Source organism: Stenotrophomonas sp. Br8, from assembly GCF_014763005.1.
GTDB lineage: Bacteria > Pseudomonadota > Gammaproteobacteria > Xanthomonadales > Xanthomonadaceae > Stenotrophomonas > Stenotrophomonas lactitubi.
In genome coordinates this window covers 169,904-226,507 of record NZ_JACGTN010000023.1, presented here as the reverse complement: position 1 = coordinate 226,507, position 56,604 = coordinate 169,904, and the positions used below count along the sequence as shown (strand labels likewise).

52 protein-coding genes and 1 tRNA gene (2 of these 53 only partly in view) are annotated in these 56,604 nt (G+C 67.4%); 24 read left to right on the top strand and 29 right to left on the bottom strand.

Annotation, left to right across the window (positions count from 1 at the left end):
- Nucleotides 1-389, top strand: partial view of a hypothetical protein gene (locus H3005_RS19375; RefSeq protein ID WP_191078811.1) — the 3' portion only. 139 nt of this gene lie to the left of the window's left edge; only the last 389 of its 528 coding nucleotides appear in the window; its start codon lies beyond the left edge, outside the window; its stop codon occupies nt 387-389.
- Between the two features lie 11 nt (nt 390-400).
- Nucleotides 401-1,282, top strand: coding sequence for a DUF4097 family beta strand repeat-containing protein (locus tag H3005_RS19370; RefSeq protein WP_191078810.1), 882 nt, complete (start codon nt 401-403; stop codon nt 1,280-1,282).
- A gap of 49 nt (nt 1,283-1,331) precedes the next feature.
- On the opposite strand, the gene H3005_RS19365 is transcribed toward H3005_RS19370, so the two are convergent.
- From H3005_RS19365 to H3005_RS19355, 3 genes are all read right to left on the bottom strand, one after another.
- Nucleotides 1,332-1,514 (bottom strand): hypothetical protein, encoded by a 183-nt coding sequence (locus H3005_RS19365; RefSeq protein WP_025879072.1) that lies wholly within the window; start codon nt 1,512-1,514, stop codon nt 1,332-1,334.
- Nucleotides 1,515-1,525: 11 nt separating this feature from the next.
- Nucleotides 1,526-1,819 carry a YkgJ family cysteine cluster protein gene (locus H3005_RS19360; protein WP_051501656.1) on the bottom strand — a complete coding sequence of 98 codons (294 nt, stop codon included), beginning with the start codon at nt 1,817-1,819 and terminating at the stop codon, nt 1,526-1,528.
- 230 nt (nt 1,820-2,049) lie between these two features.
- Nucleotides 2,050-3,411 (bottom strand): Hsp70 family protein, encoded by a 1,362-nt coding sequence (locus H3005_RS19355; protein ID WP_191078809.1) that lies wholly within the window; start codon nt 3,409-3,411, stop codon nt 2,050-2,052.
- 180 nt (nt 3,412-3,591) lie between these two features.
- Between H3005_RS19355 and H3005_RS19350 the strand changes: the two genes are divergently transcribed.
- Complete coding sequence (locus H3005_RS19350; protein ID WP_099818962.1) at nt 3,592-3,927, top strand: zinc ribbon domain-containing protein YjdM; 336 nt, start codon at nt 3,592-3,594, stop codon at nt 3,925-3,927.
- A gap of 7 nt (nt 3,928-3,934) precedes the next feature.
- On the opposite strand, the gene H3005_RS19345 is transcribed toward H3005_RS19350, so the two are convergent.
- A complete protein-coding gene (locus tag H3005_RS19345; protein WP_191078808.1) occupies nt 3,935-5,092 on the bottom strand; it encodes a tetratricopeptide repeat protein in 1,158 nt (385 codons plus the stop codon).
- Between the two features lie 228 nt (nt 5,093-5,320).
- On the opposite strand from H3005_RS19345, the gene H3005_RS19340 reads away from it, so the two are divergent.
- The 4 genes from H3005_RS19340 to H3005_RS19325 all read left to right on the top strand — a co-directional run bounded on the left by H3005_RS19340 (nt 5,321) and on the right by H3005_RS19325 (nt 8,191).
- On the top strand, nt 5,321-5,923 hold the full coding sequence (locus H3005_RS19340) for a hypothetical protein (protein ID WP_127564650.1): 603 nt from the start codon (nt 5,321-5,323) through the stop codon (nt 5,921-5,923).
- 49 nt (nt 5,924-5,972) lie between these two features.
- Nucleotides 5,973-6,152 carry an oxidoreductase-like domain-containing protein gene (locus H3005_RS19335; protein ID WP_191078834.1) on the top strand — a complete coding sequence of 60 codons (180 nt, stop codon included), beginning with the start codon at nt 5,973-5,975 and terminating at the stop codon, nt 6,150-6,152.
- Nucleotides 6,149-6,766, top strand: a complete 618-nt coding sequence (locus H3005_RS19330) for a DUF998 domain-containing protein (RefSeq protein WP_191078807.1) — start codon at nt 6,149-6,151, stop codon at nt 6,764-6,766. Before H3005_RS19335 ends, H3005_RS19330 begins: the two co-directional genes overlap by 4 nt.
- A 96-nt stretch (nt 6,767-6,862) precedes the next feature.
- Entirely contained in the window at nt 6,863-8,191 is a 1,329-nt protein-coding gene (locus H3005_RS19325; protein ID WP_331273781.1) for an AcvB/VirJ family lysyl-phosphatidylglycerol hydrolase, read from the top strand.
- 126 nt (nt 8,192-8,317) lie between these two features.
- Here the strand turns inward: H3005_RS19325 and mprF are convergent, their stop codons facing one another.
- Nucleotides 8,318-10,882, bottom strand: a complete 2,565-nt coding sequence (gene mprF / locus H3005_RS19320) for a bifunctional lysylphosphatidylglycerol flippase/synthetase MprF (protein ID WP_191078806.1) — start codon at nt 10,880-10,882, stop codon at nt 8,318-8,320.
- 193 nt (nt 10,883-11,075) lie between these two features.
- On the opposite strand from mprF, the gene H3005_RS19315 reads away from it, so the two are divergent.
- On the top strand, nt 11,076-11,423 hold the full coding sequence (locus H3005_RS19315; protein WP_025879081.1) for a RidA family protein: 348 nt from the start codon (nt 11,076-11,078) through the stop codon (nt 11,421-11,423).
- An 82-nt stretch (nt 11,424-11,505) separates the two neighbouring features.
- Here the strand turns inward: H3005_RS19315 and H3005_RS19310 are convergent, their stop codons facing one another.
- The 10 genes from H3005_RS19310 to H3005_RS19265 all read right to left on the bottom strand — a co-directional run bounded on the left by H3005_RS19310 (nt 11,506) and on the right by H3005_RS19265 (nt 21,676).
- Nucleotides 11,506-11,880 carry a hypothetical protein gene (locus tag H3005_RS19310; RefSeq protein WP_191078805.1) on the bottom strand — a complete coding sequence of 125 codons (375 nt, stop codon included), beginning with the start codon at nt 11,878-11,880 and terminating at the stop codon, nt 11,506-11,508.
- 739 nt (nt 11,881-12,619) lie between these two features.
- Nucleotides 12,620-13,033, bottom strand: a complete 414-nt coding sequence (gene rnfB, locus H3005_RS19305; RefSeq protein WP_100461287.1) for an Rnf electron transport complex subunit RnfB — start codon at nt 13,031-13,033, stop codon at nt 12,620-12,622.
- Nucleotides 13,034-13,057: 24 nt separating this feature from the next.
- Nucleotides 13,058-13,648: an HAD family hydrolase gene (locus H3005_RS19300; protein ID WP_165378631.1), complete on the bottom strand. Its 591-nt coding sequence runs from the start codon at nt 13,646-13,648 to the stop codon at nt 13,058-13,060.
- A 76-nt stretch (nt 13,649-13,724) separates the two neighbouring features.
- Complete coding sequence (gene metG / locus H3005_RS19295) at nt 13,725-15,803, bottom strand: methionine--tRNA ligase (RefSeq protein WP_191078804.1); 2,079 nt, start codon at nt 15,801-15,803, stop codon at nt 13,725-13,727.
- A gap of 102 nt (nt 15,804-15,905) precedes the next feature.
- Complete coding sequence (locus H3005_RS19290) at nt 15,906-16,355, bottom strand: DUF2147 domain-containing protein (protein ID WP_100553177.1); 450 nt, start codon at nt 16,353-16,355, stop codon at nt 15,906-15,908.
- Nucleotides 16,356-16,682: 327 nt separating this feature from the next.
- Nucleotides 16,683-17,087, bottom strand: coding sequence for a VOC family protein (locus H3005_RS19285; protein WP_191078803.1), 405 nt, complete (start codon nt 17,085-17,087; stop codon nt 16,683-16,685).
- Nucleotides 17,084-18,154, bottom strand: coding sequence for a serine hydrolase domain-containing protein (locus H3005_RS19280; protein ID WP_191078802.1), 1,071 nt, complete (start codon nt 18,152-18,154; stop codon nt 17,084-17,086). The genes H3005_RS19285 and H3005_RS19280 overlap by 4 nt, the downstream gene beginning before the upstream one ends.
- A gap of 16 nt (nt 18,155-18,170) precedes the next feature.
- A complete protein-coding gene (locus H3005_RS19275) occupies nt 18,171-20,114 on the bottom strand; it encodes a DUF885 family protein (protein ID WP_191078801.1) in 1,944 nt (647 codons plus the stop codon).
- Nucleotides 20,115-20,210: 96 nt separating this feature from the next.
- A complete protein-coding gene (locus H3005_RS19270) occupies nt 20,211-20,996 on the bottom strand; it encodes a queuosine precursor transporter (protein WP_100553173.1) in 786 nt (261 codons plus the stop codon).
- Nucleotides 20,993-21,676, bottom strand: a complete 684-nt coding sequence (locus H3005_RS19265) for a DUF502 domain-containing protein (RefSeq protein WP_100553172.1) — start codon at nt 21,674-21,676, stop codon at nt 20,993-20,995. The genes H3005_RS19270 and H3005_RS19265 overlap by 4 nt, the downstream gene beginning before the upstream one ends.
- Before the next feature lie 84 nt (nt 21,677-21,760).
- On the opposite strand from H3005_RS19265, the gene H3005_RS19260 reads away from it, so the two are divergent.
- Nucleotides 21,761-23,032, top strand: coding sequence for a hypothetical protein (locus tag H3005_RS19260; protein WP_223880352.1), 1,272 nt, complete (start codon nt 21,761-21,763; stop codon nt 23,030-23,032).
- Nucleotides 23,033-23,039: 7 nt separating this feature from the next.
- Here H3005_RS19260 and H3005_RS19255 read toward each other — a convergent pair whose 3' ends face one another.
- From H3005_RS19255 to trxA, 5 genes are all read right to left on the bottom strand, one after another.
- Nucleotides 23,040-23,759 (bottom strand): hypothetical protein, encoded by a 720-nt coding sequence (locus H3005_RS19255; protein WP_191078799.1) that lies wholly within the window; start codon nt 23,757-23,759, stop codon nt 23,040-23,042.
- A 53-nt stretch (nt 23,760-23,812) separates the two neighbouring features.
- Nucleotides 23,813-24,265 carry a DUF4442 domain-containing protein gene (locus tag H3005_RS19250; protein ID WP_032975063.1) on the bottom strand — a complete coding sequence of 151 codons (453 nt, stop codon included), beginning with the start codon at nt 24,263-24,265 and terminating at the stop codon, nt 23,813-23,815.
- Between the two features lie 90 nt (nt 24,266-24,355).
- Nucleotides 24,356-25,990, bottom strand: a complete 1,635-nt coding sequence (locus tag H3005_RS19245) for a CHASE2 domain-containing protein (RefSeq protein WP_100553170.1) — start codon at nt 25,988-25,990, stop codon at nt 24,356-24,358.
- A complete protein-coding gene (locus H3005_RS19240; protein WP_191078798.1) occupies nt 25,987-27,687 on the bottom strand; it encodes a FecR domain-containing protein in 1,701 nt (566 codons plus the stop codon). Before H3005_RS19240 ends, H3005_RS19245 begins: the two co-directional genes overlap by 4 nt.
- Before the next feature lie 107 nt (nt 27,688-27,794).
- Nucleotides 27,795-28,652 (bottom strand): thioredoxin, encoded by an 858-nt coding sequence (trxA, locus tag H3005_RS19235; RefSeq protein ID WP_180166270.1) that lies wholly within the window; start codon nt 28,650-28,652, stop codon nt 27,795-27,797.
- A gap of 153 nt (nt 28,653-28,805) precedes the next feature.
- Between trxA and H3005_RS19230 the strand changes: the two genes are divergently transcribed.
- From H3005_RS19230 to H3005_RS19190, 9 genes are all read left to right on the top strand, one after another.
- Nucleotides 28,806-29,414 (top strand): DUF998 domain-containing protein, encoded by a 609-nt coding sequence (locus H3005_RS19230; protein WP_191078797.1) that lies wholly within the window; start codon nt 28,806-28,808, stop codon nt 29,412-29,414.
- A 105-nt stretch (nt 29,415-29,519) separates the two neighbouring features.
- Nucleotides 29,520-32,285, top strand: a complete 2,766-nt coding sequence (gene leuS / locus H3005_RS19225) for a leucine--tRNA ligase (RefSeq protein ID WP_191078796.1) — start codon at nt 29,520-29,522, stop codon at nt 32,283-32,285.
- Nucleotides 32,286-32,424: 139 nt separating this feature from the next.
- On the top strand, nt 32,425-33,000 hold the full coding sequence (gene lptE, locus H3005_RS19220; RefSeq protein ID WP_089236377.1) for an LPS assembly lipoprotein LptE: 576 nt from the start codon (nt 32,425-32,427) through the stop codon (nt 32,998-33,000).
- 12 nt (nt 33,001-33,012) lie between these two features.
- Nucleotides 33,013-34,050 (top strand): DNA polymerase III subunit delta, encoded by a 1,038-nt coding sequence (gene holA / locus H3005_RS19215; RefSeq protein ID WP_191078795.1) that lies wholly within the window; start codon nt 33,013-33,015, stop codon nt 34,048-34,050.
- 3 nt (nt 34,051-34,053) lie between these two features.
- Nucleotides 34,054-34,716, top strand: coding sequence for a nicotinate-nucleotide adenylyltransferase (nadD, locus tag H3005_RS19210; protein WP_191078794.1), 663 nt, complete (start codon nt 34,054-34,056; stop codon nt 34,714-34,716).
- Between the two features lie 58 nt (nt 34,717-34,774).
- Nucleotides 34,775-35,188 carry a ribosome silencing factor gene (rsfS, locus tag H3005_RS19205; RefSeq protein ID WP_089236374.1) on the top strand — a complete coding sequence of 138 codons (414 nt, stop codon included), beginning with the start codon at nt 34,775-34,777 and terminating at the stop codon, nt 35,186-35,188.
- A 63-nt stretch (nt 35,189-35,251) separates the two neighbouring features.
- Nucleotides 35,252-35,722, top strand: coding sequence for a 23S rRNA (pseudouridine(1915)-N(3))-methyltransferase RlmH (gene rlmH / locus H3005_RS19200; RefSeq protein ID WP_025879294.1), 471 nt, complete (start codon nt 35,252-35,254; stop codon nt 35,720-35,722).
- Nucleotides 35,723-35,744: 22 nt separating this feature from the next.
- Nucleotides 35,745-35,821, top strand: a tRNA-Asn gene (locus H3005_RS19195).
- 159 nt (nt 35,822-35,980) lie between these two features.
- The gene (locus tag H3005_RS19190; protein WP_191078793.1) at nt 35,981-36,940 is read left to right on the top strand and encodes an alpha/beta hydrolase; all 960 of its coding nucleotides are present in this window, start codon (nt 35,981-35,983) and stop codon (nt 36,938-36,940) included.
- Between the two features lie 49 nt (nt 36,941-36,989).
- Here the strand turns inward: H3005_RS19190 and arcD are convergent, their stop codons facing one another.
- The 4 genes from arcD to H3005_RS19170 form a co-directional block, all read right to left on the bottom strand.
- A complete protein-coding gene (arcD, locus tag H3005_RS19185; protein ID WP_191078792.1) occupies nt 36,990-38,411 on the bottom strand; it encodes an arginine-ornithine antiporter in 1,422 nt (473 codons plus the stop codon).
- Between the two features lie 109 nt (nt 38,412-38,520).
- A complete protein-coding gene (locus tag H3005_RS19180) occupies nt 38,521-41,331 on the bottom strand; it encodes a TonB-dependent receptor (RefSeq protein ID WP_191078791.1) in 2,811 nt (936 codons plus the stop codon).
- 216 nt (nt 41,332-41,547) lie between these two features.
- Entirely contained in the window at nt 41,548-42,198 is a 651-nt protein-coding gene (locus H3005_RS19175; RefSeq protein ID WP_100553161.1) for an energy transducer TonB, read from the bottom strand.
- Between the two features lie 221 nt (nt 42,199-42,419).
- Nucleotides 42,420-43,157 (bottom strand): SIMPL domain-containing protein, encoded by a 738-nt coding sequence (locus tag H3005_RS19170; RefSeq protein ID WP_100553160.1) that lies wholly within the window; start codon nt 43,155-43,157, stop codon nt 42,420-42,422.
- Between the two features lie 130 nt (nt 43,158-43,287).
- Between H3005_RS19170 and H3005_RS19165 the strand changes: the two genes are divergently transcribed.
- The 4 genes from H3005_RS19165 to tldD all read left to right on the top strand — a co-directional run bounded on the left by H3005_RS19165 (nt 43,288) and on the right by tldD (nt 50,782).
- Nucleotides 43,288-43,896 (top strand): Maf family nucleotide pyrophosphatase, encoded by a 609-nt coding sequence (locus H3005_RS19165; protein WP_191078790.1) that lies wholly within the window; start codon nt 43,288-43,290, stop codon nt 43,894-43,896.
- Entirely contained in the window at nt 43,889-45,376 is a 1,488-nt protein-coding gene (gene rng, locus H3005_RS19160) for a ribonuclease G (RefSeq protein WP_108265705.1), read from the top strand. The genes H3005_RS19165 and rng overlap by 8 nt, the downstream gene beginning before the upstream one ends.
- A 30-nt stretch (nt 45,377-45,406) precedes the next feature.
- The gene (locus H3005_RS19155; protein WP_191078789.1) at nt 45,407-49,273 is read left to right on the top strand and encodes a YhdP family protein; all 3,867 of its coding nucleotides are present in this window, start codon (nt 45,407-45,409) and stop codon (nt 49,271-49,273) included.
- Nucleotides 49,274-49,336: 63 nt separating this feature from the next.
- Nucleotides 49,337-50,782: a metalloprotease TldD gene (gene tldD / locus H3005_RS19150; RefSeq protein ID WP_191078788.1), complete on the top strand. Its 1,446-nt coding sequence runs from the start codon at nt 49,337-49,339 to the stop codon at nt 50,780-50,782.
- Between the two features lie 41 nt (nt 50,783-50,823).
- Here tldD and yjgA read toward each other — a convergent pair whose 3' ends face one another.
- Nucleotides 50,824-51,414, bottom strand: coding sequence for a ribosome biogenesis factor YjgA (gene yjgA, locus H3005_RS19145; RefSeq protein WP_089236366.1), 591 nt, complete (start codon nt 51,412-51,414; stop codon nt 50,824-50,826).
- A 68-nt stretch (nt 51,415-51,482) separates the two neighbouring features.
- Here yjgA and pmbA point away from each other — a divergent pair, with 68 nt between their 5' ends.
- Together pmbA and H3005_RS19135 are read left to right on the top strand one after the other, a co-directional pair.
- The gene (gene pmbA / locus H3005_RS19140) at nt 51,483-52,850 is read left to right on the top strand and encodes a metalloprotease PmbA (RefSeq protein ID WP_191078787.1); all 1,368 of its coding nucleotides are present in this window, start codon (nt 51,483-51,485) and stop codon (nt 52,848-52,850) included.
- An 87-nt stretch (nt 52,851-52,937) separates the two neighbouring features.
- Nucleotides 52,938-53,300 (top strand): DUF4870 domain-containing protein, encoded by a 363-nt coding sequence (locus H3005_RS19135; protein ID WP_191078786.1) that lies wholly within the window; start codon nt 52,938-52,940, stop codon nt 53,298-53,300.
- Between the two features lie 70 nt (nt 53,301-53,370).
- Here H3005_RS19135 and H3005_RS19130 read toward each other — a convergent pair whose 3' ends face one another.
- The 4 genes from H3005_RS19130 to H3005_RS19115 all read right to left on the bottom strand — a co-directional run.
- Complete coding sequence (locus H3005_RS19130) at nt 53,371-54,249, bottom strand: farnesyl diphosphate synthase (RefSeq protein WP_100553153.1); 879 nt, start codon at nt 54,247-54,249, stop codon at nt 53,371-53,373.
- Nucleotides 54,239-54,499, bottom strand: a complete 261-nt coding sequence (locus H3005_RS19125) for an exodeoxyribonuclease VII small subunit (protein WP_006381978.1) — start codon at nt 54,497-54,499, stop codon at nt 54,239-54,241. Before H3005_RS19125 ends, H3005_RS19130 begins: the two co-directional genes overlap by 11 nt.
- A gap of 36 nt (nt 54,500-54,535) precedes the next feature.
- Nucleotides 54,536-55,822 carry a tRNA lysidine(34) synthetase TilS gene (gene tilS, locus H3005_RS19120; RefSeq protein ID WP_331273780.1) on the bottom strand — a complete coding sequence of 429 codons (1,287 nt, stop codon included), beginning with the start codon at nt 55,820-55,822 and terminating at the stop codon, nt 54,536-54,538.
- Nucleotides 55,823-56,376: 554 nt separating this feature from the next.
- On the bottom strand, nt 56,377-56,604 hold the final stretch of the coding sequence (locus H3005_RS19115; RefSeq protein ID WP_100553150.1) for a WG repeat-containing protein. It continues 318 nt past the right edge of the window; only the last 228 of its 546 coding nucleotides appear in the window; its start codon lies beyond the right edge, outside the window; the stop codon is at nt 56,377-56,379.

The following is a 56,604-nucleotide window of genomic DNA, read 5'->3' as shown; positions in this document are numbered from 1 at the left end:
AGGACAACGTGGTGGCCTTGCCACTGCGCAGCCGCCGACGCTGGTGGTTGCCGGTTGGCGCCGCACTGGCGGCCAGCCTCGCGCTCTACGCGGTGGCACCGTGGCGGCATGCACCCGAGGCGCTGCCTGCACCCAGTGGCCTGCAGCTGCAGGCCGATGCGATGACCGAACAGTACCGGCAGGCAGTGGCGTCACTGCCTGATGGCACTGCGCCGGAGTGGCAGCCCGCGCTGCATGAACTGGATCGCAGCGCGGAACAGATCCGCGCCGCGATGGCGCAGGACCCGCGTGCGCCGCACCTGCTTGGACAGCTCAAGCGCACTTACGCGCTGCGGCTGGAACTGACCCGGCAGGCGGCCTATGCCGCCGAATCCGGCTTGACGACCTGAGGAGACCCCCGATGACCCGAACCCTGATGTCCTGCTGTGTCGCGCTGCTGCTGGTGCCGGCCATGGCACTGGCCGACACCCGCATCGACGAACGCCACACGCTGGCTGCGGGCGGTCGTATCGAATTGAGCAATGTGGCCGGCAAGGTGAGCGTGCGTGGCTGGGACCGCAACGACGTGCAGCTTACCGGCACGCTCAGCGATGGCCTGCAGCTGCGCCAGGAAAAGAGTGCCAACCGGGTGCGCTGGGAGATCGAGTATCCCCGCCGCAGCAACAACGGCGGTGCCACGCTGGTGTTGAACGTGCCGCGCTCGGTGGAGCTGCTGCTGAGCACGGTCAGTGCCGACCAGGACATCAGCGGCATTGACGTGCGCCGCCTGCAGGCCGATACGGTCAGCGGCAGCCTGAGCGCGTCCGGTCGCAGTGGCGACAGCAAACTCAACACGGTCAGTGGCAGTGTCAATGCGCGACTGCAGACGCCGAAGCTGGACGTGAACACGGTCAGTGGCCGCATCGAAGCCGGCGGCGGCGTGTCGGGCGATATCGGTGCGCAGACGGTGTCCGGCCGGGTCGAGGTCGACGCCGGTCGCGTGCAGCGGCTTGCGGTGGAAACCGTGTCGGGCAGCATCGACCTGTCGGCGACGGCGCTGGCGCCGGGCGGACGCATCAACGTGGAGTCGGTCAGTGCATCGGTCAGCCTGCGCCTGCCGCGCACGGTGTCGGCGCAGCTGTCGGTGAACAGCTTCAGCGGGTCGATCAACAGCGACGCCGGCAAGGTCGAGCGGCCGCGCTATGGGCCGGGCAGCAGCCTGGATGCCCGCCTGGGCAGCGGCGACGGCGATATCCGCGTGCAGTCGCACTCGGGCAGTGTGCAGGTACGCCTGGACCGCTGAGCGCGGCCCGGCAGGCCGCGGCGGCAGCGCCGCCGCGGTCGGGGGTGGGTCAGCTGGCTTTCTTCAGCGCCCAGGTGGTACCGAGAACTTCAATCTTGCCACCGCTCTTGCGGAACGCGGCCAGGTCGGAGGCGATCGAGTCGCTGTTGACCACGGTGCTGGCGGATGCGCCCTTGCGTTCGCTGCGGATGCTGTTGCTGGCCTTCGCGGGGGTCTTTGCCTTGCGGGGCATGGTTGCTCCTGTCAGGTGGAAGGGGAGGAAAGCGCGCAGGACTCAGCCTGGCGCAGGTAGTCCTGCCGCTCGCGGCGGCAGTCGTCGCCGCCCATCGAGAACTGGCGGCAGATCGCCGGGCGCTGCGAATAGATCGTGCAGCGCAGGTGATACGGATCGATCGCCGCGCACCAGCCTTCCTCGTTGCGCGCCATCACGGCACGGCCGTGGGCGTCGCGCGACAGGAACTGGCCGGGCACGTGGTCGCCGGGCTGCAGCAGGACCGGCAACCGGCAACAGACCGCGTCACAACGGCGGCAGTCGATGGGTGCTGGTTCAGCGTCAGGTTGTACGGCCACAGGGGCCTGGCGGGTGCCCAAAGCGGGTCTCGATGGCGGCTCGGGTAGTACGCGGACCATGATCGAGCCAGAGGGCATGGTCGCCAGACCCGCTGGGCGGGTCAGGCTGCACCATGGGTACACACACCGGCGAGGCCAGCGGAAGGTGCAGGGGTTTTCTAGCCGGCCAAGGGTAGCTCAGACCGCGTAACGTTTTGTTAATCCCGGCTGGCTGCCGCCAGCGCAAGGCCCTGGACGACTCCCAGCGAGGGCTCGCCGTGGACCATCCGGGCGCCCGGGAACGCCTCGGCAGCGGCCTGACGCAGGTAGCCGGCGCGGGACATGCCGCCGGTCAGGAACACCGCGTCCGGGTCGCCGCCGATGTCACTGCGGACCTGGGCGAGCAGCTCGCGGATCTGGGTCAGGTAGCCATGGGCGGCAGCGGCCAGACCGTCGGCGCTGTTGTCCACGTGCAGGTCGCGCGCGATGTAGTCCAGCGTGCTGCGATGCTCGCTGGTGCCGCTGAGGGCGATCTTGGCGCGCTCGACATCGCGGTACAGGCGGGCGGTGTTGCCGGTGTCCTGCAGTGCCTGCAGGCGCGCGCCCCAGGGAGCGTCGACGTTGTCGTAGCTGTGCTGGCGGAATTCGCGCTGGCGGGTCATGTCCTGCACGGTGGCCGCTTCCACATAGTGGTGGGTGGGCACGCGGGTGATGCCACGGCCGAACAGCGGCATGTAACCGGACAGGCTCAGGGCCAGGTCGATATCGGTACCACCGCGGGCGATACCCCAGGCGCGGTGGATGCGTGGCGCTTCGCTGCCGCCCACTTCGGCGTGCGCGATATCGGTGGTGCCGCCGCCGATATCGACGATCACCGCCTGATGGCGATCGCTGCTTTCAGCGTGGTAATGCATGGCTGCGGCGGCGGGCTCTTCAAGGAAGTCGATCTGGTCGAAGCCGGCCTGGCTGGCCGCTTCGCGCAGGATGTCCAGGGCCTGGTCGTTGCCGGCCTCACCGATCGAACTGCGGAACTGCACCGGGCGGCCGAGCAGGGCGCTGCGCAGCGGCTGGCCGAGCTGGGCGCTGGCGGTCAAGCGGATGTGTTCGAGGATGTGCGCGGCGATGCCGGTGATGGTCTGGCGCGCGCGCGGATGCAGGTTGTAGCCGAGCATGGACTTCGGGCTCTGCACGAGGTTGCCTTCGTGCTCCTCGAAGTACGCTTCCAGCGCATCGTCGCCATAGACCGCGTTCTGCAGCAGGTCGCTGGCGCTGCGTTCCTTTCCAGCGCGAGCCTCCATCCACTCCCGGCGCAGGGCGCGCAATGCCTCGCGGCGCAGGGCCTGTGGCGTGCGTTCCTGGCCAGCGGCGCGGGCTGCACGGGCGGCGCTGTCGATCAGCTGCTGCAGTTCGTGTTCCTGCCCGGCGTCGAGCTGGAAATCGTCCGGGTCGGGTACCACGCCGGGGAAGTACACGCTGGTACGGAACTGTTCGGCCTCGCCGAAGCGGATCGGCAGCAGCTTCCCATCACGCACGATGGCGGCGGCGGAGTTGCTGGTACCGAAGTCGATGCCGAGGCGCATGGGGGAGGTCCGGGGACGATCAGGGGCCGCGCACTCTGCTGGAGTTTGCCGCGCGCTGCAAGTTCCGGTGCCTCCCTTGTGCGGGGCGGGCCAGCCCCCCACCCGGGCCGCCGCCGGAAAATGAACGAAAAGGCCGGGCGGTTACAATGGCGGCTGTTGATTCATTTTGAGGTACTTGCGATGTCTTCTGTTCCCGCCTGCCCGCAGTGCACCCTGGAAAACACCTATGCCGATGGCGCGCTGTGGATCTGCGCCGACTGCGGCTTCGAGTGGACGGCCGAAGAAGGTGCTGGCTCGACCCTGGTCGTGCGTGACAGCAACGGCAATACCCTGCAGACCGGCGACACCGTCACCGTGATCAAGGACCTGAAGGTCAAGGGCTCTTCGATCCCGCTCAAGCAGGGCACCGTCATCCGCAACATCCGCCTGGTTGAAGACGATGCCGAACACATCGAAGGCAACTCGGACAAGATCAAGGGGCTGGTGCTGAAGACCTGCTTCCTCAAGAAGGCCTGATCGCGCCTCAGCGCTTGGCCTGCTGCGCCCGCCAGCGGGCCAGGCTGTCCAGCTTGGCCTGGTAGCGGGCCTGCTGGGTTGAACCGCCCAGTTCCTGCGCCCGCAGCAGTTCGCGGTCTGCACGCTGCAGCCGGCCGGTCAGGAAATACACCCGCGCCAGGCCGAAGTGGAACTGGTGCGCGGTGTCGTACAGACTCACCGCCCGCCGGTAGTACGTGATCGCCTTGTCCAGGTCGCCAGCGCGTTCGGCCTGGGCGCCCTGCATGTACTGCGCGAACGGATCCTCGCGCTGCACCGACTGCAGTTTCTTCTGCATCGACTGCGCCTGCGCGGTCATGCCGAGCTTGCGATAGAGCGCACTGGCGTTGTTCAGCGCCGCGCTCTGGCGGCCGTCCAGGCGCAGGGCGGTGTCCAGCGCAGTGCGAGCTCCCTGGTCGTCACCCAGACGGTTGTCGAGCACGCCGATGTTGTTCCATGTCGAGGCGAAGCTTGGGTCCTGCGCCAGCGCGGCATCGAAGAAGGCACGCGCGCCGCTCAGGTCGCCGTCGGCCAGATGTTCCGCGCCACGGTTGTTGTAGTAGTGCGCCAGCGCCCGCTCACGGCCGATGGGTTGCGGCCCATGGCGGTCGTACAGCACGTTGCGGTCCAGGTCGACGGTGCCGTAGCGGCCGCCGACATCCACGCCAGCGTTGACGTGCCCGACGTTGTAGACCACGCCCTGATCCTGGTCCTGGTACCACGACACTACCTGGCCGACTTCCTGCACCCGCGCCTGGATGCCGGCCTCACGGGCGAGGGTGACGAACAGCAGGGTGAAGGCGAGGCAGTTGGCGCGCTGGTGCTGCCAGATCTCGCTGACGGTGTAGGTCGCATCGGCGTCGTACTGCAGGTCCAGGCCGTGCTGGCTGAAGATCATTTCCACCAGCGCCTGCAGGCGCTGATCGCGCGAGTAACTGCGGCTGATCACCTGCTTCTGCAGCATCTCGCGCATCGCCGGCGGGATCGCGAACACCTGTTCGGGCGTCGGCACGCTGGCGGCGGTGACCTTTACGGTGGAGATGGTCGGGATGGCGGGCGCAGGAGCCGCAGCATCCTGCGCGGACAGGGCTGGCGCGCCGAGTGCGGCCAGTGACAGGAGAAAGCATCGAGCGGCAAGACGGCGCATGACGGTTTCCGGCAGCGGCGGGCGCTCCCGCCTGCAGCCAGTGTAGACCTGCATGTGGCGGTCCGCATCCACTGGCGATCAGCGCGTCGATCATCCACAGCCGGTGTGGACTAGCGCGCGACAAACCTGTGGACAACTGCTGCCGGGCCTTGCCTGGCGCGGCGCGTGAAATGATGGTGAAAAAATAGCCAGCTTGCCCGGCGTTGCCAAGGGCGGGATCATCCACGCATGGACTTCGCCCCGCTGACCCTCGCTCCCGCGCACTGGCAGGCACTGCAGGATGCCTATGCGACGCCGCCGCGCGCCTACCACCACTTCGGCCACGTGCGCGCGGTCCTGCAGCATTGCCAGGCGGTGGCCGAGGGGCCGGGCTGGCAGCAGCCGGCCGAGGTCTATCTGGCAGCGCTGTACCACGATGCGGTCTACCAGGCCGGGCGCAAGGACAACGAGGCAAAGTCGGCCGCGCTGGCACTGCAGGCCATCGCGGACTCACCGGAGCTGGCATCGGTGGACGCCGGCCGGGTCGAGCAGTTGATCCTGCTTACCGCCCGCCATGGCGAGCTGGGCCCGGCCGATGTCGATGCCGAAGCCGCGTTGTTCCTGGATTGCGACATGGCGATCCTGGCGGCGCCGGAAGCGGTGTTCTCCGCCTACGACCGTGGCGTGGCCGAAGAGTACAAGGGCGTGGTGCCCGGCTTCCTGTACCGCGCCGGGCGCCGCCGCTTTCTGCAGGGGCTGCTGCGCGCGCCGCGGATCTTCCTCAGCGACTTTTTCGACCAGCGGCTTGATGCTGCCGCGCGGGCCAACCTGCGCCGTCAACTGGGCGCCTGAGCGCGCCGCTACACTATCCACCTGCAACCGCGTGGTGTTGTTTCCAGCCGTGACCGTCTCCGATACCCCTGCCGATCCCCGTCCGCTGCCGCCGGAAGAACCCGGCCCCAACGAATGCTGCGGCAGTGGCTGCCCGCTGTGCGTGCTCGACCTGTACAGCGAGGAGCTGCAGCGTTACCGCAAGGCGCTGGCTGAGTGGAAGGCGCGGCATCCGGACGCCGACCCATGAGTCGTGCCCGTCCAGCCGCGATGCTGGCGCTGGTGGCACTGCTGTTGTTCGTGGCGACCGCGTTGTGGACGCAGTTCGCGCGTGCGGATCTGGATTGGGTGAAGGCTACCCTGAGCCTGTACCTGCATGGGCCGTGGGGCTTGGCGCTACGCACGGCCTATTGCCTGCTGGCACTGGCCATCGCCGTGCTCGGCATCGCGTTGTACCGGTACAGCGTGGGGCCACGGCGCAGCGCAGCGGCACCGTTGCTGTTCTGCGTGGCTGCCGGCGGCCTCGCCACCGTTGCCATCGGTGACAGCTGGCTTCCCGAGGCAACACCGTTGCTGGCACCGCTGATCCACGGGCTGGCCGCCAATACCGCCTTCCTGTGCGCCAGCGTGGGCATGCTGCTGCAGGCCTGGTACCTGCGCCGTGAGCCGGGCTGGCGAGGCAGTGCGGCACTGCTGTGGGGCTGGGCATGGCTGGCCTTCGTGCTGCTGTGGATGCACGTGCTCTGGCGTGGTGGCCCACCGCGCGGGTTGGGGCAGAAACTGGTGATCGCGGTGATCGTCGGCTGGTTGATCTGGCTGGCGCTGGCGTTGTATCGCCGCGGGCGTGACGCCGGCACCCGCTGAATCGACCACCTGCTGTGTTGCAGGACGCCTGCACCGGTACGTGCCGTGCACGCAGCGGCGGCGTATCGTGTGCGCATTCCAACGGGATGCGAAACGATGCGTGCAGGGCTGGGCAGGGCGATGGGACTGGTGTTGGCGCTGGCGGCGTTGCCAGCGGTGGCGGCAGTGCAGCAGGTCAGCCACGGACGCTTCGATCAGGTACCGGTGCATGTGCCGGCCGGGGCGCCACAGCGGGTGGTGATCTGGTTCCATGACGGCGCTGATGCCGGCCGCAGCCCGATCGAAGCGCTGCGTGCCGATGGTGCGCTGGTCGCATCGGTGGATGTGGCCCACCTGCGCGGCGTGCTCAAGCGCGAAGGCAACAGCAGTTGCGCGTTCGGGGCGGGCGATGTCGAGAATTTCTCGCGTTGGGTGCAGGCATTCCTGCATCTGCCGGGGTATCACCTGCCGTTGGTCGGTGGCAGCGGCGAAGGCGCCGAACTGGCCTATGCGCTGGCAGCGCAGGCCGACACCCAGGTCTTTGCCGGCCTGTTGACCTCGGGTTTCTGCCCGGCCCACATGCACGAGCGCATGGTCTGCGGCGATGGCGTGAAGCACGACCGCCTGCAGCCCAGTGAACTGAATTTCCCGTGGTTGAACGCGGCCGGTGCGCCGGGGTGTTCATCCAACAGTGCAGGCCCGTTTGTGCAGCAGGTTGCGATGGCCCGTGAATTCAAGCGCACCGTCGCCGGCGATGCGACACCGGGGCTGGTGGCAGCGGCCCGGGTGATCGGCGCGCAGGCCGGGGTCGCGCTGGCACCGCCGCCGGATGCCCTGAAGGGTTTGCCGGTAGTGGAGGTGCCGGCGCAGGGCAGCGGTGACACGTTGGCGGTGTTCGTTTCCGGCGATGGTGGCTGGGCCGGCCTGGACAAGGATGTAGCGGGTGCCCTGGCCGAACATGGCGTGGCGGTGGTTGGCCTCGATTCGCTGCGTTACTTCTGGAGCGAACGCACGCCGCAGGGATTCGCTGTCGATCTGCAGAAGATCATCGGCCACTACCGCCAGCAATGGCAGCGCGACAAGGTGATGTTGATCGGCTTCTCGCAGGGTGCCGATGTGCTGCCGGCCACCATCAACCAGCTGGATGCAGGCACCCGCGCCAGCCTCGAGCGCATCGTGCTGCTGTCGGTGGGCAAGAACGCTGACTTTGAATTCCATGTCAGCAACTGGCTGGGCGGTGGCGGCGGTGGTCTGCCGATCGCGCCGGAAGTGGCCAAGCTGCCGGCGGACAGGACCCTGTGCGTATACGGCGACAAGGACGAGGACGCGCTATGCCCCGATCTGCCGGGCAACGATGGCGTGCACAAGGTCAAGCTGCCGGGCGACCATCACTTCGGCGGCGACTACGATCGCTTGGCCGAGGTGATCCTCAAGGGCGGCGCGTAGGCCCCTGGTAGACGCCGACCTTGGTCGGCGCTGCGGCTTGGACCATCACGGAAGGGAGCGTGTCGACCAAGGTCGATATCTACCGGGCGGCAGGTAGCGCCGGGCCATGCCCGGCGGATCGTGACCTCAATTCCGCCGCGGGTCCAGCGAGATCAGCCGCGTGGCATCCAGCAGCGCGGCCGGCAGGTGCATGCCGCCGGGCGCGGCCAGGTAGCGCGGTCGCCACTGCGGATCGAACTTCGACTTGAACCTGCGCAGGCCACTGAAGCCATAAAAGCGCTCGCCGTGTCGTGCGAGCAGGCCTGCCAGGCGGTTCCAGCGACCGGCCAGGCGGTGCTGGGCCAGGCCGGACAACGGTGCCATGCCCAGCGAGAATCGCGCATACCCCTGCGCGCGGCCCCACAGGAACAGCTCGATGAACAGGAAATCCATCGTGCCCTTCGGTGCGTCGCTGACGTGACGCATCAGATCCACTGATAGTTCAGCGCCGGCCGGTGCCTGCCACAGGTTGGCAAAGGCCACGATCCGGCCTTCGGCTTCGACCAGGGCGATCGGGAAACGCACGAGATAGTCCGGGTCGTAGCTGCCCAGCGAGAAGCCCTTCTCGTCGCCGGACTTGTCGTCCAGCCACGCGTTGGAAATGGCATGCAGGCGTGGCAGCAGGGCAGGGATCTCTTCCGCCGGTGCAACGCGGAAGGACAGCCCACCGCGTTTGCCGCGGTTCCAGGCTTGCCGCAGGTCGGCACGCTCACGGCCTTCCAGGCCGAAGTCGTGCAGCGGCACCATGGCCTCTTCACCCAGCTTGACCAGACCCAGCCCGAGATCGAGATAGGTCTGCCAATACGCTTCACCCACCTGGTAGAACACCGGGCGCAGGCCGAGCCGGTCGGCTTCCTCGCGGAAGCGCCAGATCAATGCACGCGCCACCTCGGGCGGCCCGACCGGGTCGCCCATCGCGATCAGCGAGCCGCCGTAGCGCTGCATCATCACAAAGCCCTTGTGTTCCGCATCGCGCAGCACCGCCTTGTCGGCGGTCAGCACCAGGCAGGCCTGGGTGTCGGTAGCGTCGGCCAGCACCGGTGCCAGCGCCTGCAGGGTTGCGTCATCGGCAGGCGGCAGCGGGCTGCGCGTGCTGTGCAGCAACCGCGCCAGCCCGAACATCACCAGTGCCATCGCCACCAGCAGCAGCGCACGCAGCGCGCGCGGTGCATTGCCGGACACCGCGAACTGCCACCACAGCTCGTTCTGGTATTCGACATGGCTGTAAGTGAAGAACAGCAGCCACGTCACCGCCACCAGCACCAGGCCGAGGTTGCGCAGCCAGGGCCACGACCAGGCTTCGTCCAGCAGCGCGCCCTGGCGATAGAACTCGCGCCGCGCCGCCCACAGCGCCATCGCCACCAGCAACGCCGACAGGGCGATCAGCGGTTGGCCGCCGCGCAGCCAGATCGGCAGCGGCGCGATCACGCAGATCGCCATCGCCAGCATCCAGGCCGCGTGGCTGCGGCGGGCCAGGCCCTGGCCGATCAGCAGCAGGGCGACGCCGCCCAGGCTGCCGATCAGGTGCGAGGTTTCCAGGATCGGCAGCGAGGCATTGATCAGGTGCCGCCGTGGTGTGGGCAGGGTGCCGTCGATGACCAGCGCGGCGCCAACGCTGAAGGCGGCCAGCGCGATGATCTGCGGCAACCACGGACGCAGCGCATACCAGCCGGCGCGGGTTGCGCCTGCGCTGGCCTGCAGCGGTTGCCGCAGCGCGGGTGCCAGTGCCAGCACGGTTGCCAGCAGCAGCGGCAGCACGTAGTAGCTGACGCGGTAGATCAATGCCGCCGCCAGCACCGCCGCGGGCGCCACCTGCGGCAGCAGCTTCAGCAGGCTCCACTCGAACACGCCCAGGCCGGCCGGCACGGTGGAGACCAGGCCAGCCAGCACGGCCACCAGGTACAGGCCGACGAAACCGGGCAGGCCGGTCGGCGTGGAATCCGGCAGCAGCACGTAGAACGCCGCACTGGCCAGCACCAGCTCGACCACGCTGAGCACGGTGACACCCAACATGGTGCGTCGGTCCGGCAGCCACAGGCCATGGCCGAAGATGCGGAACTGACGACCGTCGCGGCCGACCAGGATGAAGGTGGCCGCAAAGGCGATCAGCGCGACGATGCCGACCACGCGTACCGCCGAAGGGTCCAGCGGCAGCGCAAGCGCGGCCGCGGCCGGCTCCATGCACAGCGCCACACCGATCAGCAGCCACGCGCCGAAGATGAAGCCCAGCGTGCTCATCAGCACTACCTGGCCGATCTGCGCCAGGTCCAGGCCGGCACTGCGGTAGCCACGCAGGCGCACGGCACCACCGGTGAGTGCGGCAAAGCCCACGGTCTGGCCCAGGGTGTGGGCCAGGAACGCGGTGATGCCGATCCGTGCCGGGTGCACGCGGATGCCGCTGCGGCGCAGGCCGATTGCATCGAAGCCGATCAGGCACGCGTAGCTGGCCAGGCCGAGCAGCACGGTGAGCGCGATCTGGGCACCGCTGAGCTGGCGGAAGGCCTGGCGGATCGCGCGATAGCCGTGCTCATCGAATTCCCCGGCCAGCCCGTGCAGGGCCAGCGCCAGGATCAACAATGGAACGACGATGGTGACGACCCGCTTCCAGGTCGGGGCAGCGGCGGCAGGGACGGAATCGGTAGGGGCGGTCATCGGCGCAAGGGTGCGTCAGTAAGGGCGAGGGCGGTGTCAACGCAGGGCGTCGCGCATCGTGCGCCTGCCAGCGCGGTTTGACCAGCGGTACGGCTGTGCCGCCGGTGGCGGTATTCAGTGGCCGCACCGGGCACACACTTCCCACGCCGGCTGGGTGAGAATGCAGTTCAGACCACCCGCAGGAGCCACGCCCATGATGGAGCGTTACGACGTCGGACCGCGCATGTCCGAGATGACCGTGTACAACAAGGTCGCCTACCTTTCCGGCCAGATTCCGGAAGACACCAGCCAGGACATCACCGGGCAGACCCGTCAGGTACTGGCCGAGATCGACAAGCTGCTGGCGCTGGTGGCCAGTGACCGCCAGCACGTGCTGCGTGCGGAGATCTTCCTGGCCGACATGGCTGACTTCGAAGGCATGAACAAGGCGTGGGACGAGTGGGTGGTGGAGGGCGCGACCCCGGCCCGCGCCACCGTCGAAGCCAAGCTCGCGCATGCCGAATGGAAGGTCGAGATCATCGTGACGGCGGCCGTGCCGTAATGACCGGACAGGGGTCAGATCCCTTTTACTCCGGAAAAGGGATCTGACCCCGTTTGCCGGGGGGCTGACGCTGCAACATCCGTTACAGCGGCGGCTGCAGTCGTGAGCTTGCCTGCGCGCACAAGGCCACGCAGGCAAGCATCAAGCCTTCCATGACCCGGTCGCCGACGTATTCTTCCGGCGCCCCATTCTGCCGGGCGCGTTCGGCGGCCAGCATGACCTCCTGCACCACCCGCAGCCCGGCCAGCGCGCAGTCGGCATCGGCCAGTTCCATGCACCGGCTGGGAAGTTGATGCCGTTCCGGCCACGCTTGGCCATCGGCCGCCGCGCCGGTGCCGATGCGGCGCAAGGTTGCAACCAGCGTAGTGGGATCATGCGCTGGTGACGGTTCAGTGTCCTCGCCGGCGTCTGCCGGGCCGAGGTAAGCGTGCAGATGGGGGAAATCCGATGCGTTCATGGCAAGGCTCCGTGCAGGACAGACGGTAGCCGCCACTCAAAGGTGGCGGACGGAGACGTGGCTCGAAAACCGGTGTCGAACGCTCCGGCTGGCCCGAAGACCCCCACGCCCCGCCCGCCATAGCCGGCAGACGGATTGCCAGCCGGCGCCACGCAAGGTGACGCCGGCTGGCAAGCGTAAACAACGTTCGACAAAACGGGTTTTCGAAGCCCGGCCACCCTTTTCCGGTGGCTCACCATCTGTAAACCTGCTGCTGCGCAATGCCAATCAGACGCGTTGCATTGCTCGCACCATCAAGACGCTTTCAGCATTTTTGCATGCTGTTGAACAGCCTCAAGCGCAGCTGGCGCAAGGGTCGCGAATGATCGAGCAATCTGCGACATGCATCGTGATTCGATAGTTGCCAGTGCACACAGGGCAGGTCGTTTGCGACGAAGGTCCATGACGTCGGACAGATGGTGCGGACCAAGGTCCGCACCTACCAACACCCCAGCCATAGCATTGCAGTTGCTCGACCGTCCGTGACGGATATCTGTCGAGGGCTGGTGGGCGGGGGCAAGCGGGACCGTTGGCGCCATGGATGGCGCCATCGAGCCCCCATGGATGGGTTCACGGCGTGTCCCGCTTGCCCCCGCCCACCAGCCCAGACCATCAAACCCAGCCAGCCGACGCTCCGGCTGTTGCCGTTGCTGTTGCTTGAAAACGCGCAACGCGACGCCGCCGCGTCGCAAAAAAAAAACTACACCAACACCAGCTCGATGCAATCCACAGGACACGGCGGAATACACAACTCGCACCCCGTGCACAGATCCGCAATCACCGTATGCATGTATTTCGCCCCGCCGACGATCGCATCCACCGGGCATGCCTGTATGCACTTCGTACACCCGATGCAGTCAGCCTCCACGATCAACGCCACCTGCGGCGCCTTGTGCTCGCCACGACTGCGATCAAACGGCAGCGCCGGCACACCCAGCACCTGCGCCAACGCCCGCGCCCCGGCATCACCGCCCGGCGGACAACGATCCACGCCCACCTCACCACGGGCCATCGCCTGCGCATACGGACGACAGCCGTCGTAGCCGCATTGCCCGCATTGGGTCTGCGGCAGCAAGCGGTCCAAGCGTTCGGTCAGGGGCGGAATCAGGCTCATGCGTGGCGAAGGCTGCGCGTGTGGTTACTTCAGGGGTTTGCCGCGGTACCAGCGCTCGTGCGCCAGGGCCAGCATCGGACGATCCTCGGCGCTGTCACCGTAGGCATGGATGCGTGTGTAGCGTGCCAGATCGAACTGGCGACGGATGTGCTCGACCTTGCGCGGGCCACAATCGCCACCGGCGTAGCGGCCGGTCAGGCGTCCGCTTTCGCTTTCCAGTCGATTGCAGATCAGCTGCAGGCCCAGCTGTTCGCACCACGGCCGCAGGTACAGGTCCAGTGAACCGGATACCACCACCACGGTGTGCTGCTGCTCCTTGTGCCAGCGGATCTGCTCCAGCATTTCCGGGCGCACGACATCGGGCAGGAACTCGCGGGAAAAGCCTGCCGCCAGCGTCTCGATGTCATCGGCATGGCGCTCGCTGAAGGTCAATCGGGTCACCCGTGCGCGGATGCGCTCGGCGGAGATCAGCTTCAGCTTGTAGGCCAGCAGCCACGGGCCGACTTTCCACCAGGCCTGTGCCAGCTGTTCGGCGGTGGCAACCCGGCGCAGGAAGCGGCCATAGGTGTCGCAGGTGGTGACAGTGTGGTCGAAGTCAAACAGCGCCAGTTCCAACGCAGCATCTCCCATCACGGTACCTCCCTTCGCGGTGCTCATGACCGGGCGCGGCCGGGGCCGCGCCCGTGTTGCATCAACGCACCGGCATGCCCGGCTGCGCGCTGCTGTCGGCGTCCAGCAGCGCCAGCGCGCCCCCATCGAAACCGGCCGACAGGATCATGCCTTCGCTCAGGCCGAAGCGCATCTTGCGCGGGGCCAGGTTGGCGATGAACACCACGCTGCGGCCGACCAGCGCTTCCGGCTCGCCGTAGCTGGCGCGGATGCCGGAGAAGATCTGGCGCTTGCCGAGCTCGCCGGCGTCCAGTTCGAAACGCAGCAGCTTGTCCGAGCCTTCCACGAACTCGCACACCAGCACCTTGCCGATGCGCAGGTCGAGCTTGGCGAAGTCGTCGATGCCGATGTAGGCCGGCGCGTCAGCGCTGTTTGCTTCGTCCTTGGCCACCACCGGTGCGGCAGGCTTTGCGGTTTCCACCTTCGCTGCGGGGGCTGCAGCGGCAGCGGTCAGGGTGTCCTTGGAGGCGTCGATCATGGCGTCAATCTTCTTCGGGTCGATACGGGTGAACAGCGGGGTGTATTCGGTGATGCGGTGGCCCAGCAGCGGCTGCGCCAACTCGGTCCAGTCATTCACCGGTGCAGCCAGGAAGGCCTCGGCCTGCGCGGCGGTGGCCGGCAGCACCGGCTTCAAGGCGGTGACCAGCACGCGGAACAGGTTCAGGCCCTGGCTGCACACCGCTTGCAGCTGCGCGTCGGCGCCTTCCTGCTTGGCGATCACCCACGGCTTGACGTCATCGATGTAGCGGTTGGCTTCATCGGCCAGGGTCATGGTCAGGCGGATCGCCGCGGCCGGGTCGTTGCGCTCGTAGGCTTCACGGATCGGCGCCAGGCCATCGACGAAGCGCTGGTACTGCGCCGCGTCGGGCAGCTGCGCGGCCAACTGGCCATCGAAGCGCTTGCTGATGAAACCGGCGCAGCGGCTGGCGAGGTTGACGAACTTGCCGACCAGATCGGCGTTGACGCGGGCGATGAAGTCGCCCAGGTTCAGGTCGAGGTCGTCGACGCCGCCACCGGACTTGGCGGCGAAGTAGTAGCGCAGCGCTTCCGGCTCCAGGCCGGCATCCAGGAACGTACGCGCCATCACGAAGGTGCCGCGCGACTTGCTCATCTTCGCGCCATCGACGGTCAGGTAGCCGTTGACGTGCAGGCGGGTCGGCGCGCGGTGGCCGGTGCCGTGCAGCACCGCCGGCCAGAACAGGCCGTGGAAATTGACGATGTCCTTGCCGAGGAAATGATGCAGCTCGGTGCTGGTGCCGGCGCGCAGGTGTGCTTCGAAATCCTCGCCGATCTTGCTGCACAACGTCTGGAAGCTGGACAGGTAGCCGATCGGCGCGTCCAGCCAGACGTAGAAGTACTTGCCCGGCTGGCCGGGAATCTCGAAACCGAAGTACGGCGCATCGCGCGAGATGTCCCACGCACGCAGGCCACCTTCGGCATTGAGCCATTCACCGAGCTTGGCCTTCACGCCGGGCAGGGCGACATCGCCCGCCAGCCAGTCGCGCAGGAAGCCGTCGAAGTGGCCGACCTCGAAGAAGAAGTGCTCGGAATCGCGCATTTCCGGGGTGGCCCCGGAGATCACCGAGCGCGGTTCCTTCAGGTCGGTCGGCGCATAGGTGGCGCCGCAGACTTCGCAGTTGTCGCCGTACTGGTCGGCACTGCCGCAGTTGGGGCAGATGCCCTTGACGTAGCGGTCGGGCAGGAACATGCCCTTGGCCGGGTCGTAGAACTGCGCCACGGAACGACGGCTGATGTGGCCAGCGGCTTCCAGCTTCAGGTAGAACGCCTCGGTCAGTGCCTTGTTGGCCGCCGAATTGGTCGAGTCGTAATGGTCGAAGGCGACGCCAAAGGCGGCGAAATCGCGTTCGTGACTGGCCTGGATGTTGGCGATGAAGGCTTCCGGGGTGACCCCGGCCTTCTCCGCAGCCAGCATGATCGGCGTGCCGTGGGTGTCGTCGGCGCACACGAACCAGGCCTTGCCGCCGCTCATTCGACGCGCACGCACCCAGATGTCAGCCTGGATGTAGCCGACCAGGTGGCCCAGGTGCAGCGGGCCGTTGGCGTAGGGCAGGGCGGTGGTGACGAGCGCGGTACGGGTCATGGTCACGGGGTGCAGCCAGGGGGAACCGGGGATTATCGCATGCCCGCAACGCGGTGACCCGGCCGGAGCCGGGTCACTGGGGGCCGTGCAGGACCGGTGCGCTTACTCGCGCACCCAGGTCTGCGTGCGGCAGATGAAGGCGATGCAGCCGGCCACATCCAGCTTGGTGCCACCGGACTGGAGTTCCAGCTTGGACTTGTAGGTCTTGCCGTTGCCCGGGTCGAGGATGGTGCCGCCGGACCACTTGCTGGTGCTGCCCTTGTCCTGGGCCAGGTTCCAGAGGATGGTCATGCCGCGCACCGGCTTGTTCTTGTTGGCGCCTTCGCAACCGTCGCAGACCGGGTTCGGGCCCTTGTCCGAATGCAGGATCTCGACCACACGGCCGGTCAGCGTGCCGTTGGCGGCCTGGCTGATCTCGACGATCGACTTCACCTTGCCGGTCTTGTCGTCGATGGTCTTCCAGCGGCCGGCGGCACTGTCGGCGGCCTGCGCGGAGAGCGCGGCCAGGCACAGCGGCAGCGCCAGCAGCAGGGTCTTGAAGGTCTTGCGCATGGTCCCCTCCCAGGGTTCATTCCGGCACGATGCCGGTACGGGTCGACTGTATACCCATTCGGCGGGGTATGGGGAAGGGGGGCTTGGCCGGGCTGCGCCCGGCACCCGCAGAGGCAACGGCCGGAGCAACGGCAAAAGCGGCTGTTCTGTGGGATGGCGGGGTGGGTCCGGTTGCGGGGGACGCTGCAAGTACGTCCATNNCCCACCCCGCCTTCGACAGAGTCCTGCGATCTGTCGGAATGGCATGGCCTGCTGTTGGTGGGTGTCGACCTTGGTCGACACGTAGATCCACGCAATGCGTGGATGAACTTCGCGATTGAAAAACGCTCAACCGATCTCGTACAGCTCCAGCGGCAGGTCGTCGGGGTCGGCGAAGAAGGTGAAGCGGCGGCCGGTGTATTCGTCCACGCGGATCGGTTCGCAGGCTACGCCGTGGCTGGCTAGGCGTTCGATGAACGGTTCCAGCGCGGCTACCCGGAACGCGAGGTGGCGCAGGCCCTGGGCTTCGGGGCGGCTGGGCCTTGCGGGCGGCGAGGGGAAGGAGAACAGCTCCAGTTGGCCGCCATCGGGGAGGGCGAGGTCCAGTTTCCACGAGTCACGTGCGGCGCGGTGGTTCTCGGCCAGTATGCGCAGGCCCAGCACGCGCACGTAGAAGTCTTTCGAGCGCGCGTAGTCGCTGCAGATCAGTGCGGCATGGTGGATGCCCAGCAGGTCGGTGGTATCGGGGGTCATTGCAGGGTGTCCAGCCAGCGCTGGGCGATCTTCAGTGCCAGCGGATAGGGTTCGGGGGCGTTGCGGTTGCTCAGCACGATCACGGTCAGGTGTTTGTCCGGGTAGCGCAGGATCACGTTGCGGAAGCCGATGCTCTCACCACTGTGCCACTGCATGCGGCCATTCAAGCGCCAGCCGAAACCGTAGTGCGGTACGTCCGCTTCGGTGGTGGCGGTGGCTGGGCTGAACATCGCCTTGCGTGATGCGGCTGACAGCAGGCGGTTGTCGTACAGGGCTGCGTCCCAGCGGGCGAGGTCGTCCAGCGAGGAATAGATGCCACCGTCGCCGAGTACGGCGCTGGTGGTGCTCTGGTCGGTGCGTTGCCAGTGGCCGTCAATCTCGCTGTAGCCATAGGCACGCTGCGCCACCGCATCGACACCGTCCTGGTGGGCGACGGTATGCGTCATGCCCAGTGGCCGGAAGATGCGCTGCTGCAGGAAACTGGCAAAACCGGTGCCGGCGGCGCGGCCGACGATCAGCGCCAGCAATGCGTAGCCGCTGTTGCTGTAGCGGTACTGCGTGCCGGGTGCGAAGGCGAGCCGATCTTCGCGGGCGAGCAGGGCCAGCACATCGGCGTCGTGCACCTGCCGGGTGTCGGCAGGGTCCATCAGGTCTTCGTAGTCCAGCAGGCCGCTGGTGTGCGACAGCAACTGGCGCAGGGTGATGGCGGCAGCGGCGGGCGGCAGTTCCGGCAGCCAGCGCCGCGCCGGCTGGTCCAGCGCAAGGCGTCCATCCTCGACCAGCAACAGCACGGCGGCGGCAGTGAACTGCTTGCTGACCGAGGCCAGGCGGAAGTTGCTGGCCGGCGTCACGGCGCTGCCATCTTCGACCACGGCCAGCCCGTAGCCGCGACGGAATACCGGTCGCCCGTCGTGCAGTACCAGCACCGCTGCGCCCGGCACCTGGCCGTCGTAGGCCTGCATCAGGCCATCGATGCCTGCGTCCGGCGGCGCCAGCGGTGCCGCCGCCAGGGTGATCGACGGCAGCACAGCGAGGGCGGCGATACACAGCAGGGCGGCAGGGCGCATGGCAGCTCCGTGACGGTCAGGGTGCGGGTGCTGGTGTTGCCGTGGCCGGCTGGGCCAGCCAGCGTTCGATCTTGTGGTCCAGTACATCCAGTGGCATCGAACCGTCCTTCAGCACTTCGGCATGGAAGCGGCGCAGGTCGAACGCTGCACCCTGACGTGCCTTGGCCTTGTCGCGCAGGGCGATGATCGTGGTCAGGCCCGCCACGTTGGACAGCGCCTGGCCGGGCTGGGCCATGATCCGTTCGACCTCTGCGTTGGCGTCGTCGCTGCTCATGTCGACGGTCTTCTGCAGATAGGTCACGGCCTGCTGCTTGCTCCAGCCCTGCGCATGCACGCCGGTGTCGGCGACCACGCGCGCGGCGCGCAGCAGGCGCGAATACAGATAGCCGATGCGGTCGTACGGATCGGTGTACGCGCCGAGGTCTTCGCCGAGGGTTTCCGCATACAGGCCCCAGCCTTCGACGAAGGCGAGGTCACCGCCGAGGCGGCGGAAGCGCGGCAGCTTGGTCAGTTCCTGCTGCAGGCCCAGCTGCACGTGGTGGCCGGGAATGGCTTCATGCAGGTACTGCACCGGCACGTTCCAGCGCTTGCGGCTGGGCAGGTCGCGGGTGTTGACGAACAGCACGCCGGGTTGCCCCGGGGGCGACGGCTGGTAGGAGGCGGCGGCGGCGGTCATGGCGCGCTCCGGCTCCACTGCATGGATCTGCAGCGGCGCCTTCGGCAGGGTGTCCAGCACCAGCGGCAGGCGTGCATCGACCTGCTGCTGCACCTGCCGGTAACGGTTGAGCAGCGCGTTGGCGTCGCTGTACTGGAACTGGCGGTCGTTGCGCATGCTGCGCAGCAGCTTGGCCTGCGAACTGCGCAGCTTGCCATCGCGCATCACCGTGGTGATCTGCGCCTGCAGCTCCTGCACACGCTGTTCGCCCAGCGCGTGCAGCTGCGCGGCGGTCTGCTGGCTGGCAGTGGTCTGCACGATCAGGTTGGCATACCACGCCTGCCCATCGGGCAGTGCGCCGAGGCCGCTGCTGCTGCGCGTGGCAGGCAGGTATTCGGTGGCGATGAAGCCACGCAGGGCGCGGTAGGCCGGCATGATGCGCAGTTCGATCATGCGCTTGTACTCGGCGCTGATACGCGCCTTGTCTTCGGCGGAGATGGACTCCGGCATGGTCCGGATCGGCGACCAGAAGATGCTCTCTTCGGCGGTCGGCTTGATCACCGCGTCCAGCTGCGGCAGTACTTTTTCCATCAGGTCGCGCGGCTGCACCACGCCGGCCTTCATGCCCTGGCGCATGTTGGCGATGGCCTGGTCGAACAGATCGGGAATGCCCAGCGAGCGTCGCGACCAGGTGTCGTAGTCCTTGGCCGTGTTGAACGGCTGCGCACCCGCGCCGGCGCCGAGGATGGCCATGATGCTGCCGACGTTGTAGTACTGGCTGATCGGCATCATCCAGCTCGGATAGCGTTCGGCGGCCAGCGAGGCGCGGGCGTCGCGCACGAAGATCTCGTAGCTGAGCAGGTCCTGCCCCTGCAGGCCGTCGCTGCCGATCTTCTCGACCTTGCCCAGCCATTCGGTGGTGAAGTCGTGCGATTGCTGGCGCCAGGCGGCGGAAAGAATATTGGGCAGCTGGTCGTTGTAGCGCGGCTCGCCCTGGAAGGTCGCCTGCAGCGGGTTCAACCGCATGGAGGCATCCCAGTATTCGTCGTACAAGCGCTCCAGCTGCACCTGCTTGGGCGCTGCGCGGGCCGGGGCGACCGGACGCGGCGCGGCGCGGCGCGCCGAACTGCCGCGGGCCGGCGGGGTGGCACGTGTGCCGGCGCGGGCCTTCGGCTTGGCTGCCTGGCGGGTCTGCGCGGCGGCGGGGCGGCTGCCCTTCTTCTTCGCTGCTTCGGCCGGCGGAACGGCGCTGAACAGGAACAACGCGGCGATGGCGGCGGCCAGGACGCGGGGGGAATACTGCATCAAGAAGCTTCCGTGGAACACAGACCGTGGAGCTTGCACGATCCGCGCGCGTACGGCCAGCGTGAGGGCGCAGTCAGCTTGCGCGCCGCTGGGGCTTCAGTCAGCCGCGGCCGCAGCGCGCAGGTCGGCGGCGCGGTGTTCGCCCAGATAACGGGTGATTGCACGCCGCATCAGGTACAGCAACGGAATCAGGGCGATCGCAAAGCCCATCTTGTAGACATAGTTGACACTGCTCACCGCCAGGAACAGCGATGTCGGCCAGTGCTGCGGGCCGAGCACGAAGGCGATCCAGATCACCACGAAGCTATCCACCAGCTGCGAGACCGCGGTGGAACCGGTGGCGCGCAGCCATACATGGCGCTCGCCGGTGGCCTGGCGGATGCGATGGAACACCGCCACGTCGATCAGCTGGCCGAACAGGAATGCCACCAGCGAACCGGCGATGGTCCACATGCCCTGTCCGAACACCGCCGCGAACGCGGCCTGGTAATCGGGCACGCCGTGGGCATCCATCGAGGTCACCCACCAGTTGGCCGGTGCCAGCGAGATCGCAGCGAAGGCGAACAGGAAACCGTAGGCGATCAGCACCACCGCCAGCCACGAGATGAAACGTACCCCGCGCTTGCCGAAGAATTCGTTGATGGTGTCGGTCATGATGAACACCACCGGCCACAGCAGCGTGCCGGCGGTGAAGCTCAACGAGCCGGTCTGGCCGAACAGGTTCCAGTTCAGCGGATCGATGCCGAGGGTGTCTTCCAGGGCGAAGATCTTCACCCCGATCAGTTCGGCCAGTACGGCGTTGCCACAGAAGAACGCGGCCAGCACGATGAACAGCAGGACCGCGCGGTCCTGCAGCGGGCGCGCGTGCGACGCCTCGCTCATTCGGAACGATCGCCAGCGCGGGTGAACGGAACGCTGGAGGGCGCCACTGCACCGCCGGAAATGATGAAGCTCATCGCCTGGTCCACCGTCCAGTCGGTCGGGGTGAGCAGTTCGACGGGCACGATCTCCAGATAGCCCGAGGTCGGGTTCGGCGTGGTGGGCACGTAGACGGCCGCCAGTTCGCGGTCGGTGCCCTGTTCCTTGATGACCCGGGTGACCAGGCCGACTGATTTCATGTCGCGATGCGGGAAGTCGATCAGCACCACGCGCTGGGTGCTGCCCGGCTCGGTCTGCAGCATGTCCAGCAGCTTCTTGGCGCTGTCATAGATGATGCTGGCCAGCGGAATGCGCTTGATGACCGCACCGACCCAGCGCAGCAGGCGCTGGCCGACCACGCGGCGGCTGGCCACGCCCACCGCCAGGATCACCAGCAGCGTGGCCAGCAGGGCGATGGTGTTCTGGATCCATTCGGCGCGGACCCAGCCGAGGTAATGCGGGAAGTTGGTCGCGATCTGTTCGGACAGCGGCACTACCAGCGGGCTGGAAATGCCCGACAGCAGCACGAACACGAATTTGACCACCACCCAGGTCAGCCAGATCGGCAACAGGGTCAGCAGGCCGGTCAGGAACAGGCGCTGCAGGGAGGGGCGGGGAACCAGGGCGGGGGCTTCGAGCGACATGCGCGCATTGTAGCGGTCGCGGCCGCTCGTTTACGCTGTCCGTTGGCGGTGCTGGCCATGCAGGGAAAGGATGCTGTGTTGAAGATGCTGCGGTGGTTGGGCTGGGCAATGCTGGCCCTGGTGGTGATGGCCGTCGCGGCATGGCTGCTGTCGAGGTTCTGGCCGTTGTCGGCCGCCCAGCGGGAAGACAGGCGTCTGCTTGAGGCCGTGCAACCCAACGAAGGTCGCAACGGCTTCGCCCTGCTGTGGACGCTGCCCTTCGATGGGCTGGACCAGGCCCAGCGCGAGGCGGCGTTGGCCGACGATGTGCAGCGCTGGAAGGCCTCGCCATCGCAGGCGTCGCACGCGTCGGTGCTGGCGGCCAAACACGCACCGTTGACTCTGGATGGGGCAGGTCGTTGTGCCGTCGGGCCCGTCGGCTGCCTGGCACAGGTGCGCGCTGATCCGCAGCGCTTCGCTGACGCCCACGCCGGGCATGCCGGCCTGCACCAGCGACTGGCCCGGTTGGCAGACTTCGATCGTTTCGATTCCCCGTTCCAGCCCAGCGGAATCGAACTCATGCCACTACCGGCGTACACGCCGCTGCTGGATGGCGCCAGTGCGCAGGCACTGGCCTATCTGCAGGGCGATGTTGCCGGTGCCGTCGAGGCAGGCTGCAGATCGGTTCGGTTCGGGCGGCGGATGATGCGCACCAGCAGCACGCTGATGGACAGCATGATGGGCGCTGTTGTGGTGAGGACCCATGCCGCGTTGCTGGGCGACATGCTGGTCGAGCAATCACCGGATTACGTGCTGCCCGCCTCCTGCGAGGTGGCGCTGCAGCCGCTGGACGCCGACGAGCAGAGCCTGTGCCAAGCGATGCAGGGCGAATTCGCGATGAACAAGGCTGCCATCGAGGCGTCCACGCAGACAGCAGGCAGCCGCCTGCTGCTGGATCGCGACCACACCCTGGCCCGGGTCGCCGGCAATTTCGGCTGGGCATGCCGGCCTGCTGCAGCCACGGCGCTGGCGGCCGACGTCCCGCTCCTTGTCCCGCCACCGCCCCGATGGGATGTGGGCTGCGTGGCCAATCCGCTGGGATGCACATTGAGCGCCATCGCCGGGCCGTCCTACGCACAGTACGCGGCGCGCAGCCAGGACGCAGCGGCGATGATCCGCCTGCTTGGGGCGCAGCGCTGGCTGCGGCAACAGGCCGGGCCAGCCGACGAGGCACTGGCGCGGTTGCCCGCGCAGTGGCGTTCGGACACCCGCATGCCACAACTGTCTGCCGACGGTCGCCACCTGCAGCTATTGCGGCGTGGCCCGGCGCGCGAAGGCGAGGGCCCGCATCTGTCGATGCCGTTGCGGGCGGACTGACCCGGGCTCAGCCGCCGTCGCCGAGCGGATTGAACGCCCAGCCATCGCCAACGCTGTCCAGCGTCCAGCGCTTGCGGTCAGCCAGGGTCTGCCAGCGCACCTGTTCCTTGTCGTCCTGCATGCTGCCTTCGGTCAGCTTCACCTTGCCGGTGGAGAAGTTCACGCTGAGGCCTTCGGTCTGCCCGGAATTGCGCATCATCGAGTCGCGGTCGTAGCCGATCAGCGCGAAGGCGCCTTCCTGCCAGCGGAATGTAAACGTGGTGGTGCTCGTCGACCAGCTGCCCGCGCTGGAAAACGAGTACAGCCCTACCCGCAGTGCGCCGCGCTGGATCGACACGCCGGTGCCTTCGGCCAGCGCATCGCTGAGCACCGGCGAGTCCGGCCGCGGAATGAGCGCGTGGTTCTGCGCGGCCAGCACGTAACCCGACGGTCGCGCAAAGGCAATGGCGAGGATGCGCGGGTTGCTGTCATACGGCGACGGCCCGAACCCATCGTGCTCGATGATGTTGCTTGGGTCCTGCTGGCGCAGCACCAGCGCAAGGTCGGCGCGCCCATCCTGGTCGAGGTCGCCTTCGATCCGGTATTCCAGCGCCCAGCCGGCCGGTACGAAAGCCTCGGCCGTAGCGGCGTGCGCCGGCAGGGAGGGATAGCGCACCGGCGGCACGTCCAGTGCGCTGGCGGCGAAGGGCAGGGCGGTCAGTGCCGCAGCAAGGACGAAAAGGCGCATTGCAGCCTCCATGGCAGGGCTGCAGAGGATAGCGGGGCGCCAGCCGACCCGCTTTACCGTGCGTGTGGCTTCAGGCGCACATAGACCTGCTTGCGTACCTGCGCGACGACCTCGCCAGCTTCGTCGACCACGTCGTTGCTGAACCAGCGCAGCACTTTTTCGCCGCCGGCCGCCGCCGTACGCAGTTCATCCAACAGGGCGTCGTCGATGCGGAAGGACGTGCGTACTGTGCCGCGGCCGGGCTTGAGGAAATCGATCGCACCGGCGCGATCCCAGACGTAATAGTCACGGCCCAGGGTGTGCATCAGACCCAGCATCCAGAACGGATCGGTCATCGCGAACAGGCTGCCGCCGAAGTGGGTGCCGACGTAGTTGCGGTTCCAGGGACGCAGGCGCAGTTCCACGTCGATCTGCCGGTAGTCGGGGGTGATCCGGGTGACATGGATGCCGGTGAACAGGAACGGTGGCCACAGATTGATGCCGAAGCGGAACGTGCTGGCTTTCATGCGGGAACCGGGCAGGGGGCAGGGATCCCAGTCTAACCATTCGCATGCGTATGTTGTAGCCCGTGGCATCCACATCAGGCCTGCCGGCCGCTATGGCCCGGGCGTGCCGCCGTCGATCACATAACCGTCGCGGCCATTGTCCTTGGCCCGGTAAAGCGCGTTGTCGGCGCCTTCGACGAAATGATGCGGTTGCAGGTCGCTGTCCGGCACGCGGGTGTAGACGCCGATGGTCAGGGTGACACCCGTCTCGCTGCCATCGCCGGGCGGTGGCAGGGCGCGTATGCAGGAGATCAGGTCTTCGATCACCTGCCGTGCGCCTTCAACCGGGGTGTCGGGCAGCACCAGTGCGAACTCGTCACCGCCGTAGCGGGCAGCCATGTCACGGGGGCGCCGGGCATGCGCCTGGATCAGGCGGGCCACTTCGCACAGCACACGATCGCCAACCTGGTGGCCATGGCGATCGTTGTGGTGCTTGAAGTGGTCGACATCGATCAGGGCCAGGGTCAGTGGCTTGCCACTGCGGCGTGCCGCGTCGCATTCCTGTTGCAGCGATTGTTCGAAGCGCAGGCGGTTGCCCAGTCCGGTCAGCGCATCGCGGTTGGCCTGGCGGTGCCAGGAGGCGATCCGCCAGGTCGCCCACACAGTCAGTACCAGCACGACGCCGAGCAGCGCGCTGGCCGGCGCCCACCAGAGGCTGCTGGTGCGCAGCAGCAGCCAGCTCAGCAGCGGCGCGGCCGGCAGCGAGCAGAGGGCAACCACCCAGGGCAGGCGCAGCCCGAGCAGCAGTACACACATCGCCACCAGCAGGCCGGCCAGGGCGTCCTGCCAGGCGCGGGGCAACACGTCTATCTGCTTGTCCTGCAGCAGCATCGAGGCGATGTTGGCCTGATATTCGCTGCCGCTCATCCAGTATTCGCGGGTGGTGGGAGTCAACAGGCGAGGGGCGATGCCACTGGCCGTCATGCCCACCACGATGCGCCTGCCACGCAGCATCGATGCATCCACGCGCCCTTCCAGCACATCGGCGTAGGACACCTGCGGCAAGCGTTCCGGCGGCCCGGCATAGCGCACGCGCACGTAGTCGTTGCGGCGCCATTGATAGGGTGAGTCCAGCGCGGGATCGGGGTCGGGCAGGCCCTGCGCGTGCTGCGACGGCAGACCGGTCAACGCCAGGCCGAGCGCAGGCCAGTGTGCCTGGCCGATGCCGGCATGCAGGTAGACCCCGCGGGCAACACCATCGCCGTCCACTTCAACGTCACTGTGGCCGATGGCGGCCGCGCTGGCAGCAATCAGCGGGATCGGCAGCATCTCCTCAGCCATGCGGTCGCCAGCGGCCGGCGCGGCCAGCACCGGCAGCACCACGCGACCGTTGCGACGGATCGCCGCTGCCAGCTCGGCATCCTGGCGCGCATCGCGACGGTCGGGCTCGGACAGCATGAGATCCAGCGCGACGCGCTCGGCACCGGCGTCGGTCAGGCGGTCCAGCAAGCGGGCATGCAACGAGCGCGGCCACGGCCACTGGCCCAGCCGCTGCAGGCTGCCCTCGTCGATGGCGACGATCAGCACGCTGGGGTCAGGACGGTAATCCCAGCTGCCGACCATCAGGTCGTACGCCGTCTCATCCTGCCGCCACAGCCATTGGCCGTGGCTGACCACCGCAGTCGCTACACCTGCCAGCACGGCCAGCAGGATCCGTCGCGACCACGGCAGTGGCGAGCGCCTCACAGCAACAGCCACAGCAGCAGAACACCGCCGCCCGCGCCGTAGCACAGGCGGCACGGCAGCTTGACCTGTTGGGCAGGCGAGAACGGGCCTGCGTGGCCGTCGTCGTCGATGTACTGCACGCGGATGTGCAGCGTGCCGCGCCACGGGCGCTTGAGGCTGACCTGCGGTTCGTCAACGGTGCTATCGACCAGCGGCGCGCTGAAATCACCGCGACGATCGACCTGCACCCGATAGCGTTGCCCATCGCTTCCCGCCTGCCAGCGCAGCGTCAGCTCTCCATCGGTGGCTTCGGGCGGCTGTAGCGCCGGGTCCACCGGTTCATTGCTCAGTTGCAGCGTCAGTGCCTGGCCGTAGCGACCCTGATGGCCCTGGCCATCACGCGAAGCGATCCGCCAGTAGTACTGGCCGGGAGGCAGCGGCTCGCCCAGGCGCAGGTCGGTGCCATCGGTGCTCTGCTCGCGCAGCGGCTGCAGGAACTGCGGTTCGTCGGCCACCTGCAGCACACTGCTGCTGGCACCGGGCGCCTGGCTCCAGTGGAAGCGCGGCCGGTCGCTGTTGACCGTCTGCCCCTGCACCGGGGAAATGGTCAGTGGCGGTGGCGGCTGGTCGCCGAGGAGGAAATCCTCGCTGGCATCGAGACCTTCCACACCCTGTGCATCCACTGCGCGCAGCAGCAGGCGCAGCGCTCCCGGCGGCAGCTCGCCGATCACCAGCCCGGTGTCGGTGGTGGTGGCCGCAAACAACAGGATTTCCGGAGTTGCGGCCTGCACGACTTCCACCCGGTAGTGATCGGCACCCGTCACCGGTTCCCAGGCGAGCTGGGCCGGCAAGGCTCCCAGGCGGGTCGAATCGGCACGCAGGTGCGGTGCCGGCAGCAGACCGGAAACCGCTTCGGGTGCCGTTCCGCTGCCCGCGCTGCGGCTGGCCTGGCCAGGGTGCACCAGACGCTGGCCATGCGGGTTGCCGACCTGCACCTTGCCTTCCAGTACTTCGGTGGCACCGGCCTGGGCGTCGTCGCCGGCACTGACCCGGAACACGGTCCCGCGCACGCTGCTGGTGGCCGTCGGTGCATCGATGATGTAGCGAGAGGCCGGCCCGCGCGCAGGGGTGACCCGGTTGCTGGCGCGGCCTTGCTGCAGGCGCAGGCGGGTATCTACCATGCCGGTGCGGCCATAGCGGCTGAGCTGGTCCAGGCGCAGGCGTGAGTACTCGCGCAGCTGCAACCGCGACGCGTCGGCAAATTCCAGGGTGATGCTGGAATCGGCCTTGGTCTGGATCGCATCGCCGATGTGCAGCTGCTCGCCTGCGCGCACGGCGCGATTGCTGCTGCCATCGGCCGCGCTCAGTTCAACCTGGCCACGCACCGCGAGTACCCGCGCCGGTGCGGGTTCGATGCGCAACCAGCCGATCGGGAAGCGCAACAGTTCGCCCGGCGGCAGCCGGTATGGATTGTCGATGCGGTTGTGCTGCTGCAGCTGCTGCCAGCCCACGCTCGGCTTGAGGTAGGCAGCGCCCAGGTCCCACAGGGTATCGCCGGGGCGGACCCGATAGTTCCAGTCCTGCGCGCCGGCGAGCGCCGGCAACAGGAAGAGGGCACACAACAGTGTGCGCAGGAAACGGATGATGAAAGACGACGAGCGGCCAACGGTCACGGAATGCTGTCCCGGCAAAGCGGGGGCGCAGCTGCAAGACCCCATGGCCCCGACCTCATCCCCCCGAACGGATCGTGGCGGCCCTGGAGGCCACCATCGCGGGCATTATTGCCCGCGTTCAGTGCAGGGATTCTGAACGGTGCCGTTGCCGTTCAGAACAGCAGGGAGGCCATCCGGCGCCGCGAGCGGCCTACCAGGTCTTCATCGGAGATGACGTTGAAGGCATCGATCAGCGCCTTGCGCGGCAGTCCTTCCTGGAAGCCGCGGTCGATCCGCAGCATCTCCAGGAACTGTTCCAGCGCGGCTTCGTCCTGGCCTGCCAGCAGCAGCTGCACACCGCGCAGGTGACGCGCCTGCAGATCCTTGCCATCGGCGGCGATGCGCGCATCCAGCACCTCCGCAGGCGGGGCTTCCTTCAGCGCGGCGGCGAAGGACAGCCGGGCGCGGCCACGCACGGCGCGGTCGTCGGTGGCCAGGTTGGCGGGCAGGGCATCGATCAGGGTGCCGGCCTCGTCCACGCCGCCGACCTGCAGCAGGGCCAGGGCCAGGTCGAGCTTCAGCTCGTCCTTGTCCGGCTCGGCGGCGATCTGCGCGCGCAGCACGTCCACCTGCGCCTGCGGGTCCAGCGGGGCCTCGTCCTCGGCAATGGTGTCGCCGATATCAGCCGGCACCACGCCGTGCTGTGCCAGGAATTCTCGCAGCTGACCTTCCGGCAGGGCGCCGGGGAAGCCGTCCACCAGCTGCCCACCCTTGACCAGGAACACGGTGGGCACCGAACGGATCTGGAAGGCCGCGGCGATCTGCTGTTCCTTGTCCACATCGACCTTGGCCAGCTCGAAGGCGCCGTTGTATTCGCCGGCCAGCTTCTCCAGCATCGGGCCGAGGGTCTTGCACGGCTCGCACCAGGTCGCCCAGAAATCCACCAGGACCGGCGTCTGCAGCGACTTCTGCAGCACTTCCGCCTCGAAGGTAGCGGTGGTGGCGTCGAATACGTAGGTCGTCTCGGTCATGGGGCATCGTTCGGCATCTGGAGACCGATTCTATGGTGACGAACCCTGTCGGTCTCAACCCTGTGGTCATACCCATCGTGAAATCCTGGACAGCTTGGCGGAGGTGCCGCCTGCCGCGACAATGTGCTGATGTTCTTCTGAAGAGTGGCTGCGATGTCCGTGGTTCGGCTGGATCGTTGGGTGGGCGTGCTCGCCGCTGCCCTGTTCGTGCTGTCGGTGGTCGGCTTCGGTGCGGTGCTGCCGGACTATTCGCAGGCACTGCATCCGGTGACCTGGCTGGGCGCGCACGGCATTCCCCATGCGCTGGGCTTCAACCTGCTGGGCCTGGTGCTGCCGGGTGCACTGGCGGTGGTCGTGGCCGAGCGCCTGCGCCGGCAACTGCCGGTGGACGCCGCCTGGACGGCACGCGTGGGCAGCCAGATGCTGCTGCTGGCCGCGCTTGCCTTCATCGCGATGGGCCTGCTGCCGCTGGATTTCGAGGGGCAGATGGATATGCAGGGCCCGGCCAGCAAGCTGCACGCCAGCGTGTGGATGGTCTGGGCACTGGCCTTTGTCGCCGGCAGCGTGATGCTGGGGGCGGCACGACTGCGGCATCCCGGCGGGCGCAGGCTGGGCCTGCTGGCGCTGGGCTGCGGGATCGGTGCCGGTCTGCTCGCGTTTGGACTGCCGGGCGTACTGCCGGCGGCGCTGGCGCAGCGCCTGGCCTTTGCCTGCTGGGCGCTGTGGCTGGCCCTGGCCCTGCCTCTGTCGCGCAGGCGCTGAGACGGTTTCTGCTGCCTCGCCGCGCGCCGGCCCGGCAGGCAGGATTGGAGCCATTTGCCGCACTGCGGTACGCTGTACCGCTTTGCCGCCGCAACCGCGTGTTACATGACCAGCGTCGAACCCAACGTTTACGATCCGCAGCAGGTTGAATCCGCCGCCCAGCAGTACTGGGATGCTACCCGTGCCTTCGAGGTCGATGAAGCCTCGGACAAGCCGAAGTACTACTGCCTGTCGATGCTTCCGTATCCGTCCGGTGCGCTGCACATGGGCCACGTGCGCAACTACACGATCGGCGACGTGATCAGCCGCTACAAGCGCATGACCGGCCACAACGTGCTGCAGCCGATGGGCTGGGACGCGTTCGGCCTGCCGGCGGAAAACGCCGCGATCAAGAACAAGACCGCACCGGCCGCCTGGACCTACAAGAACATCGACCACATGCGCAGCCAGCTGCAGTCGCTGGGCTATGCGATCGACTGGTCGCGCGAGTTCGCCACCTGCCGCCCGGACTATTACGTCCACGAGCAGCGCATGTTCACCCGCCTGATGCGCAAGGGCCTGGCCTATCGCCGCAACGCGGTGGTGAACTGGGACCCGGTCGACCAGACCGTGCTGGCCAACGAGCAGGTCATCGACGGCCGTGGCTGGCGCTCCGGCGCGCTGGTGGAAAAGCGCGAGATCCCGCAGTGGTTCCTGCGCATCACCGACTACGCCCAGGAACTGCTGGATGGCCTGGATGAGCTGGACGGCTGGCCGGACTCGGTCAAGACCATGCAGCGCAACTGGATCGGTCGCTCCGAAGGCCTGGAAATCCAGTTCGACGTGCGTGACGTCGATGGCACCGCACTGGATCCGCTGCGCGTGTTCACCACCCGCCCGGATACCGTGATGGGCGTGACCTTCGTGTCGATCGCGGCCGAGCACCCGCTGGCCCTGCATGCGGCGAAGAACAACCCGGAGCTGGCGGAAAAGCTCGCCGATTTCAAGCAGGGCGGCGTGTCTGAGGCGGAGTTGGAGACTCAGGCTAAAAGAGGCGTCAACACTGGGCTGAAGGCAATTCACCCTGTAACCGGCGACCCGATTTCAATTTGGGTCGCGAATTTTGTGCTGATGGGGTACGGGACCGGTGCAGTGATGGCGGTTCCGGCACATGATCAGCGGGATCATGAGTTCGCCATTGGCGTCACCAACAGCCGCATCAAGTATGTCGTGGCTCCGGCCGCCTGGATTGAGAGCTGGGCGCACATCAAGGCCAAGTTGAAGAGCGCTTGGGTTGGTTGCCCCGATTACCCCGCAGATCTTGACGATATCAACGCAGCACTGTCGGCAGCGCAGTCCATGGTTGATTCAAGCCAGCTGCAGGATGAAATCGCTGCATTCGCCGAGCATCTCCGGCTGCCGTATCTGGAAAAGGACGGGCAGCTGGTCAATTCGGCAGAGTTCGACGGCCTGGACTTCCAGGGTGCCTTCGAGGCGCTGGCCGAACGGTTCGAGCGCAAGGCCCAGGGCCAGCGCCGGGTGAACTACCGCCTGCGCGACTGGGGCGTGAGCCGCCAGCGCTACTGGGGTTGCCCGATTCCGGTGATCTACTGCGACAAGTGTGGCGCGGTGCCGGTGCCGGAAGACCAGCTGCCGGTGGTGCTGCCGGAAGACGTGGCGTTCGCCGGCACCGGTTCGCCGATCAAGACCGATCCGGAATGGCGCAAGACCACCTGCCCGGAATGCGGTGGCGCGGCCGAGCGTGAGACCGACACCTTCGATACCTTCATGGAGTCGAGCTGGTACTACGCCCGCTACACTTCGCCGGGTGCCCGCGATGCGGTCGACAAGCGCGGCAACTACTGGTTGCCGGTGGACCAGTACATCGGTGGCATCGAGCACGCGATCCTGCACCTGATGTATTTCCGCTTCTACCACAAGCTGCTGCGCGACGCGCGGATGGTGGACAGCAACGAGCCTGCGCGCAACCTGCTGTGCCAGGGCATGGTGATCGCAGAGACCTACTACCGCCCGAACCCGGACGGCTCGAAGGACTGGATCAACCCGGCCGATGTGGAAGTGCAGCGCGACGAGCGCGGCCGCATCACCGGCGCCACGCTGATCGCCGACGGCCAGCCGGTGGTGGTCGGCGGTACCGAGAAGATGTCCAAGTCGAAGAACAACGGCGTGGACCCGCAGGCGATGGTCGGCAAGTACGGCGCCGACACCGTGCGCCTGTTCTCGATGTTCGCTGCACCGCCGGAACAGTCACTGGAGTGGAACGAAGCCGGCGTGGACGGCATGGCCCGCTTCCTGCGCCGCCTGTGGGCACAGGTGCAGAAGCACGCTGCCGACGGTGCCGCACCGGTGCTCGACGCGGCCGCGCTGGATGCCAGCCAGAAGGCCCTGCGCCGCAAGACCCACGAGACCATCGGCAAGGTCGGTGACGACTACGGCCGTCGTCACAGCTTCAACACCGCCATTGCCGCGGTGATGGAGCTGATGAACGCGCTGGCCAAGTTCGAGGACGGCAGTGAACAGGGGCGCGCCGTGCGCCAGGAAGCACTGCAGGCCATCGTGCTGCTGCTCAACCCGATCACCCCGCACGCCAGCCACGCCCTGTGGCAGGTGCTGGGCCATGGCGAAACGCTGCTGGAAGACCAGCCGTTCCCGCAGGCCGACAGCAGCGCGCTGGTACGCGACGCGCTGACCCTGGCGGTGCAGGTCAACGGCAAGCTGCGTGGCACCATCGAGGTGGCCGCCGATGCCGCGCGTGAGCAGATCGAAGCGCTGGCCCTGGCCGAGCCGAACGCGGCCAAGTTCCTGGAAGGCCTGACGGTGCGCAAGATCATCATCGTCCCCGGCAAGATCGTGAACATCGTCGCTGCCTGATGTACCTGGCACCGGCCGCCATCCTGGTGGCCGGTGCGTTGTCGCCACGCCGGGCGTGCCCGGCCGATGGCCCTGCGTTCACGCGGCCTCGGGCACCCTGTCTGTTGCCGTGATCGCCCGGCTCCGCCAGACTGTCTCCATGACCCGAATCCTGCTTGCCCTCGTTCTCGTCCTCGGCCTCGCCGGCTGTGGTTTCCACCTGCGCAACAAGCTGATGCTGCCGACCGACACGGCGCCGGTGAAGGTGGTGTCCACCGCGCCCTACAGCGAGCTGGTCAAGCTGTTGAACCGCAGCCTGCTGGCCTCCGGTGCGCGCTTGGCCGATGAGGACAGCAAGGGCCCCAATGCCCAGCTGCAGGTCCTGTCCGAACGCTGGGGCGACCTGCCCATCGCGATCGACTCGCAGGGCCGCGCGCAGGAATACAGCCTGCGCTATGCGGTGATCTTCATCTTCCGCCGCGAAGACGGCAGCGAGCTGGTGCCGCAGCAGGTGATCGAACTGTCGCGCGACTACGTGTCGCCGCCGACCGACGCCACCGGTACCACCACCGAACGCGAGATCCTGGCCGATGAACTGCGCCGGGAAATGTCCGCCTCGATCATCCGCCGCATCGACAGCGTGGTCCGCGCCGAGCTGGAAAAGGGCGGCAGCCTGTCGGCGCCGAAGCCGGTCGAGCACGATCCGGTCGAGCCCGCACCCGCCGTCAAGCACTGAGCCGGGCGCCTGATGGAACTGCGACCGGAACAGCTGGCCGGGCAGGGCGCTGACACGGCGCTGGCGCCGGTCTATCTGATCGCCGGTCCGGAAACACTGCGTGTGCTGGAGGCAGCCGACGCCGTGCGTGCCCGCGCACGCGCGGCCGGCATCGACGAGCGCGAAGTGTTCGACGCCGATGGCCGCGATTTCGACTGGAACCAGCTCGACGCCAGTTTTCACGCCCCCAGCCTGTTCAGTGCCCGCCGCCTGGTGGAAGTGCGCCTGCCCAGTGGCAAGCCGGGCAAGGAAGGTGGCGAGGTGATCAGCCAGTTCTGCGCCAATCCGGCACCGGACGTGATCCTGATGATCACCACCAATGAATGGAGCAAGGCCCACCAGGGCAAATGGGCCGAGGCGGTGAACCGTGTCGGCGTGTTGTCGGTGGCCTGGGCGATCAAGCCACATGAGCTGCCGGACTGGATCGAACGGCGCCTGCGCAGCAGAAGCCTGCGTGCCGAACCTGCCGCCGTGCAGCGCCTGGCCGAGCGCGTGGAAGGCAATCTGCTGGCCGCAGCGCAGGAGATCGACAAGCTGGCGTTGCTGGCCGATGGCCAGACCCTGGACGTGGAACGGATGGAATCGCTGGTGGCTGATGCCGCCCGCTACGACGTGTTCCGGCTGGTGGAGGCGACGTTCTCCGGCCAGCCACAGGCCGTGCTGAGGATGCTGGCCGGGTTGCGCGGCGAGGGCGAGGCCGTGGCCGCGCTGATGCCGATCGTGATCCGCGAACTGCTGGCCGGTGCCGGCCTGGCACGGGTACAGGCACGTGGCGGCAATCTGGCTGCGGAGATGAAATCCCGCGGTATCTGGGAATCGCGGCAGGCACCCTACAAGCGTGCGCTGCAGCGGCATCCGGAAGGCAAGCGCTGGGAGCGTTTCGTGGCCGAAGCAGGGCTGGTCGACCGCATCGCCAAGGGGCGCGCCGACGGCGATGCCTGGCTCGCGCTTGAGCGCCTGCTGGTGGCGGTGTCCGAGGCGCGCGCAGTGCGGCTGCTCGCCCGGGCCTGATCCATGAGCCTGCGGATCTATTACGGGGGCACCTTCGACCCGGTGCATCTGGGCCATCTGGCGATCGCGCGCGCTGCGCGCGATGAACTGCAGGTGGCGGTGCGCATGCTGCCTGCCGCCGATCCGCCACACCGCGCGGTGCCGGGCGCGACCGCCGAACAACGCTGCACCATGCTCGGCCTGGCCATCGGCGATGAGCCGGGCCTGCTGCTGGACCGCCGTGAGCTGGATCGGGCCGCGCGCTTTCCCGGCAGGCCGTCCTATACCGTCGATACCCTGCGCGAACTGCGGGCTGAACTCGGCCCCAGCCGCCCGCTGGCGTGGCTGGTGGGGGCCGACAGCCTGCTGGGCCTGCCCAGTTGGCATGAGTGGCAGTCGCTGTTCGGGCTGGCCCATTTCATCGTCGCCGAGCGTCCGGGCAGTCCGTTGCGGGCCAGCGTCGACGGCGCGCTGGGTCAGACCGAGGGGCGCTGGGCCGACAACGAGCAGGCGCTGTTTGCCAGCCCGGCCGGCCGCATCCTGCGCCTGCACCACCCGCTGCGCGAGGAATCGGCCAGTGCCGTGCGCACCCAGATCGCCGCGGGCGGCCCCTGGCGGGCCATGCTGGCGCCGGCGGTGGCCGACTATGTTTCTGGCCACGGCCTGTACCGCTCTGCCACCTCGTGAATACGGTTGCCGCGCTGTGGCCGTATAATCGCCCCCACGTTTATCGAGTCGACCCGCTTTGAGCAACCAGACCCAGCCCCAGACCATCAAGGTCGATCTGCCCAGCCCCGCGCCCTCCGTGCCGGAACTGCTGGCCAGCGTCCGTCAAGCCACCGAAGACCTGAAGGCCAAGGACCCGGTCGAGATCGACGTACGCGGCAAGTCCAGCGTCGCCGACTACATGGTGGTCGTGTCGGGTACTTCGACCCGCCATGTGAAGTCCATCGCCGACGAGGTCGTGCGCTTCGCCAAGAAGATCGACGTCATGCCGCTGGGTGTTGAAGGCGAGCGTGAAGCCGAATGGGTGCTGGTCGACCTCGGTGACGTCATCGTGCACGTGATGCTGCCGCGCGTGCGCGAGTTCTATGCGCTCGAGCGCCTGTGGACCGTTGGCGACCAGCCGCCGTCCTACGACGACGACGAAGTGGCCTGAGCCATTCGTTGATGCGGTTTTCGACGGCGCCGATGGCGCCGTCGACGTTTTGGAGGAATGTTGATGAAAGCCCGCCTGATCGCCACCGGCGAACGCGCGCCCAGTTGGGTGGCGCAGGGGTTTGCCGAGTACCAGAAGCGGCTCTCGCACTGGTTGCCCTTCGAGCTGGTGGAGATCGAGCCCGGCCTGCGCGGCAAAGGGCGGGACGCACGTCGCGCCACCGAAGACGAAGGCAAACGCGTGATCGCTGCGTTGCCGAAGAATGCCTATGTCGTTGCACTGGACGTGCCGGGCCGCCAGCTCAGTTCCGAACAGCTGGCACAGCGCCTGGAACACTGGCGCGGACAGGGCAGGGACCTGGCGTTCCTGATTGGCGGGCCGGAAGGCCATTCGCCGGAAGTGTCTGCATTGGCCGATGAAAAGTGGTCGATCGGCCCGCTGACGCTGCCGCACATGCTGGTGCGGCTGGTGGTGGCCGAGCAGTTGTATCGCGCCGCTGCGATGTTGGCCAATCACCCCTACCATCGCGCGTGAAGAGTCGTTATACTGGCGGTCTGCCCGAATAGCTCAGCCGGTTAGAGCACTTGACTGTTAATCAGGGGGTCGTTGGTTCGAGTCCAACTTCGGGCGCCACTTTCAAGAGGCCTGCATCGCAAGATGCAGGCCTTTTTTGTTGCGTCGTGCCGTGCAGTCGCGTGCGGCGGTAGATCCACGCCATGCGTGGATGCATTGCGCGCGATCTTTCGAGCGGACTCGGCTCTACACTGCAGGTCCATCACGTGGATGTTGACGATGCGCGCGTTTCGCTTTGCATTTCTCCTGCTGATGGTCCTGCTGCCATTTACCGCATCAGCCGCAGCGCCAACCAACTGGCAACCGCCGGCCGGTACCACTGAATTTCCTCTCTGGCCCGACGGCCAGGTGATGGCGCCGCCGAAGCTGAAAGGCACCGAACAGGTCAGCGAAACCGTCTCCAAGGCCAGTGGCGAGCACTGGATGATGCTGCAGAACGTAGCCGTGCCCACGCTCACCGTGTTTCCGGCGAAAGGCGCGCCTACCGGCACCGCAGTGATGGTGGTGCCGGGCGGTGGCTACAACGTGCTGGCGATCGACCTGGAAGGCAGCGAGATCTGTGGTTGGCTCACCGCACAAGGCATCACCTGCGCGCTGCTGAAGTATCGCGTACCAGCCTCGGGACCGAACTGGAATCGCGAATGCAACTGCCGCGACATTCCCGCCGTGCCGATGGCATTGCAGGATGCGCAACGGGCAATGGGCCTGCTGCGTGCGCAGGCCGCGCACTGGAACATCGATCCGCAACGGTTGGGCGTGATCGGCTTCTCGGCCGGCGGCCATGTGGTGGCCGGGTTGAGCACGCATGTGCAGCGCAGCTATGCATCGCTGGATGCGGCCGATGCGCAGTCCAGCCGGCCGGACTTTGCGATGCTGCTGTATCCGGGGCATCTCTGGGTACGCAAGGATGATTCGCTGGAAAAAGACATCGTGGTCGATGCCAAGGCACCGCCGACGTTCATCGTGCAGGCCGCCGATGACCCGACGGACGATGTCCGTCATGCATTGACCTATCAGCGCGCACTGATCGAGGCCGGCGTGCCGGTTGAAATGCATCTGTTCGCGCGTGGCGGCCACGCGTTCGGCCTGCGGCTGAAAGATGCGCCGGTGTCGGCATGGCCCAGCCTGGCCGAACGCTGGATGCACGACATCGGCATGCTGACGAAACGTCGGTTGTAGAGCCGAGCCATGCTCGGCTGCCTGCGCGAAGCCGAGCGCGTGCTCGGCTCTACAGCGTCAGCTGGCCTTTCCAGAATGCCACCAGCGTTGTGATCGCCACCACCAGGATCGCGCCGAACAATACCCACTCCCAGCGCGTGAAAATCCGCTCGCCGCGCTGGCGCCGGGTCAACGCGTACAGCACCACGCCCGGCACATACAGCAGCACCGACAGCAGCAGGTTGTCCAGGCCACCGGCATACACCAGCCACAGCGCATAGACGCTGGCCAGCAGTGCGACGATGAAGTCGCGCCAGCGGGCACCGGCCGCGCTGGCGTACGCCTCGCCCTGCCAGGCCAGCTTCACGCCGAACGCGCTGGACAGGAAGTACGGCACCAGGCTCATCGACGCCGCCAGCAGCACCAGGCTTGTGTAGCTGCCCGAATTGAACAGCACCAGCAGCAGGAACAGCTGGATCAGTCCGTTGCTCAGCCACAGCGCATTGGCAGGTACGCCGCGCGCGTTCTCGCGGCCGAGAAATGCCGGCATCGTGCCATCGCCAGCGGCGGCAAACAGCACTTCGGCGCACAGCAGCACCCATGCCAGCAGTGCACCCAGCACCGAGATGATCGAGCCGATGATGATCACCGTTGCGCCCCATTCGCCCACGATCGCACGCAGCACATAGGCCATCGAGGGATTGGGCAGGCCCGCCAGCTCGGCCTGCGACAGCACGCCCATCGACAGCAGGCTGACCAGCACCAGCAGCAGCCACACGCCGATGAAGCCGATCACGGTGGCGCGGCCGACATCGGCGCGTCGTGTGGCCCGGCGCGAGTAGATGCTGGCGCCTTCGATACCGATGAACACCCACACGGTGACCAGCATCATTCCGCGCAGCTGTTGACCCATGTCCCCCAGCGCGGGAGCGCCGAAGAAGTCAGCACGGAACACGTCCATGCGGAATGCACCGGCCGCCAGAACCAGGAACAGCGCGATCGGCACCAGCTTGGCCACGGTGACCAGGCCATTGATGATCGCGGCGGTACGCAGGCCGCGCAGCACCAGCAGGTGCACGGTCCACAGCAACACGGACGATGCGGCGATGGCGGCCGGTGTATTGCCTTCACCGAACACCGGCGCGAAGTGGCCGATGCCGCTGAAGATCAGCACGAAGAAGCTGGCGTTGCCGAGCACCGAAGCGACCCAGTAGCCCCAGGCCGCAGAGAAGCCGATGTAGTTGCCGAAGCCTGCGCGCGCATACGCATAGATGCCGGTGTCCAGGTCGGGGCGACGATTGGCCAGGGCCTGGAACACGAAGGCGAGCATCAGCATGCCGGCACCGCTCACTGCCCAGCCGATCAGTGCGGCGGCCGGGCCGGCGCTGCGCGCCACGTTCTGCGGCAGCGAGAAGATGCCGGCGCCGACCATCGAACCGACCACCAGTGCGGTCAGTGCGGCCAGGCCAAGGCGTTGGTTGGAAGAGGGCATCACGTGCGCTGCAGCTGTCCGGGGTGCCCATGATGGACGCTGTCGCGTGCGGAAAAAAGCAAAGGCCCGGGCGAGAGCCCGGGCCTTTGCGGGTGACGCTGCAGCAGGATTACTTGAACGTGTACTTGGCACCGACGGTGAAGTAACGGCCCAGCGCACCGGAGAAGTGCATCGGGTTGTAGTTCACGCCGCCGTAGGTGGTCGGATCGAGCGGGGCGATACGGTCGAACACGTTGGCCACCGAGGCATTGAGCTCGAAGGCTTCGGTGATGTTCCAGCGACCGGACAGATCGAAGGTGGTGAACGAAGAGATCTTCTTCACCGGCGTTCCATCTTCATAGAACGCCTGATACGTGCCGCCGCGCTTGTCGGTGTTGTCCATCTTGCCGATGTAGTTGGCAATGCCGCTGACGCTCCAAGGTCCCTGTCGCCAGGTGGTACCGAAGTTGATCTTGTCCTTCGGGGTGCCGATGCAGTTGGTGACGTCGCAATTGCCGTGGGTGCCGGCATAGTCGACAGTCTCATCGCCTTCGGTACGCTCGAACTTCAGGACGTGGCTCCACTGCAGGTCCATTTCCAGCTGGCCCGGACCGATGTCGAAGGTCTGGCGGATATCGGTATCGATGCCGCGAACACGTGAAGAGTTGGCATTCACGTAGGCCGTGTTGACCGCGAGGATGTTGCCGCTGTTGGGAACGCCGCCGATGTTGTTGATGTCACGCACCACATTGCCGGCCCGGATCGCTGCCGTCGTGCTGCCCTGGGCGATTTCGTTGGTGCGCTTGATCTGCCACGCATCGACGGTCAACGAGGTCGAGGACGTCGGCTGCAGCACGATGCCCACCGAGTAACTCTTGGATTCCTCCGGCTTCAGATCCTTGTTCGGGCGGGTGATGATCGCTACCGTACGGGCGGTACATTCGCCGGCGTCGATGGCGCAACGAACCGGGTCGGATGCGTTCGAGAATGCAGCCAGGCCACCGTCACCATTTTCGGCAGGGTTCGGTGCGCGGAAGCCTTCAGCATAGCTGGCACGCAGTGCGATCCAGTCGGCAGGAGTCCACTTCACGCCGAGCTTCGGCGTGGCCTTGCCTTCACCGCTTTCGTACTTGTCGTATCGCAGGGCACCAGACAGTTCCAGCTGTTCCAGCACCGGTGCGGACAGTTCGACGTAACCGGCATACACGTTCTGGGTGCCGTCGTAGGCCGAGTAACCCAGACCGATGATGTCACCCGTGTCGGTGTAGGTCTGCGGGGTCAGGCTGTTGCTGGTCTTGCGCCATTCCGTGCCGATTGCCAGGCCCAGTGGACCACCCTTCAGGTCCATCAGGCTGCGCGACACGGTGAAGTCGAACATGTCCAGGCCGGATTTCGCACGGGCGCTGATGGTTGGTGAGATGTAGTCGTACAACGCCTGCGAATTCAGATTGGCATTGTCGCCGATGCGCCACACGCCACCTGCGCAGTTCGGATTGCCCAGCGCGCACTGCACGGCGCTGTAGCGCAGGAAACCAGTGCGCTTGTTGACCAGGTCGGTCGCCGAATGCAGGTAGGCGGTGTCGTAGCTCCAGTCACCCCAGTTGCCCTTGACGCCCACCAGGAAGCGGTTGAACTCGTTGGTGTTGTTGGTCACGCGCGGACCGACATCCCACGCCGAATAGCGCAGCCTGGAGGCCTGGCCGGGAATCGGGTTGTCAGGATGGTTCGGGCCGAGCACGGTGGCTTTGGAGCCACTGTTCGCGGTGACGACGCCGCCTGGATAGCCCCAGGTACCCGCGGCGCCTGACGGGGTGTTGCTGAAGATCGTTTCCTTCTTCGAGTAGCCGATCTCCGTGTAGATCTCGCCGCCTTCGCCGAAAGCGAAGCTGGCACGGCCGAACACGTTGATGTACTTCTCTTCAGGAGTCAGGTCGCGATACTGCTGCGCCGGATCCCACAGGCAGCCTTGCGCCTGCGCGCTTGCATCCGTCTGGCCCGGAATGGTGGTGAGGTTCGCGCAGCCCGGCAGCGCAACCAGGAAGGCAGGATTGTCCTTGGTTACATTGCGGTCGTCGAAGACCGAACCATTGGGGCCGACGCCGCCTGCCGTGCCCTTGGATAGATACGCGCCGCCCAGGAACTGCGAGTCGGCTGCGTCGTAGCCCCACGGGCGGGTATCGCCGGTACCGATCCACTTGCGGTTCTTGCGGTCGCTGATCTTGATGGCATCGGTCTTGCCGACGTCCAGGCTGAAGAATGCGTTCCAGCCATCGGTAGCCAGATCGCCGGTACCGGCGGTCAGGGTGGCCTTCTTTGCATCGCCATCGCCATCACCGGAGGTGCCGTAGGAGGCACGCAGGATCGCGCCCTGGAAGTCGCTGCGCAGGATGATGTTGACCACGCCGGCGATGGCATCGGAACCATAGATCGCCGAGGCGCCGTCCTTCAGTACTTCCACGCGCTCGACGGCATCGAGGGGGATGGTGCTGAGGTCGGTGAACACCTTCTGGCCGTCATCGGCCAGGCCGTAGGTGGCCATGCGGCGGCCGTTCAACAGCACCAGCGTCGAGCCGGCACCGAGGCCGCGCAGCGAAATGCCGGCGCCGCCACCGGCGAAGCCGTTGCCGAAGGTCTTGGGGATGGAGCCGGCGCCATCGGCGGTGATGGTCTGCAGGTACTCGGCAAGTGTGGTCTTGCCGGTGCGATCGATCTCCTGGCGGGTTACCACCTGCACCGGCGACGGTGTCTCGGTGTTGGTGCGCGGGATGTTCGAACCGGTGACCGTGATCCGGTCAAGGTTGGTGGCCTGTTCCTGTGCGAATGCAGGGGAGGAGGCCACGGCGCCGGCGAGCAGCAGGGCGCCGCCGGTGAGGATATGGGTGATGGATGTTGCCAGGTGGTTGCGGCGGCGGCTGGCGGGCCGTTGGATCGGGTGTTTCACAGCTTCTCTCCTGACTGGAAAACTCGAGCATTGAGGGCTGTCTCCGGTGTGTCCCGGGACGCGTCAATCTAGGTTTCCGGCAGGTGACGGAGGTGTGAAGTTTTACTAAATTCGTAACGGTTTTCCAACGAAGTTCAAATAACCGGGCAGATTGGCCCTGTTCCGGCCCATTCACCGTTGTGGCCGGCCCGGCGCACTGCCGGGCCGGCCTCTGACTCAGTCGGGCAGGGAGAACTGGACTGGCACCATGCCGATGGCCGGAACGGCCATGCCATCACGCTCGGCCGGCACGAAACGCCAGTGGCGCAGCACCTGCTGGCGCGCGGCCTGGTCCAGGCTGCGCGAGCCGCTGCTGCGTTCGATGCTGACATTCACCGGCTGCCCGCTGGGGTCCACCTCCACCCGCAGCAGCACCGTGCCCTGCTCGTGGTTGCGCAGCGCCTGGATCGGGTAGCTGGGCGGCGGGTTGCTGCGGTACTGCAGCTGGGCACCGGCCAACGGCGTGGACGGGGCGATCGTCGGCGCCGTCTGCACCACTGTCGGCTCGGCCGCTGGCAGGATGATGCCCTGGGCCTCCTCAACGGTGGCGGTAGGCGTCGGCAGCGGTGCGGGCACCGGCGTGGCCTGCCGCTTGTGCACCACCTCCACCTTTTCGGGTTCGGTCGGCAGCGGTACCGGCGGCTTCGGGTCTTCCTTCGGAATGAACCGGATCGTGGTCTGGTCGCGGGGAAGTGCGGTGACGGCCTGGTAGGTCGCCGGAATCAGCAACATCAGGAACGCAAGCAGATGCAGGGCGATGGCCGCACTCCAGGCGGCAACGCGGGCAGGATCGAAGTGCAGGGGTACTACGGGATACGTACGAACCATGGTCCACCTCCATGCCAGTGTCGAAGTCCTCAACGCACCAGGGCCGCCATCGGGGTTGCCGCACGCGGCTGGCAGTCAATCATTAGCGCGCCGCCTCTACCACTGCCTAGAGGCAGGGGCGGCAGCGTTGAGCTGGCCTTCATCTAGCGGGGCGGGCACGGCGACGACGGAAACGAAAACGGCGCCCCGCAGGGCGCCGTTGCAGGAAGCGGGCAGGGGCTTCAGCGGCCCAGTTCGAACACCACGTCCAGGTTGACCGAGACGGTCGACTCACCCGGGGCGACCGGGGTGGCCTTGTCCATCGCCGCGCCCGCTGCCATCGATCGCATCATCATCGGCGGGCGGAAACCGCCACCAGCGTTCTCGGAGATGCTGACAATACGGCGCACCTGCAGGCCAAGCGACTTCGCATAGGTCTGGGCGCGGGCCTGGGCCTTCTTCAGTGCCGCCAGGCGGGCTTCGTCATAGACCGGTTCGGGCTGGTCGATCTCGAACTGCGGGCCGTTGATCTGGTTGGCGCCCTGCGCGGCCAGCGCGTCCAGCACCTTGCCGAGCTTGGCGATGTCGCGGACCTTCAGGCTGACGGTGTTGCTGGCCTGGTAGCCGGTGATCTTCGGTGCTTCGTTGTCGGCGTAACGGTACTGCGGGTTGAGGCTGACGCCGCTGGTCTGCACGTCGCGCTCGGCGATGCCGGCGGCCTTGATCGCGGCCAGTACCTTGTCCATCTGCTGGGCGTTCTGGCGCATCGCGCTGTTGCCGTCGGCGGCCTGGGTGACCACGCCGGCCGACAGGGTGGCGACGTCCGGCACGCGGGTGGCTTCGGCGTTGGCCGAGATGTTCAGCAGCGTGCCTTCGGCCGCTGCGGCGATCGACGGCGACGACGGGTCGGCATGGGCGGTCATCGAAGCTCCAAGAGCGAGGGACAGGGCAAGCAGCAGCGGGGTGGCGGTGCGGCGCATGGGATCTCCTTGTTGTGGCGGTGAGGGTGGTGTCGTAGCGATGAACGCGCTGTGAGTCCGTTCGGGGTTGCAGGCGCCGGGGAAGGATTGTCCGACGATTCAGGTACCGGCGTCAGGTTATGCTGTGTCGATGCTCTATCTTGCTTCCCGCTCCCCCCGACGCAACCAGCTGCTGGCCCGACTCGGACGCCCTTTCCAGGCCTTGGACCTGGAGGTCGTCGAGCAGCGCGCGGCCTCTGAAAGTGCCCAGGACTATGTGTGCCGGGTCGCCGCCGACAAGGCGCGCGCCGGCCTGGCGCGGGTGCTGGCCGAGGACCCGCAGGCACGGGTGCTGGGCTCGGATACCGAAGTGGTGCTCGATGGCGACGTGTTCGGCAAGCCGGTCGACGCCGCCGACGCGCGGGCCATGCTGGCGCGGCTGGCCGGGCGCACCCATCAGGTGATGACCGCCGTGGTAGTGGTGGGCGCGCAGGGGCTGGACAGCGAACTGGTCGTTTCCGAGGTCACCTTCGCCGCGATCGATGCGGCCGACATCGCCGCCTACGTCGCCACCGGCGAGCCGCTGGACAAGGCGGGCGCCTATGCCATCCAGGGCGGCGCCGAGCGCTGGATCGAACACCTTTCCGGCAGCTACTCCGGCGTCATGGGGCTGCCGTTGCTGCATACCGATCGTCTGCTGGCCCGCTGCGGCGTGCTGGCCCCAACTGCTGATGCCGCCAGGGAGGCTGCCGATGTCTGAGGAAATCCTGGTCAATGTGACCCCGCGCGAAACCCGGGTCGCGGTGATCGAGAACGGCATGCTGCAGGAACTGCACATCGAGCGCGGTTGGCGCCGGGGTGTGGTCGGCAACATCTACAAGGGCAAGGTGCAGCGGGTCATGCCGGGCATGCAGGCGGCCTTCGTCGAAGTGGGGCTGGACCGCGCCGCGTTCCTGCACGCCAACGACGTGGTGCGGCCGGCGCCGGTGGCCAGTGCCGATACCGAGAACACGACCCTGCCGCCGCCGTCCAGCGTGCCGATCGTGGAACTGTTGCGCGACGGCCAGGACATCGTGGTGCAGGTGGTGAAGGATCCGATCGGGACCAAGGGCGCACGCCTGACCACCCAGATCAGCATCCCCTCGCGCTACATGGTGCTGCTGCCGCAATCGAAGGTGGTGGGCGTGTCGGCGCGTATCGAGGACGAAGGCGAGCGCGCACGGCTGAAGGCGCTGGTGACCGAACTGTCGGCCCAGCACGGCGGCTACGGCTACATCGTGCGCACCAATGCCGAGGGCCAGCCGGCCGAGGCCATCGCCGAAGACATCGCCTACCTGTCACGGGTATGGAACGTGGTCGAGCGTCGCGGCCGCGAGGCGGCGTCGTGCAGCAACATCTATGAAGACCTGAGCCTGCCGCTGCGCTCGGTGCGCGACCTGATCCGCAAGGACGTGGACAAGGTGAAGGTGGACTCGAAGGAGACTTTCGCCCAGCTGCAGGCCTTCGTGGCCAAGTACATGCCGGTGCTGGCCGAGAAGATCGAGCTGTACAGCGGCGATCGTCCGATCTTCGACATGTTCGGGGTCGAGGACGAGATCGGCCGTGCGCTGGACAAGCAGGTACCGCTGAAGTCGGGTGGCTATCTGGTGATCGACCAGACCGAGGCGATGACCACGATCGACGTCAATACCGGCTCGTTCCTCGGCCAGCGCAACCTGGAAGAGACGGTGTTCCGCACCAACCTGGAGGCCGCGCAGGCGGTGGCCAGGCAGCTGCGCCTGCGCAACCTGGGCGGCATCATCATCATCGACTTCATCGACATGGATGACGCCGAGCATCGCCGCCAGGTGCTGCGTACCCTGGAAAAGGCGCTGGCCCGCGACCACGCCAAGACCACGGTGTACGACTTCTCGCCGCTGGGGCTGGTGGAGATGACCCGCAAGCGCACGGTGGAAAGCCTGGAGCGCCAGCTGTCGGAGACCTGCCCGCAGTGCAGTGGCCGCGGCACCATCAAGACCACCGAAACGGTGACCTACGAGATCTTCCGCGAGATCACCCGTGCGGTGCGCCAGTTCGATGCCGCGCGCCTGCTGGTGATCGCCTCCAGCAAGGTGGTGGCGCGGATCACCGATGAGGAATCCACGGCGGTGGCCGAGCTGGAGGAGTTCCTCGGCAAGAGCATCCGCTTCCAGGCGGATGAGCAGTACCTGCAGGAGCAGTTCGATGTTGTTCTGCTCTGATCCAGGCCGACTGTCTGCTTTCGGTGGCCGATGAGCGCGCCGCCGCGCCTGCGACTGCGAAGGATCCGCCGTCATTTCATCGCCGCATGCGCGGTCGGCCTGGTCGGGCTTGCCCTGCTGGTCGGTACCCTCAGCCAGCTGCTGCCGCTGGCTGAGCGCCATCCGGACAGGATCGCGGCCTGGCTGAGCGCGCGCGCCGGACAACCGGTGCGCTTCGAACGCCTGGACACCACCTGGACCCGACGCGGTCCACTGTTGCAGTTGAAGGGCCTGCGCATCGGCGCGGGCCAGGGGCTGGCCATCGGCGAAGCCGAAGTGCTGGTGTCGATGTACAGCGGCCTGTTGCCGGGCCGCTCGCTGACCGAACTGCGCCTGCGCGGCCTGGCACTGGATCTGCAGCAGGCTGCCGATGGGCGCTGGTCGGTGCGTGGCCTGCCGCAGTCCAGTGCTGGCGGCGATCCGTTGGATGCGTTACGCCGGCTGGGCGAACTGCAGGTGATAGGCGGCCGCCTGGGCGTGCATGCACCTGCGCTGGGCGTCGACGCCAACCTGCCACGCATCGATCTGCGCCTGCGCGTGGATGGCGACCGCCTGCGGGTGGGCGTGCGTGCCTGGGCACAGATCGACGCCTTGCCGCTGACGGCGGTGCTGGACCTGGATCGCCAGCGCGGCAACGGCCAGGCCTGGCTCGGTGCCGACCCGATTGATTTCCGCGCCTGGTCGCCGTTGCTGGCGGCCGGTGGCATGCGCCTGCGCGAGGGCAAGGGCGAACTCAACCTGTGGCTGACCCTGCGTGATTTCGCGCCGGTGGCGCTGACCACCGATTCGGACCTGCGCGATCTGCGTATCGAAGGCGCACCGATGCCCGGCATCGCGGGTCCGCAGATGCAGCTGCAACGGCTGCAGGCGCGCCTGCGCTGGCAGCGGACCGCAGACGGGTGGGCGCTGCAGGTGCCGCGCCTGCGCCTGCAGGCCGAGGGCAGCCAGCAGCAGCTGGACGGCCTGCACGTGCGGATGGGCAAGCAGATGCAGGTGCAGGCCGGGGCGGCGCAGGCGGGTCTCGCGCTGCGCGCGCTGGCACTCAGCGACCGGCTGGATGCGGGCCTGCGCCATTGGCTGTACCTGGCCAAGCCGCAGCTGGACGTGGCGCAGCTGCAGGTGCGCGGTCAGCAGGATGGCCCGTTGTGGGTACAGGGCGAGCTGCAGTCGCTGGGCTTTGCCAGCGTTGGCAACTCGCCGGGCCTGCGCGGCCTGGGCGGCCGCTTCGAGGGCGATGCCGATGGCTTCAGCCTGCAGCTGCAGCCGCAACGCCAGCTGCAGTTCGATTGGCCGACCGGTTTCGGTGTGCGCCACGATCTGCATCTGGCCGGGCAGATCGTCGGTTGGCGCGACGAGGCCGGTGGCTGGCGCATCGGCACCCCGGCGATGCGCGTGGAAGGCACCGACTATGCCGCCGACGTGCGCGGTGGCCTCTGGTTCCAGGGCGATGGCACCCGGCCGTGGATGCAGCTGGCGGCCAAGCTGGACGACGTGCCGATGACCGCCGCCAAGCGTTTCTGGATCCATTCCAAAATGAGCAAGGGCGCCACCGACTGGCTGGACATGGCCTTGGCCGGTGGCCAGGTGCGCAACGGCATCGGCCTGGTCAGCGGTGACCTGGACGACTGGCCGTTCGACAACAACGACGGCCGCTTCGAGGCTGCCGGCCACATCACCAACGGTGACATCCGCTTCCAGCATGATTGGCCGCTGATGAGCCAGGTGGACGCCGATGTCGCCTTCATCGGCCCCGGCTTCCACATGCAGGGCCGCGGCGATCTGGCCGGCGTAGCGGTACAGAAGTTCGAAGCCGGCATCCAGGATTTCGGCCAGCAACCCCTGTACGTGCGCGCCGACAGCCAGGGCGATGCCGGCAAGCTGCTGGCTATGCTGCGGCAGAGCCCGCTGCACAAGGAATACGGCGACACCCTGGACAGCCTCGCGGCAAGCGGCCCAGCCAACGTGCATTTCGACCTGCTGCAGCCTCTGCATCATGACCAGGGTGGTGGCCACCTGCAGGGCACGGTGGACCTGGCCGGGCTGAAGCTGGTCGACAAGCGCTTCCAGCTGGAATTCGACAACATGCGCGGGCAGGCCCGCTACAGCAACGCCGGCTTCGCCGCCGAGGAGCTGACCGTGCGCCACCTCGGCCAGGACGGCCGGCTGAGCCTGCGCGCCGGTGGTTTCGTGCGTGACCCCAAGCTGGCCTTCGAATCGGAACTGGCCGCCACGCTCGATGCGGGCGTGCTGATCGACCGCGCACCGGAAATGGCCTGGCTGAAGCCCTACATCAATGGCACCTCGCCGTGGACCATCGCGGTGAACCTGCCGAAGGTCGCACCGGGTGCGCCCGCACCACCAAGCGAGTTGCGCCTGCGCTCGGACCTGGTGGGCACCCGCCTGGACCTGCCGGCACCGCTGCAGAAGCCGGCCAGCGAGCCGCTGCCGACCACCGTGGCCGCGCAGTTGCCGATGGGCGCTGGCCGCATCGACGTGGCATTCGGCCAGCGTCTGGCGCTGGCCGCGCGCAGCCACAACAACCAGACCGGCGTGCAGGTCACCCTGGGCAGCGACCGTGTTGACCGCGAACCGCCGCCCAGCGGGCTGACCATCAATGGCCGCAGCCCGACGCTGGATGCGCTGGAATGGATTGGCCTGGCCCGTGGCGCCGGCGGCGATGGCGATCCGATGCCGCTGCGCGCGGTTGACGTGCAGGTCGGCCAGCTGATGCTGATCGGCGGCGTGTTCGAGCAGACCCGCCTGCAGCTGCACCCCGGCCCGCAGGCGCTGGACGTGCGCCTGGATGGCCCCTCGCTGGCCGGCAAGTTGACCGTACCCAACGCCGATGGCGGCACCATCAGCGGCCAGCTCGAGCGGGTGTACTGGCAATCGTTGCCGACCCTTCCCGGAGCAACCGCGGCACCGGCACGGGTGCAGGCCGGTGCCGACGACATGGACCCGGCCAAGCTGCCGTCGTTCGCGCTGGACATCGCCGACCTGAAGTTCGGCAAGGTCGTGCTGGGCCAGGCAGTGCTGCGCACGCGGCCGGTCGCCAATGGCCTGAGCGTGGAAGAACTGCGCTTCCGTGCCCCCAGCCAGGAGATCGACATCCGCGGCCGTTGGCTCGGCAAGGGCGGCGGCTCGCGCACCGCGCTTGATGCGCAGGTGCGCAGTGAAGACCTCGGCGGGTTGCTGCAGAACCTCGACTACGGCGGCCAGCTGCGCGGCGGCTCCGGCCACGCCCAGCTGCAGGCGTCGTGGCCCGGTGGTCCTTCCGATTTCCAGCTGGGCAACCTGCAGGGCCAGCTCGATGTGAACGCCCGCAATGGCCAGTTGCTGGAGCTGGAACCGGGTGCCGGCCGCGTGCTGGGCCTGCTCAGCGTCGCCCAGCTGCCGCGACGGCTGATGTTCGACTTCCGCGATTTTTTCTCCAAGGGCTTCGCGTTCAACCAGGTCGAGGGCAGCGTGCAGTTCGGCGAGGGCATGGCGCGTACCGACAAGGTGCTGATCGAAGGGCCGGCAGCGAACATCACCATCCGTGGCGAGGCCGACCTGCGCAAGCAGCAGTTCGACCAGACCATCGACGTCAACCCGCGCGCGGGCAACCTGCTCACCGTGGTCGGCGCGGTGGCCGGTGGCCCGGTCGGTGCGGCGCTGGGCGCCGCCACCAATGCGGTATTGTCCAAGCCACTGGGCGAGATCGGCGCCCGCACCTACAAGGTGACCGGCCCGTGGAAGGAGCCCAAGGTGGAAGTGATCGAGCGCAGCCGCGAACGCGCGCCAGCGCCGGCACCGCCGCCGCGCATACAACCATTGCCGGCCGTGCCGCCGACCGTCACCGAACCGCCGCCGCGCTGAGCCCGGCGTCCCCGTTTCCCCGGCGGACTTGCCTGGCCGCCTTCACACCCCCAGATCGAGACCATGACTGACAACGCCCTGACGCTTGCCCAAGATCGCCTGTTGCGCCCCGGTGGCCTGGATACCGCCGGCCTGGAGCGCACTTTCGGCCAACTGCTCGGCCCCGGTGTGGACTTCGGCGACCTGTATTTCCAGCATGCCCGGCGCGAAAGCTGGAGCGTGGAAGACGGCATCGTCAAGGACGGCGCCCATTCCATCGAGCAGGGCGTGGGCGTGCGCGCGATTGCCGGCGAGAAGACCGGCTTTGCCTATTCCGATGACATCCACGCCGGTGCACTGCTGGCGGCGGCGCAGTCGGCACGTGCGATCTCGCGCGAAGGTGGCGCACAGACCGGACGCTCGCTGCTGCGCGGCGATGCGCGCGTGCTGTATCCGGCACTGGACCCGATCGACGGCCTCGGCAACGAAGCCAAGGTCGAGGTGCTCAAGCGCCTGGACGGTTACCTGCGCGCGGCCGACCCGCGCGTGAAGCAGGTGATGGTCAGCCTGTCCGGTGGCGTCGATACCGTGCTGGTTGCTCGCACCGATGGTGTGCTGGGCGCCGATGTGCGCCCGCTGGTGCGCTTGAACGTGCAGGTGATCGTTGAACAGAACGGTCGCCGCGAGTCGGGTTATGCCGGCGGCGGTGGTCGCTACGGCTATGAAGTGCTGTTTGCCGATGGCCGCCCGGAAGCCTTCGCCCGCGAGGCGCTGCGGCAGGCATTGGTGAACCTGGAGGCGGTGCCGGCACCGGCCGGGGTGATGCCGGTAGTGCTGGGGCCGGGCTGGCCGGGCGTGCTGCTGCACGAGGCGGTCGGCCATGGCCTGGAAGGTGACTTCAACCGCAAGGGCACCAGCGTCTACGCCGGCAGGATCGGCGAGCGCGTGGCCGCCCCGGGCGTGACCATCGTCGACGACGGCACCCTGGATGGGCGCCGTGGTTCACTCAACATCGATGACGAAGGCCATCCGACCCAGTGCACCACGCTGATCGAGGACGGCATCCTGGTCGGCTACATGCAGGACAGCCTCAACGCGCGGCTGATGGGCGTGGCGCCGACCGGCAATGGTCGACGCGAATCGTTCGCGCACATGACCATGCCGCGCATGACCAACACCTACATGCGCGCCGGCCAGCACGATCCGCAGGAAATGATCCGTTCGGTGAAGAAGGGTCTGTACGCGGTCAATTTCGGTGGCGGCCAGGTCGACATCACCAGCGGCAAGTACGTGTTCTCGGCCACCGAGGCCTACCTGATCGAGGATGGCCGGATCACCGCTCCGGTGAAGGGCGCGACCCTGATCGGCAACGGCCCGGAAACCATGCAGAAGGTGCGTATGGTCGGCAACGACCTGGCCCTGGACGAGGGCGTGGGTATCTGCGGCAAGGACGGGCAGAGTGTGCCGGTCGGTGTCGGCCAGCCTTCGCTGCTGATCGAGGGCATCACCGTCGGCGGTACCCAGGCCTGAGCACGGCGATGGCCACCGCCACCGCCATGCCCGACGGGGACTCAGTCCTCGTCGGCGTCGTCGACCGGCGCGTCCGCCTCGACATCCTCACCGGATGCCTTCAGGCCCAGCGCGGCCGGCAGCATCAGCGCGCGCAGCACCTGGAAGATTTCGCGGTAGGCGCGCGGCGGCTTGTTCTTGGCCTTTTCGGCCTGGGCGTTGCGCACCAGCGTGCGCAGCTGCTGGCGGTCGGCCTGCGGGTAATCGTTGAGCAGTGCGGCCAGCGCGGTGTCGCCCTCGTTCATCAGGCGTTCGCGCCAGTCTTCGGCACGGTGCATCATCGCCACTTCGCGGCGGCCGGTGTCGCTGTTGGCGTCCAGCGCATCGCGGATCGCGTCCAGCGCGGCATCGTCCTCGCGGCGCATGTGCTTGGCCAGGAACGCCAGCTGCCGCTTGTGCGCGATATGGGCGGTAATCCGCTTGCACTCGGCGATGTGCGGCAGCAGGTCCTCCGGGATCGGCAGGCGCGCCAGCTGGGCCGGGGTCAGCGACACCAGCTTCTCGCCCAGGGCCAGGACGTCGAGCGCATCGCGCCGGTTCTGGCTGCGGCTCTTGTCGTGGAATTCACCGGTTTCTTCGTCGCGTCCGCGCATCGTCCATACCTGATTTCAAAAAAAGTCGCCCGGCGTGATGCCGGGCCCAACCCGCACAGGATAAAGCATTGAACGTGATCGCCCCTGAAGTTGCCGTCGGCGACGACAGCCCGGCCAGGCTGGAACGGCTGGCCGACATCTCCCAGCAGCTGCTGCAGCGTGCCCGCGCGCTGGGCGCCAGCCAGGCCGAGGTCAGCTGCAGCGAGGACCGCGGGCTGGAGGTCAATGTGCGTCTCGGCGAGGTCGAGACCGTGCAGTCCACCCGTGACCGCGGCATTGCCGTGACCGTCTACTTCGGCCAGCGCAAGGGCAGTGCCAGCACCGCCGACCTGCATGAGGCCAGCCTGCTGGCCACCGTCGAGCAGGCCTGCGCGATCGCCCGCCATACCGAGGACGACCCGGCCGCCGGCCTGGCCGAGGCGGGGTTGATGGCCCGCGACTTCCCCGAACTGGACGGCTGGCACCCCTGGGAGCTGCAGGCCGACGAGGCGGTGGACCTGGCACTGGCCTGCGAGGCCGCGGGCCGCGAAGCCGATGCGCAGATCCGCAATTCCGATGGCGCCTCGGTGTCGAGCATGCAGAGCGTGTCGGTCTACGCCAATTCGCATGGGTTCATCGGCCGCGAGCGCGGTACCCATCATTCGATCGGCTGTGCGCTGATTGCCGGTACCGGCGATGGCATGCAGCGCGACGGCTGGTACACCGGCGCACTGGCCCGCGAGGACCTGGAAGATCCGGCCAGCGTCGGTCGCCGCGCCGCCGAGCGCACGGTCGCCCGCCTGCAGCCGCGCTCGTTGCCGACCGGCAGCATGCCGGTGCTGTACGCGCCGGAAGTGGCGCGCAGCCTGGTGGGCCATCTGCTGTCGGCGGTGTCCGGCGGCGCACTGTACCGCCAGGCCAGCTTCCTTCTGGACAGCGTCGACCAGCAGCTGTTCCCCGACTGGATGCAGATCGAGGAGCTGCCGCACCTGCGCCGCGGCTTGCGCTCGGCCGCCTTCGACGGCGACGGCGTGGCCACGCGTGCGTCGGCCCTGGTCCGCGACGGCGTGCTGCAGCGCTACGTGCTGGGCAGCTATTCGGCACGCAAACTGGGCCTGCAGACCACCGCCAATGCTGGCGGCGTGCACAACCTGCAGCTGGCGGCCAATGCCGGTTCGCTGCAGGAGATCGCCGCGCAGATGGGCAACGGCCTGCTGGTGACCGAGCTGATGGGGCAGGGGGTGAACGGGGTGACCGGCGACTACTCGCGCGGTGCCGGCGGCTTCCGCGTGGAGAACGGCCAGATCCAGTATCCGGTGGATGGCATCACCATCGCCGGCAACCTGCGCGACATGTTCATGGCCATCGAGGCGGTTGGCAGCGACGTCGATCCGCGCTCGCATATCCGCACCGGCTCGATCCTGGTGGGACGGATGACGATCGCCGGCAATGATTGATGCCATTGATGGCGTAAGCTAGGCCCGCCTGACGCGACCGGCTTGCCGCCGGTCGGTCAAGACCACCCAATAAAAAGGAGTTTTGTCGTGAGCGAATTCGAGAACGTCCCGGCGGCGAGCAGCGTGCCTGCCGACCAGCGCACCATGGCCCTGGCAGCGCACCTGCTGGGCATCTTCACCGGTTTCATCGGCGCGCTGATCATCTGGCTGATCAACAAGGATGACGCCAGCAAGGCCTTCGTCACTGAGCAGTCGAAGGAAGCGCTGAACTTCCAGATCACCGTGGCCATCGCAATGGTGGTGTGCATCATCCTGACCATCGTGGTCATCGGCGCGATCCTGATGCCGATCGTCGGCCTGATCAGCCTGGTCTTCAGCATCATCGCTGCGGTCAAGGCCAACAACGGCGAAGCTTACCGTTACCCGTTCGCACTGCGCCTGATCAAGTAAGACAGGCTGTACGCGGATACGAAAACGCCCGGCACTGCCGGGCGTTTTTTGTTGGTGGCGGCACGCTGCCTCAGTGGTCGCGTTCCACCGCCAGCGTGGCCAGCGCGCGCAGCGCATCGGCTTCTTCGTGATAGCCCGCCAGCGCCTGCTGCATGTGCGCGGACAGTTCGCGCAGCTGCGCCTTGGCGCCGTCCATGCCGAGCAGGGCAGGGAAGGTGCTCTTGTCCTGGGCCTGGTCCTTGCCGGCGGTCTTGCCCAGCTGCTCGGAACTGGCTTCGACATCGAGGATGTCATCGCGGACCTGGAAGGCCAGGCCGAGCGCATCGGCGAAGCCGTCGAGCTGGGCCAGCACGGGTTCGGGCGCTTCACCGCACAGCGCGCCCATGCGCACGGCAGCGCGGATCAGCGCACCGGTCTTCAGCGCATGCATGCGGGTGAGCGCTGCCAGCGACTGCTGCTGGCCGGTGGCATCGATGTCCAGCGCCTGGCCGCCGCACATGCCGGCCGCGCCGGAGGCGTGGGCCAGGGTCTGCAGGCATGCCACGCGCAATGCCGCCGGCAGCGGCGCATCGGCCAGCAGGCCGAACGCACGGGTCTGCAGTGCGTCACCGGCGAGGATGGCGGTGGCTTCATCGAAGGCGATGTGGGTGGTGGGCTTGCCACGGCGCAGGGCGTCGTCGTCCATGGCCGGCAGGTCGTCGTGCACCAGCGAGTAGGCGTGGATCAGCTCCACCGCCATCGCTGCAGCATCGAGCTTGTCCAACGGGGCGCCGAACACCTGGCCGGCGGCATAGACCAGCAAGGGACGCATGCGCTTGCCGCCACCGAGTACGGAATAGCGCATTGCCTGGTGCAGGCGTTGCGGGGCTTCGGCCGGTGAGGGCAGGGCGGCGTCGAGCTGGCTTTCGATACGGTCGCGCCAGCGCGCGAACAACGCCTCAGCCGTCATGGCTGGGCGGATCGAAGGGTTCGGCGGTTTCGGGCTGGGCCGGATCGCTGAGCAGGCGCACGCGCAGTTCGGCCTGCTCCAGCGCCTGCTGGCACTGGCGGTACAGACCGACACCACGTTCGTAAGCACTGAGCGACGCTTCCAGGCTCAGCTCGCCGGTTTCCATCTGCTCCACCAGTTGTTCCAGCGATTCGAGCGACTGCTCGAACTGGGCGACCGGGGAGGCGTTTTCGGGGGACTTCTTGGCCATGCGACAAGTGTGGACGGCGCGCGCGCGAGGGTCAATTCACCAGCCGCCCGGATGCCACTGCAACTGTGCATTGCGGGCCTGCAGCCAGGCCTGCGCCGGTGCGGAAACAACCACGTCGGCGGCCGCCAGCAGCTGACCACCGTCGAACAGCAGGGGCAACTGCGCGCGTCGCCAGGGCGCCAGGTGTTCGCGTTGCAGGCAGTCCTTCAGCGCGGATGAATGCGTACGCCCGGGCAGCACGATGCGTTCGCCCCCTTGGCGGGCGCGCAGTTGCAGCGGGTGTTCGAAGCCGTCCGCGCCGAGCAGGCGCAGCTGGCCGCCGTCGGGCAGCTGCAGCGGCGCGCGGCCGTCCCACGCCGCCTGCCAGTCCTTCGGCAGTGACGGCAGCTCTGCCGGCAGCAGGTAGGCGTGCTGGCGCCACTGGCGGATGGCGTGCTGTTGCCAACGCACCTGCGATTGCCGATCGGCGCCGGCGACCATCAATTCGTTCTGTGCCTGCCGCAGTACATGCGCCGGCAGCGGCGCTGCGTTGTGCTGGCGTACCCACGCACGCAGCACGCGCGCAGCACGTTCCGGTGCGACCTGGCGCAGCAGCTCCAACGACAGCACCCGTGGTGCTACTTCCAGGTGAGCGAGCAGCTCGGCATCTTCTTCGTCGAGCAGCGCGCGCGTCTGCGCGCTATGCGCGGCGCTGCCCGCCAATGCGGCGGTGGCGTGTGGCCAGCGCTGGCGCAGCAGTGGCAACACCCGCAGACGCAGGAAATTGCGGTCAGCGTGGTCTTCGCCGTTGCTGGGGTCTTCGATCCACTGCAGGCCGTGAGTCGTGGCGTAGGTCTGCAGGCTGCTGCGAGGCACATCGAGCAATGGCCGCCACAGCCGATGGCCGTCGAGGTGGCTGTCAGCGGTCATCGCCGCCAGCCCATCAATGCCCGAGCCGCGCAACGCGCGCAGCAGGAAGGTTTCGGCCTGGTCATCCTGGTGCTGGGCCAGCGCCAGGGTTTCCGCAGCCTGCAACTCGGCGGTGAATGCAGCGCGGCGTGCCAGCCGGGCGGCACCTTCGATCCCATGCCCGCCCTCACGCGTGACCTGCACGCGGTGCACGGCCAGCTCGATGCCCAGCGCAGCACATTGCTGCTGGCAGTGGCGCACCCAGTCATCGGCAGCGGGCTGCAGGCCGTGGTGTACATGGATGGCACGCAGTGGCGTGCCGGCGGCCTGCGCCGATCGCCACAGCCAGTGCAGCAGCACGGTTGAATCGAGCCCGCCGCTGTAACCGACCAGCAGCGGTGCATCCAGCGTAGCGAGGGTCGGGAAGGCAGTCACGGCGGCAAGTATAGGGTGGGTCGGCAGGGCGGCGCCCTGCACCCGCCGAAGCGGTAGTGCCGGCCGCTGGCCGGCAACCTGAGCAGCAACGGCAACGGCAACGGCCAAAGCAACAGCGGGCAGTCCGTGGGATGGCGGGGTGGGTCCGGTTGCGGGGGACGCCGTAAACCCATCCATGGGGGCTTGGCCGCGGCATCCATGCCGCGGACNNCCCGCCTTCGACAGTTTCCCGCGATCTGTCGGAATTGCTCTTGGGGTCAGATCCGTTTTCCGTAGGAAAACGGATCTGACCCCAGATTGATTTCGATATCTGAAAGAGATTCATCCACGCATGGCGTGGATCTACTGGGCACCGGGAAACTGTCAGAGGTGGGGCGGTGTCGGATTGCGGGGTGTCAGCCGCATGGATGCGGCTGCCAAGCCCCGATGGACGGGTTCACGGCGTCCCCGCAATCCGACACCGCCCCGCCATCCCACAGAATGCCGCTGTTGCTGTTGCTCGGCTGTTGCCGTTGTTTCGGCAGGTGCAGGGCGCAGCCCTGCCGATAAACCCCTTACTTCAGCCGGCGACCGGAACGATCGATGCGGAACCACTCGCCGCCTTCCATCGGCGTATGCCCGTCGCCATCGGGCGTGCCTCGGCGGCAGCCGTTGCAGACCTCGGCCACGCCGTCCTGGAATGGCCAGGCAAAATCGAACGTGGCCGCAATCACCTGCTCGAAGGCAGCGTTGAAGTAGCCCACGCGATCACCGACGCGGCCGCGGAACAGGCCTTCCTGCAG

Bases quoted from the DNA above. Each gene is read 5' to 3' on its own strand.
- H3005_RS19290 (WP_100553177.1), bottom strand. From the start codon at position 16,355: ATGCGCAAGACCTTCAAGACCCTGCTGCTGGCGCTGCCGCTGTGCCTG.
- yjgA (WP_089236366.1), bottom strand. From the start codon at position 51,414: ATGCGCGGACGCGACGAAGAAACCGGTGAATTCCACGACAAGAGCCGC.
- H3005_RS19260 (WP_223880352.1), top strand. From the start codon at position 21,761: ATGCTGCGGTGGTTGGGCTGGGCAATGCTGGCCCTGGTGGTGATGGCC.
- leuS (WP_191078796.1), top strand. From the start codon at position 29,520: ATGACCAGCGTCGAACCCAACGTTTACGATCCGCAGCAGGTTGAATCC.
- H3005_RS19130 (WP_100553153.1), bottom strand. From the start codon at position 54,249: ATGACGGCTGAGGCGTTGTTCGCGCGCTGGCGCGACCGTATCGAAAGC.
- H3005_RS19280 (WP_191078802.1), bottom strand. From the start codon at position 18,154: ATGCGCCCTGCCGCCCTGCTGTGTATCGCCGCCCTCGCTGTGCTGCCG.
- H3005_RS19350 (WP_099818962.1), top strand. From the start codon at position 3,592: ATGTCTTCTGTTCCCGCCTGCCCGCAGTGCACCCTGGAAAACACCTAT.
- H3005_RS19345 (WP_191078808.1), bottom strand. From the start codon at position 5,092: ATGCGCCGTCTTGCCGCTCGATGCTTTCTCCTGTCACTGGCCGCACTC.
- H3005_RS19190 (WP_191078793.1), top strand. From the start codon at position 35,981: ATGCGCGCGTTTCGCTTTGCATTTCTCCTGCTGATGGTCCTGCTGCCA.
- rng (WP_108265705.1), top strand. From the start codon at position 43,889: ATGTCTGAGGAAATCCTGGTCAATGTGACCCCGCGCGAAACCCGGGTC.
- rlmH (WP_025879294.1), top strand. From the start codon at position 35,252: ATGAAAGCCCGCCTGATCGCCACCGGCGAACGCGCGCCCAGTTGGGTG.
- rnfB (WP_100461287.1), bottom strand. From the start codon at position 13,033: ATGAGCCTGATTCCGCCCCTGACCGAACGCTTGGACCGCTTGCTGCCG.
- H3005_RS19330 (WP_191078807.1), top strand. From the start codon at position 6,149: ATGAGTCGTGCCCGTCCAGCCGCGATGCTGGCGCTGGTGGCACTGCTG.
- H3005_RS19170 (WP_100553160.1), bottom strand. From the start codon at position 43,157: ATGCGCCGCACCGCCACCCCGCTGCTGCTTGCCCTGTCCCTCGCTCTT.
- H3005_RS19255 (WP_191078799.1), bottom strand. From the start codon at position 23,759: ATGCGCCTTTTCGTCCTTGCTGCGGCACTGACCGCCCTGCCCTTCGCC.
- H3005_RS19325 (WP_331273781.1), top strand. From the start codon at position 6,863: ATGCGTGCAGGGCTGGGCAGGGCGATGGGACTGGTGTTGGCGCTGGCG.
- tldD (WP_191078788.1), top strand. From the start codon at position 49,337: ATGACTGACAACGCCCTGACGCTTGCCCAAGATCGCCTGTTGCGCCCC.
- H3005_RS19285 (WP_191078803.1), bottom strand. From the start codon at position 17,087: ATGACCCCCGATACCACCGACCTGCTGGGCATCCACCATGCCGCACTG.
- H3005_RS19270 (WP_100553173.1), bottom strand. From the start codon at position 20,996: ATGAGCGAGGCGTCGCACGCGCGCCCGCTGCAGGACCGCGCGGTCCTG.
- holA (WP_191078795.1), top strand. From the start codon at position 33,013: ATGGAACTGCGACCGGAACAGCTGGCCGGGCAGGGCGCTGACACGGCG.
- H3005_RS19370 (WP_191078810.1), top strand. From the start codon at position 401: ATGACCCGAACCCTGATGTCCTGCTGTGTCGCGCTGCTGCTGGTGCCG.
- H3005_RS19265 (WP_100553172.1), bottom strand. From the start codon at position 21,676: ATGTCGCTCGAAGCCCCCGCCCTGGTTCCCCGCCCCTCCCTGCAGCGC.
- H3005_RS19315 (WP_025879081.1), top strand. From the start codon at position 11,076: ATGATGGAGCGTTACGACGTCGGACCGCGCATGTCCGAGATGACCGTG.
- H3005_RS19155 (WP_191078789.1), top strand. From the start codon at position 45,407: ATGAGCGCGCCGCCGCGCCTGCGACTGCGAAGGATCCGCCGTCATTTC.
- H3005_RS19230 (WP_191078797.1), top strand. From the start codon at position 28,806: ATGTCCGTGGTTCGGCTGGATCGTTGGGTGGGCGTGCTCGCCGCTGCC.
- nadD (WP_191078794.1), top strand. From the start codon at position 34,054: ATGAGCCTGCGGATCTATTACGGGGGCACCTTCGACCCGGTGCATCTG.
- H3005_RS19165 (WP_191078790.1), top strand. From the start codon at position 43,288: ATGCTCTATCTTGCTTCCCGCTCCCCCCGACGCAACCAGCTGCTGGCC.
- H3005_RS19250 (WP_032975063.1), bottom strand. From the start codon at position 24,265: ATGAAAGCCAGCACGTTCCGCTTCGGCATCAATCTGTGGCCACCGTTC.
- arcD (WP_191078792.1), bottom strand. From the start codon at position 38,411: ATGCCCTCTTCCAACCAACGCCTTGGCCTGGCCGCACTGACCGCACTG.
- H3005_RS19355 (WP_191078809.1), bottom strand. From the start codon at position 3,411: ATGCGCCTCGGCATCGACTTCGGTACCAGCAACTCCGCCGCCGCCATC.
- H3005_RS19365 (WP_025879072.1), bottom strand. From the start codon at position 1,514: ATGCCCCGCAAGGCAAAGACCCCCGCGAAGGCCAGCAACAGCATCCGC.
- H3005_RS19310 (WP_191078805.1), bottom strand. From the start codon at position 11,880: ATGAACGCATCGGATTTCCCCCATCTGCACGCTTACCTCGGCCCGGCA.
- metG (WP_191078804.1), bottom strand. From the start codon at position 15,803: ATGACCCGTACCGCGCTCGTCACCACCGCCCTGCCCTACGCCAACGGC.
- trxA (WP_180166270.1), bottom strand. From the start codon at position 28,652: ATGACCGAGACGACCTACGTATTCGACGCCACCACCGCTACCTTCGAG.
- H3005_RS19240 (WP_191078798.1), bottom strand. From the start codon at position 27,687: ATGGGGTCTTGCAGCTGCGCCCCCGCTTTGCCGGGACAGCATTCCGTG.
- H3005_RS19340 (WP_127564650.1), top strand. From the start codon at position 5,321: ATGGACTTCGCCCCGCTGACCCTCGCTCCCGCGCACTGGCAGGCACTG.
- H3005_RS19125 (WP_006381978.1), bottom strand. From the start codon at position 54,499: ATGGCCAAGAAGTCCCCCGAAAACGCCTCCCCGGTCGCCCAGTTCGAG.
- H3005_RS19175 (WP_100553161.1), bottom strand. From the start codon at position 42,198: ATGGTTCGTACGTATCCCGTAGTACCCCTGCACTTCGATCCTGCCCGC.
- lptE (WP_089236377.1), top strand. From the start codon at position 32,425: ATGACCCGAATCCTGCTTGCCCTCGTTCTCGTCCTCGGCCTCGCCGGC.
- H3005_RS19275 (WP_191078801.1), bottom strand. From the start codon at position 20,114: ATGCAGTATTCCCCCCGCGTCCTGGCCGCCGCCATCGCCGCGTTGTTC.
- mprF (WP_191078806.1), bottom strand. From the start codon at position 10,882: ATGACCGCCCCTACCGATTCCGTCCCTGCCGCCGCTGCCCCGACCTGG.